The 57,671-nt window shown below is 65.4% G+C and carries 38 protein-coding genes and 2 pseudogenes; 24 read left to right on the top strand and 16 right to left on the bottom strand.

The features are described from left to right. Positions 1–53: 53 nt before the first annotated feature. The 3 genes and pseudogenes from ADT71_RS08260 to ADT71_RS08250 all read right to left on the bottom strand — a co-directional run bounded on the left by ADT71_RS08260 (position 54) and on the right by ADT71_RS08250 (position 6,319). A pseudogene (locus ADT71_RS08260) lies at positions 54–1,645 on the bottom strand (alpha-amylase family glycosyl hydrolase). A gap of 21 nt (positions 1,646–1,666) precedes the next feature. Continuing rightward, positions 1,667–3,382, bottom strand: coding sequence for an alpha-amylase family glycosyl hydrolase (locus ADT71_RS08255; protein WP_054436166.1), 1,716 nt, complete (start codon positions 3,380–3,382; stop codon positions 1,667–1,669). A 153-nt stretch (positions 3,383–3,535) separates the two neighbouring features. Beyond that, positions 3,536–6,319 (bottom strand): TonB-dependent receptor, encoded by a 2,784-nt coding sequence (locus ADT71_RS08250; protein ID WP_185999182.1) that lies wholly within the window; start codon positions 6,317–6,319, stop codon positions 3,536–3,538. 251 nt (positions 6,320–6,570) lie between these two features. Here ADT71_RS08250 and ADT71_RS08245 point away from each other — a divergent pair, with 251 nt between their 5' ends. Together ADT71_RS08245 and ADT71_RS08240 are read left to right on the top strand one after the other, a co-directional pair. Next, positions 6,571–7,611 carry a LacI family DNA-binding transcriptional regulator gene (locus tag ADT71_RS08245; protein ID WP_054436164.1) on the top strand — a complete coding sequence of 347 codons (1,041 nt, stop codon included), beginning with the start codon at positions 6,571–6,573 and terminating at the stop codon, positions 7,609–7,611. A gap of 177 nt (positions 7,612–7,788) precedes the next feature. After that, positions 7,789–9,277 (top strand): annotated as a pseudogene (locus ADT71_RS08240) (MFS transporter). A 311-nt stretch (positions 9,278–9,588) separates the two neighbouring features. Here ADT71_RS08240 and ADT71_RS33290 read toward each other — a convergent pair. From ADT71_RS33290 to ADT71_RS08220, 4 genes are all read right to left on the bottom strand, one after another. Continuing rightward, positions 9,589–10,392, bottom strand: a complete 804-nt coding sequence (locus tag ADT71_RS33290; protein ID WP_054436162.1) for a tetratricopeptide repeat protein — start codon at positions 10,390–10,392, stop codon at positions 9,589–9,591. Between the two features lie 20 nt (positions 10,393–10,412). Further along, entirely contained in the window at positions 10,413–10,943 is a 531-nt protein-coding gene (locus ADT71_RS33285; RefSeq protein WP_054436159.1) for a hypothetical protein, read from the bottom strand. 135 nt (positions 10,944–11,078) lie between these two features. Further along, positions 11,079–13,604: a DNA ligase D gene (gene ligD / locus ADT71_RS08225; RefSeq protein ID WP_197282952.1), complete on the bottom strand. Its 2,526-nt coding sequence runs from the start codon at positions 13,602–13,604 to the stop codon at positions 11,079–11,081. Between the two features lie 3 nt (positions 13,605–13,607). Beyond that, positions 13,608–14,498, bottom strand: coding sequence for a Ku protein (locus tag ADT71_RS08220; RefSeq protein WP_054436176.1), 891 nt, complete (start codon positions 14,496–14,498; stop codon positions 13,608–13,610). Between the two features lie 176 nt (positions 14,499–14,674). On the opposite strand from ADT71_RS08220, the gene ADT71_RS08215 reads away from it, so the two are divergent. From ADT71_RS08215 to nikR, 3 genes are all read left to right on the top strand, one after another. Continuing rightward, entirely contained in the window at positions 14,675–15,895 is a 1,221-nt protein-coding gene (locus tag ADT71_RS08215; RefSeq protein WP_197282951.1) for an FAD-binding oxidoreductase, read from the top strand. Between the two features lie 163 nt (positions 15,896–16,058). Then, positions 16,059–16,976, top strand: a complete 918-nt coding sequence (locus ADT71_RS08210) for a BON domain-containing protein (RefSeq protein ID WP_054436155.1) — start codon at positions 16,059–16,061, stop codon at positions 16,974–16,976. A gap of 205 nt (positions 16,977–17,181) precedes the next feature. Next, positions 17,182–17,655, top strand: coding sequence for a nickel-responsive transcriptional regulator NikR (gene nikR, locus ADT71_RS08205; protein WP_054436153.1), 474 nt, complete (start codon positions 17,182–17,184; stop codon positions 17,653–17,655). Here nikR and ADT71_RS08200 read toward each other — a convergent pair. The 5 genes from ADT71_RS08200 to ADT71_RS33280 all read right to left on the bottom strand — a co-directional run bounded on the left by ADT71_RS08200 (position 17,638) and on the right by ADT71_RS33280 (position 22,791). Then, the gene (locus tag ADT71_RS08200) at positions 17,638–18,474 is read right to left on the bottom strand and encodes a hypothetical protein (RefSeq protein WP_054436150.1); all 837 of its coding nucleotides are present in this window, start codon (positions 18,472–18,474) and stop codon (positions 17,638–17,640) included. The two genes, nikR and ADT71_RS08200, sit on opposite strands and share 18 nt — an antisense overlap. Beyond that, positions 18,471–20,435: a TonB-dependent receptor gene (locus ADT71_RS08195; RefSeq protein ID WP_231635725.1), complete on the bottom strand. Its 1,965-nt coding sequence runs from the start codon at positions 20,433–20,435 to the stop codon at positions 18,471–18,473. The genes ADT71_RS08200 and ADT71_RS08195 overlap by 4 nt, the downstream gene beginning before the upstream one ends. Positions 20,436–20,630: 195 nt before the next feature. Continuing rightward, positions 20,631–21,422: a sulfite exporter TauE/SafE family protein gene (locus ADT71_RS08190; RefSeq protein WP_054436148.1), complete on the bottom strand. Its 792-nt coding sequence runs from the start codon at positions 21,420–21,422 to the stop codon at positions 20,631–20,633. Next, entirely contained in the window at positions 21,419–22,321 is a 903-nt protein-coding gene (locus tag ADT71_RS08185) for a RimK family alpha-L-glutamate ligase (protein WP_231635727.1), read from the bottom strand. Before ADT71_RS08185 ends, ADT71_RS08190 begins: the two co-directional genes overlap by 4 nt. Continuing rightward, the gene (locus tag ADT71_RS33280) at positions 22,318–22,791 is read right to left on the bottom strand and encodes a RimK family alpha-L-glutamate ligase (RefSeq protein ID WP_231635724.1); all 474 of its coding nucleotides are present in this window, start codon (positions 22,789–22,791) and stop codon (positions 22,318–22,320) included. The genes ADT71_RS08185 and ADT71_RS33280 overlap by 4 nt, the downstream gene beginning before the upstream one ends. 433 nt (positions 22,792–23,224) lie before the next feature. Here ADT71_RS33280 and ADT71_RS08180 point away from each other — a divergent pair, with 433 nt between their 5' ends. From ADT71_RS08180 to ADT71_RS08160, 5 genes are all read left to right on the top strand, one after another. Further along, positions 23,225–26,008 carry a TonB-dependent receptor gene (locus ADT71_RS08180; protein ID WP_231635723.1) on the top strand — a complete coding sequence of 928 codons (2,784 nt, stop codon included), beginning with the start codon at positions 23,225–23,227 and terminating at the stop codon, positions 26,006–26,008. A gap of 93 nt (positions 26,009–26,101) precedes the next feature. Beyond that, positions 26,102–26,716, top strand: a complete 615-nt coding sequence (locus ADT71_RS08175; RefSeq protein ID WP_231635722.1) for a DUF6250 domain-containing protein — start codon at positions 26,102–26,104, stop codon at positions 26,714–26,716. Positions 26,717–26,730: 14 nt separating this feature from the next. Further along, positions 26,731–29,436: a hypothetical protein gene (locus ADT71_RS08170; RefSeq protein ID WP_054436144.1), complete on the top strand. Its 2,706-nt coding sequence runs from the start codon at positions 26,731–26,733 to the stop codon at positions 29,434–29,436. A gap of 84 nt (positions 29,437–29,520) precedes the next feature. Further along, a complete protein-coding gene (locus ADT71_RS08165) occupies positions 29,521–31,038 on the top strand; it encodes a glycerol-3-phosphate dehydrogenase (protein WP_197282950.1) in 1,518 nt (505 codons plus the stop codon). Positions 31,039–31,109: 71 nt separating this feature from the next. Then, positions 31,110–31,622, top strand: coding sequence for a DedA family protein (locus ADT71_RS08160; protein WP_231635721.1), 513 nt, complete (start codon positions 31,110–31,112; stop codon positions 31,620–31,622). A 74-nt stretch (positions 31,623–31,696) separates the two neighbouring features. On the opposite strand, the gene ADT71_RS08155 is transcribed toward ADT71_RS08160, so the two are convergent. Beyond that, complete coding sequence (locus tag ADT71_RS08155) at positions 31,697–34,870, bottom strand: TonB-dependent receptor (RefSeq protein WP_082370222.1); 3,174 nt, start codon at positions 34,868–34,870, stop codon at positions 31,697–31,699. Positions 34,871–35,025: 155 nt separating this feature from the next. Here ADT71_RS08155 and ADT71_RS08150 point away from each other — a divergent pair, with 155 nt between their 5' ends. Then, positions 35,026–36,948, top strand: coding sequence for a rhamnogalacturonan lyase (locus ADT71_RS08150; RefSeq protein ID WP_255351617.1), 1,923 nt, complete (start codon positions 35,026–35,028; stop codon positions 36,946–36,948). 27 nt (positions 36,949–36,975) lie between these two features. Here the strand turns inward: ADT71_RS08150 and ADT71_RS08145 are convergent, their stop codons facing one another. Next, a complete protein-coding gene (locus ADT71_RS08145) occupies positions 36,976–38,277 on the bottom strand; it encodes a CynX/NimT family MFS transporter (protein WP_054436140.1) in 1,302 nt (433 codons plus the stop codon). An 88-nt stretch (positions 38,278–38,365) separates the two neighbouring features. Between ADT71_RS08145 and ADT71_RS08140 the strand changes: the two genes are divergently transcribed. Together ADT71_RS08140 and ADT71_RS08135 are read left to right on the top strand one after the other, a co-directional pair. Beyond that, a complete protein-coding gene (locus tag ADT71_RS08140) occupies positions 38,366–41,143 on the top strand; it encodes a hypothetical protein (RefSeq protein WP_054436139.1) in 2,778 nt (925 codons plus the stop codon). After that, a complete protein-coding gene (locus ADT71_RS08135; protein ID WP_054436137.1) occupies positions 41,140–41,817 on the top strand; it encodes a DUF6250 domain-containing protein in 678 nt (225 codons plus the stop codon). Before ADT71_RS08140 ends, ADT71_RS08135 begins: the two co-directional genes overlap by 4 nt. A gap of 62 nt (positions 41,818–41,879) precedes the next feature. Here ADT71_RS08135 and ADT71_RS08130 read toward each other — a convergent pair whose 3' ends face one another. Beyond that, positions 41,880–42,875 (bottom strand): alpha/beta hydrolase, encoded by a 996-nt coding sequence (locus tag ADT71_RS08130; RefSeq protein WP_054436135.1) that lies wholly within the window; start codon positions 42,873–42,875, stop codon positions 41,880–41,882. Positions 42,876–42,949: 74 nt separating this feature from the next. Between ADT71_RS08130 and ADT71_RS08125 the strand changes: the two genes are divergently transcribed. Beyond that, a complete protein-coding gene (locus tag ADT71_RS08125) occupies positions 42,950–43,936 on the top strand; it encodes a family 43 glycosylhydrolase (protein ID WP_054436133.1) in 987 nt (328 codons plus the stop codon). Continuing rightward, on the top strand, positions 43,933–44,898 hold the full coding sequence (locus ADT71_RS08120) for a glycoside hydrolase family 43 protein (RefSeq protein WP_054436132.1): 966 nt from the start codon (positions 43,933–43,935) through the stop codon (positions 44,896–44,898). The genes ADT71_RS08125 and ADT71_RS08120 overlap by 4 nt, the downstream gene beginning before the upstream one ends. Before the next feature lie 104 nt (positions 44,899–45,002). On the opposite strand, the gene ADT71_RS08115 is transcribed toward ADT71_RS08120, so the two are convergent. After that, entirely contained in the window at positions 45,003–47,969 is a 2,967-nt protein-coding gene (locus ADT71_RS08115; protein ID WP_054436131.1) for a TonB-dependent receptor, read from the bottom strand. 286 nt (positions 47,970–48,255) lie between these two features. Between ADT71_RS08115 and ADT71_RS33275 the strand changes: the two genes are divergently transcribed. From ADT71_RS33275 to ADT71_RS33255, 9 genes are all read left to right on the top strand, one after another. Beyond that, a complete protein-coding gene (locus ADT71_RS33275; protein WP_231635720.1) occupies positions 48,256–48,555 on the top strand; it encodes a hypothetical protein in 300 nt (99 codons plus the stop codon). Between the two features lie 20 nt (positions 48,556–48,575). Then, complete coding sequence (locus ADT71_RS08110) at positions 48,576–49,469, top strand: rhamnogalacturonan acetylesterase (protein WP_231635719.1); 894 nt, start codon at positions 48,576–48,578, stop codon at positions 49,467–49,469. Positions 49,470–49,473: 4 nt separating this feature from the next. Continuing rightward, positions 49,474–50,316, top strand: coding sequence for a glycosyl hydrolase family 28-related protein (locus tag ADT71_RS33270; protein WP_231635718.1), 843 nt, complete (start codon positions 49,474–49,476; stop codon positions 50,314–50,316). Next, a complete protein-coding gene (locus ADT71_RS33265; RefSeq protein ID WP_231635717.1) occupies positions 50,313–51,020 on the top strand; it encodes a hypothetical protein in 708 nt (235 codons plus the stop codon). The genes ADT71_RS33270 and ADT71_RS33265 overlap by 4 nt, the downstream gene beginning before the upstream one ends. A gap of 109 nt (positions 51,021–51,129) precedes the next feature. Further along, the gene (locus ADT71_RS08100; protein ID WP_054436129.1) at positions 51,130–51,423 is read left to right on the top strand and encodes an L-rhamnose mutarotase; all 294 of its coding nucleotides are present in this window, start codon (positions 51,130–51,132) and stop codon (positions 51,421–51,423) included. A gap of 4 nt (positions 51,424–51,427) precedes the next feature. After that, positions 51,428–54,466: a beta-galactosidase gene (locus ADT71_RS08095; RefSeq protein WP_054436128.1), complete on the top strand. Its 3,039-nt coding sequence runs from the start codon at positions 51,428–51,430 to the stop codon at positions 54,464–54,466. 62 nt (positions 54,467–54,528) lie between these two features. Then, a complete protein-coding gene (locus ADT71_RS08090; RefSeq protein WP_054436126.1) occupies positions 54,529–55,644 on the top strand; it encodes a glycoside hydrolase family 105 protein in 1,116 nt (371 codons plus the stop codon). A gap of 107 nt (positions 55,645–55,751) precedes the next feature. Further along, positions 55,752–56,957, top strand: a complete 1,206-nt coding sequence (locus tag ADT71_RS33260; RefSeq protein WP_054436125.1) for a glycosyl hydrolase 115 family protein — start codon at positions 55,752–55,754, stop codon at positions 56,955–56,957. Next, the gene (locus tag ADT71_RS33255) at positions 56,885–57,625 is read left to right on the top strand and encodes a glycosyl hydrolase 115 family protein (RefSeq protein WP_231635726.1); all 741 of its coding nucleotides are present in this window, start codon (positions 56,885–56,887) and stop codon (positions 57,623–57,625) included. The genes ADT71_RS33260 and ADT71_RS33255 overlap by 73 nt, the downstream gene beginning before the upstream one ends. Positions 57,626–57,671: the final 46 nt, after the last annotated feature.

The following is a 57,671-nucleotide window of genomic DNA, read 5'->3' as shown; positions in this document are numbered from 1 at the left end:
TGTGGTGCAGGACGCTGGACCCCCGCCTTCGCGGGGGTGACGAAATTTTTTGGTCATTGCTCAATCCAGATCGCGGCCCATGCCGGGAGCGAGCCGGGCGCGGCGTCATTGACGGCGGCGAGGACTTTGCCCGTTGTCGGCACCTCCTGCGGCCAGGCCGCATCGCGCTCACCAATGTTGAATACTGCCAGCACGGAGCGCCCCTCCGCCTCGCGGCGCAGCACGAGCCGCGTCTCGTCCGCCAGCAGCACCTCGCAAGTGCCCCGGCGCAGCGCCGCATCGTCGCGCCGCACGTGGATGAGGCGGCGCGTCAGGTGCAGCAGCGAGGCGGGATCGGCCTCCTGCCGGTCCACGGCGCGGGCAAGGTTCGCTTCGGAAAGCGGCAGCCACGGATGGCCACCGGTGAAACCGCCGTGCTCGTCCTGCGCCTTCCACGGCAGCGGCGTGCGCACGCGTCGCGCGAGAGGGTGAGCGGCCAGTTGGCGATGGCCTCCGGGTCCTGAAGCAGTTCGAACGGCACCTCGTCCTGCTCCAGCCCGAGTTCCTCGCCCTGAAACACGATCGGATTGCCCCGCAGCGAAAGGAGCAGCATCGCCTTCATCCGCGCGAAGGCGTCCCGGTGCTCAGGAGCGCACCAGCGCGAGACGGCGCGCGGCGCGTCGTGGTTCTCGAAAGCCCAGCTCGGCCAGCCCATTCCGGGCTCGTCCGGCCAGAATTCCTGCGCCGCCGCGACGCGCGCGGGGGTCAGGCTCTCGGCATAGAGGAAGTCGAAGCCATAGGCGCTGTTCAGCCGCGCGGACCCTTGCGTGAAGGCCTTCATCTCCACCCCGGCATTGAGCCCGCCGACCTCGGCCAGCGAATAGGTATCGGGATAAGAGGCGATCAGCGCCTGCAACCGCTCGATGAAGGCCAGAATATCCGGGTGCGACTGGTTGTATCGCTGGATCTGGAAGTCGTAGGGCCGCGTGCGGACTTTGCCATCATTCGGCGCGGGCGGATTGTCGCGCAGCAGCGGGTCATGCATCGAATGGTTGAGCGCGTCGATGCGGAAGCCCGAGACGCCCCGATCCAGCCAGAACTTCGCCACGCCCAGCAGCGCGTCCTGCACTTGCGGGTTATGGCAATTGAGCTGCGGCTGCTCGGCCAGGAAGTTGTGCATGTAATACTGCCCGCGCCGCGCGTCCCAACGCCATGCGGGGCCGCCGAAGATCGACTGCCAGTTGTTGGGCGGGGTGCCGTCCTCCTTGGGATCGGCCCAGACGTACCAGTCCGCGTGGCGGTTATCGCGGCTCTGGCGGCTTTCCACGAACCACGCGTGCCGGTCCGAAGTATGGGCGTAGACCTGATCGACGATGATCTTGAGCCCCAGATCGCGGGCCCGCGCGATCACCGCGTCGAAATCTTCCAGAGTGCCGAAAATCGGATCGACGGCGCAGTAATCCGCAATGTCATAGCCGAAATCGGCCATGGGCGAGGCGTAGAAGGGCGAAATCCACACCGCCTCCACGCCGAGGCTCGCCACGTGATCGAGCCGCGCGGCGATGCCGGGCAAGTCGCCGATGCCGTCGCCATTGGCGTCCGCGAAGCTGCGGGGATAGATCTGGTAGATGGCGGCGCCGCGCCACCATTCGGCAGGTAAGGTCATGGTCTTTTCCGCAGGGGAGGATCAGGGTTTCGCCGCGCAGACAGCAAAGCCGAGCGGCGGCAGGTCTACGCGCACCGAACCGGGCGCGCTGGCCCTGGCGGCGCAGGCCGTGCCCGCCAGCGTTGCAAACGAGAGCGAGGCCGGATCGACGGCAACAGCTGCAGAGACCGGCGCGGTCGAGGTGTTGAAAGCCAGCAGCACCTCGCGGCCCGTGGCCGGATCGAAGCGGGAGACGGCGACGAGGCCGGGCTTCTCCGATGCCGCGCGGGTGACCGAACGGCCATCAGTCAGCGCCGGCGTCTTCACGCGCAAGACGGAAAGCTGCGCGATCAGGCGGTAGAGCGGATGGGCGGGATCGAAGCTTTCGGTAGCCGTGGTCTTGGCCGAACCGACCAGCGCCTCGCCGTTGTAGATCGCCACTTTGCTGGCGAACATGTCCTGCCGCGAAAGCTGGTCGCCGCCGGCCCCTGTAAAGCCCTGCTCGTCGCCGTAATAGATCGTCGGCACGCCGCGCAGGGTGAGCAGCATGGCATGGGCCAGTTCATCCCGCTTCAGCAGTTCGTCCGCGCTCATCGCCGGGTTCGCGGCCTTCAGGAACATCGCCGCGCGCCCTGCGTCGTGGTTGCCGAGGAACGTCGGCAATTGCAGCGCCGCGCTGGCGCCGCCCTCGTAAAGACCGTCATCATCGGGCAGACGCGCCAGTTCCTCGCTGCTGCCACCGCCCGCAGCCTTCAGCACCGCATGCATGAAGGCGAAGTCCAGCACGCCGGGCAGCCCGGCATTGCGCGTCCAGCTGGCCAGCAGCGCCGGGTCGTAATCACCCGTCATCACTTCGCCGAAGATGTGGAAGTTCGGGATGCCCTTCGCCGCCGCGCGCGCCTTCATGGCGGGAACGAACGCGCGCCAGAATTCGGGGTTCACATGCTTGGCCGTATCGATGCGGAAACCGTCGATGCCGTACTTGTCGATCCAGTCGCCGTAGATCGCGATCATGCCTTCCAGCACGCGCGGGTTCTCGGTCGCCAGGTCATCCAGCCCGACGAAATCGCCAAGCTGCGCGCTTTCGCCCTTCCAGTCGGTATTGCCGCGATTGTGGTAGTAAGCCGGATCGTTGAGCCATGCGGGCGCTTTCACGCGCTCCTCGCCCCTGGGAACGAAGGGGGTATAAGCAGAGGCCGGATAGTCCGCCTTCGAACGGTACGGATAGCCCTCGGCAGCCCCCTCCCGGTACTGGATCACGTCTGCCGTGTGGTTGACGATGATGTCCATGTAGACCTTCATCCCCCGCGCATGGGCGGCATCGACCAGCGCCTTGAAGTCCGCGTCCGTTCCGAAATGCGGATCGACATGGGTGAAGTCGGTGATCCAGTAGCCGTGATAGCCTGCGCTCTCGCCCCCCTTCGGCCCCTGCACCGGCTTGTTCCTGAAGATCGGCCCCACCCAGATTGCCGTCGCGCCGAGGTTCTGGATATAGCCCAGCCGCGCGGCCAGCCCCTTGAGGTCACCGCCGTGATAGAAGGCCTTGTCGGTGGGATCGAAACCGGTGGCCAGCTTGCCGCCCTTGAGCCCGCCCGCATCGTTGGAAGGATCGCCGTTCTCGAACCGGTCGGGCAGGACGAAGTAGATCACCTCCTGCTCGGGGCTGCGCGCGCGCAGGTCTTCCAGCGGACCCGCCAGCGCGACTGGCGCGGCAAGCGATCCGGCCAGCGCAATGAGGGAAGATAGCAGGCGGTGCATCTCGGGAACTCTCCGATGTTTTGCTTCAACGTCGCCCCGAAACCCGTTCGGGGGAAGCGGAACCGGGAAGGGAGGGAGAGGAACTTCCCGGTTCCGCCCATTGCGATGCCGCCGGAGAGGAGGAGGTTCCCCGCACGGCACCGATAACCGGCCTCAGAACTTATACGTGAAGCCCGCCAGATAGCGCGCGCCGTAGCGCTGGTAGTCGATGATCTGGCGGCTATCGCCCGGATTGGTCGTCACGAAGGGCGCATTGGTGAGGTTCTGGCCCTGGATATAGAGCGAGAGCCCTTCCAGCGCGCTCCCCGGCTGGAAGTCATAGCCGATCTGCGCATCGACGATCGTTTCCGGCTGCGCGCGGCGCCGCTGGCGGTTGGCCGCGAAGCCCGAGACTTCGCCGATGAAGGTCGAACGATAGCGGACCGAGCCGCGCAGGTTGAAGCCCCACTTCTCGAAGAAGGCGGTGCCGTTGGCCACCCACTTCGAATAGCCCGGCAGCGCGGAAGCCGCTTCTCCCGGCATCGGATGGATCTTCGACTGCGTATAGGCGACCGAGCCGGTGACGCCGAAGCCCGAAAGCGCCGAGGTGAAGGCATCGAAGGGAAGCGTTCCCGCCACTTCCACGCCGTAGAGCTTGCCGCCCTGCCCGTTGACCGGCACGTTGATGACCGCGATCGGCGAGATCGTGTAGCCATTGCCCGGATCGGGCAGGGCCAGCGTCGAACTGTCGATCACCACGTCCTGGTTGTAGATGTAGCTCTTCAGCTCCTTCCAGAAGAACTGCGCGGCGATATAGCCCTTGGCCGCGAAGTATTTCTCGAACGTGAGGTCAAGCGCATTGGCGCGCCACGGGCGCAGGTCCGGGTTGCCCGACGAACCCGTCACCACTGCCACGCCGTCAGTGAAGGTATAGCCGTATTCCAGCGAGGCGCGCATGTCGTCGAGGCGCGGGCGGATGATCTCGCGCGCTGCGGCGAAGCGGACCACGAAGTCGCTGGGGAAACGCAGCGAGAGATTGAGGCTGGGCAGCACGTCGAGATAGTCGGTGCTGGACCGGCGGGTGGCGTAGAAATAGCTCGGCGAGCCGTTGGGGTTGAGGATCTGTTCGCCCGTCACCGGATCGAGGTTGGGCGCGGCGCTGCCGCCGCTGGAGTTCTGGTCGGTCCAGATCGCCTGGACGCCCACGTTGCCGGTCAGTTCGGCGGCACCGATCTGCGACTTGATGTTGGCCTGGAGATAGCCGGTCATCAGCTTTTCGCGGATCGCATAGCCCTTGGAAACCACGTCTCCGGTGGGGTTGGGCACCAGATTGTAGATGCCGTCCCGGATCAGGTCGAGCGGGTTGTAGCTGATGACGTTGCCCAGCCCGAGGTACTTCAGATTGGTGGTGCCGAGGCGGTACTGCTCGGGCACTTCCACACTGACGGTGCCGTCGGTATTGGCGGCAAGGCCCAGGAAATATTCTTCGGGAACCAGCGTCTTGGAGTGGCTGGTATAGTTCATGCCCGCCTGGATCGAACTGAGGAAGGAGGAATCCAGCTCCTTCTTCACCTCGGTGCGGAACTGCCAGAGCTCGTCCTTGATCTTGCGGTTGTTGTAGTAGCCGTCCTGCCCGCCGTAGATCGCGGTGCCGTCAGTGCCGATCTGGGTGCCGCCCCAGCCCTGCGGGCTGGTCAGCAGGATCTGGCTCCAGTCTCCATAGTCGAGATCGTGGGTGAAAGTGGTGCCCCTGGCGGCGCTGGTGAAGCCGATCGTATCGGTGGCGCCCTCTCCGGCGCGGCCGGTGCCCGAATAGCTCTCGATGGTCAGTTCGTTGCGGTCGGTCTTCGAATAGCTGGCGTCGAACATCGCCGTCCAGCCGTCGTCACCCTTCCATTCGTTGTTCCAGCCGAAGGAATAGAGCTTGGCATGGCGCTGGAACACGTCGTTGCGCAGCACGCCCTTCACGTTCGAGAAGCTGCCCGAATTGATCAGGCCGTCTTCCACGGTGTAGCCCGGGTCCAGCGTGGCCGAGGACCAGTAGAGCGGCAGTTCGATGCCGCGCTTGATCTGGTCGTCCTTGAAGTTCGAATAGAAGGCATCGATCGTCGAGGTGAAGTTCGCGCTCGGCCGCCATTGCAGCGTGCCGTTGAGCCCCAGCCGCTTCAGCTTGCTGGACGTGTTGTACGACTTCGAACCGCCGATAACCTTGTTGCCGTCTGCCGCATCGGCATAGCCCCAGGAGTTGAACTCCTGCACCTGATAGGGTTCGTCGTTGTAGCTGGCGCCGAGCGCAATGCCGAGCGTGTCGTTCGCGAACTGGTCCACGTACATGCCGTTGACGCGGAAGCCCTTGTCGTCCGAGCCCTTGTTCAGTTTGCCGAGATCCGCATAGACACCGCGCGCGCCCACGGTGACGATGCGCTTGCCGGTATCGAGCGGCCGGATCGTGCGCATGTCCACGGTGCCCGACAGCCCCTGCCCGACAAGGCTGGCCATCGGCGTCTTGTAGACGTTGACCGCGTTGATGACTTCGGAAGGGTACTGGTCGTACTCGACGGCGCGGTTGTCGCCAGTGGAGGTCTGCTCGCGGCCGTTCAGCAGCGTGGTCGAGAAATCGGGCGCGAAACCGCGGATCGAGATCGCGTTGGAGCGGCCGTTGACGCGCTGCGAGGTCAGGCCCGGCAGGCGGGCGATGGACTCGGCGATGGAAGCGTCGGGCAGCTTGCCGATATCCTCGGCGGAAACCGATTCCACGATCTGCTCGGCGCGCTTCTTCTTGTTGACCGCCGATTCAAGGCTGGCGCGAAATCCGGTGACGATGATCGCCTGATCCTGCTTGGGATCGTCCACCGGGGCGGCGTCCTGCGCGAAGGCGAAAGACGGCACGGCGGCCAGGGCGGCCGCAAGCGCCAGCGAAGACGAATTCCGGCGCGAAAACTGCTTATGAAGCGACATCCTGTCCTCCTCCTCAAGTGACCGTCCGCCCCTTCGATGTCTCGGGGGCGGCCGTGGAAGGCCCGGCGATTTTTTGCACCACGACTCTTTCCGTTCCCTCTCGCTTAGGGCGGGACAGGCGAATGCATAATATGGCATACGTATACGCAAGTGCCGCGAGGCCACGTTGCGTTGCGCGAATGCAACGCGGCGGACATGGGCGAGACGGCGGAAAAACAGGACTTTAGCGGGCGAGACAGGGAAGCGGGACGATGGGACGCAAACCGAGCAACAGGCCGACCAGTTTCGACATCGCCTATCGGGCCGGGGTGTCCCAACCCACCGTCAGCCGCGCGCTGCGCGGCAGCAAGGCGGTGAGCGCGGCCACGCGGGCCCGGATCGAGGCCATCGCGCGGGAACTGAACTACTCGGTCGACAAGAACGCCTCCTCGCTGCGCTCCCAGCGGTCGAACACGATCGCGCTGCTGTTCTTCGAGGAACAGACGCCCGACGATTCCAAGATCAACCCCTTCTTCCTCGCCATGCTGGGCGCGATCACCCGGCAATGCGCCAATCGCGGGATGGACCTGCTCATCTCGTTCCAGAAGATGGAGGACGACTGGCACGTCCGCTATCAGGACAGCCACCGCGCCGACGGGCTGATCCTGCTCGGCTACGGTGACTACACCCTCTACGAAAGCCGGCTTGAGCAGCTTGTCGGGCAGGGCACCCAGTTCGTGCGCTGGGGCTCGGTGAGCGAGGACAATATCGGCGCAACGGTAGGCTCGGACAATTTCGGCGCGGGCAGGCTGGCGGGAGCGCACCTGATCGCCCTCGGCCGCAAGCGGATCGCCTTCCTCGGCCAGGCGGACGAGCACTACCCCGAATTCGCCGAACGCTACCGCGGCCTCTGCACCGCGATGGCGGAGGCCGGGATCGCCTGCGACCCCGCGCTCCAGCACGATGCGATCAGCCACGAGGACCTCGGCGAAAGCGCGATGCGGGCACTGATCGATGACGGCGTGGAATTCGACGCCGTGTTCGCCGCCAGCGACCTCATCGCCATCGGCGCGATGCGCGCGCTCGCCGCCGCCGGGCGGACGATCCCCGGCGACGTGGCGGTCATGGGCTTCGACGACCTGCCCGCCGCCAGCATGACCAATCCGCCGCTCACCACGGTCATGCAGGACCTGAAAGGCGCGGGCGAAAGCCTGGTCGAAACGCTGGTCGCCCTGATCGAGGACCGGCCCGTGCCGGAAGCGACGCTGGGCGCCAGACTGATCGCGCGGCGCAGCACGCTGGGCCCGCTCTAGGCGGGGTTCTGTGCCCCTTAGGTGTCGTTCTGTAGCGCCCGGAATTCGAAGGTATTCGTATGCATGTTGCCGTCGCCGAGCCGCCATGCAAGGTCTCCGGGCCATGACCGATGCGACCATGGATGCGCGCGGCAAAGGGAAGGAATGCCGATGACGGGGGCCGGGAAAGGCGCGGAAATGCTCGAAAAACCGCGGCAGGGATGGGCCGGGCTATGGAACATCAGCTTCGGCTTCTTCGGCATCCAGATCGGCTTCGCGCTTCAGAACGCCAATATGAGCCGGGTCTTCCAGTCGCTCGGTTCCTCGATCGACGACCTGCCCGCCCTGTGGATCGCCGCGCCCCTCACCGGGCTGCTGGTACAGCCGATCGTCGGGCATATGTCGGACCGCACCTGGCTTGGCCGCTTCGGCCGCAGGCGCCCCTATTTCCTCGGCGGCGCCGTGCTGGCCGCGGTCGCGCTGCTGGCGATGCCGGAAAGCGGCGGCCTGCTGATGGCAGCCATGCTGCTGTGGATGCTCGACGCCAGCCTCAACATCTCGATGGAGCCGTTCCGCGCCTTCGTCGGCGACATGCTGCGCAAGGACCAGCACACCGCAGGCTACGCGGTGCAGACCGCCTTCATCGGCGCGGCGCGGTGGTGGGGTCGCTGTTTCCCTACGTTCTCGACCACTTCGGCATCAGCAACAGCGCGGTGCGGGCGGGATACCCGATACCGTGCGCTACAGCTTCCTGGCGGGCGGCCTCGCCCTGCTGGCAGCTGTGCTGTGGACGGTCCTGACCACGCGCGAATATTCACCGCAGGAGCAGGCCGCCTTCGAGGAAGCGGAGCAATCGCCTTCCGCACCGGCGGCCGACAGCCTGGCAGACCGCAACCTGCTGGGCGGGGCGCCGTGGATCGCGGCAGGCGTGCTCATCGCGCTGGCCGTGCGGTTCTGGGGTCTGGAAAAGGAAGTCTATCTGCTCGCCGGCCTGCTCGCGGCATACGGGATGGCGGTGATCGCCGCGATCGCCTTGGCCCGATCGGGGCGCAGCGCCTCGATGCTGGCTGGGATCGTCGGCGATTTCTCCGGGATGCCGCCCATCATGAAGCGGCTCGCCTTCGTGCAGTTCTTCAGCTGGTCGGCGCTTTTCATCATGTGGATCAATACCACGCCGGTCGTCGCGCAGTATCATTTCGGATCGGCAGATCCCTCCAGCCCCGCCTATCAGGAGGCCGGAAACTGGGTCGGCGTGCTGTTCTCCGTCTACAACGGCGTGGCGGCCGTGGCGGCGCTGGCCTTGCTTCCGTGGCTATCAGGGCGGCTGGGCAAGGCCCGCACGCACGCGCTGTGCCTCATGTTCGGAGCCCTCGGTTTCGCGGGCTTCATGGCCATTCGCGACCCGGATGCGCTGGTGCTGTGCGAAATCGCAATCGGAATCGCCTGGGCCTCGATCCTGGCGATGCCCTACGCCATTCTCGCCAGCAGCCTGCCGCAGGCGAAGCTGGGCGTGTTCATGGGCCTTTTCAACGTCTTCGTGGTGCTGCCGCAATTGCTGGTGGCCACCGTCATGGGCTCGATCATGAAAGCCTTCTTCCCCGGTCAGCCGATATGGACCATGGCCTTTGCCGCCGCCACCCTGCTGATCGCCGCGCTCGCCGCTCTGCGAATTGGTGAAGCGCATTAGGTCGTAACCCTCGGCTCCGGCCCAAGGCGAACTGCTCTTTGGCGAATGCGCAAAAAATAGGCCCCGCGGAAACCATTCCCGCGCGGGGCCTAGGTTGGGTCGCTCCGAATATAGCGCCGGCCTGGTCCAGATCCCCCGATCCTGCGACCTGCTCCAGCAGATCAATGCCCCCGACGCCCACAAGAATTATTCTACGCCCACGCAGGTGATTCTACGGTGATGCAAATTGCTGCAAATTGCAGAAATTCGCCAAAAATCATTTTCTTATCAGCGCCGCGGCGATGGGAGAGGGGCTATTCGCTCATACCCGATCAGGGTAGCGCTACCCTCGGCGGCGGGAACACCAACTGCCCGAGCAGGCCGGTCACCTCCGGGTCGTTCTTCCACGCCGATTCGATTCGCCGAGTGACGGGCCGGGAGTTCCAGCGCTCCCCCAACACCACCGCCTCTTTCATGAGCGAGACCAATTCGTTCCGCCGCCCGGTGGCCGAGGCGTAGAATGCCGGTGTCTGGCGGATGCGCCGCCCACCCTCGGCAAGTTCGCCGCGAGCATCCGCAATCAGGATGTCGGGCGCGCGGGCAGGATCGCTGTTCAGCGCCCCCGTCATCTTTTCCGCCAGCGCGGCGGCGCCCGGATCCGAGCGCAACCGGGCGAAATCGCCGAGTTCACGAGTGAAGCCGCGAATATCGCCCATGCCGAGATAGACCCAGGAGAGACAACTGCTGATAGTCGCGTCCTGCGGATAGGTTCGCTTGAGGTCGAGCAGGAGCGCCAGCGCTTCCCGGTCATTCCCGGCCTGCCACCGCGACCAGGCATGTTCCACCGCGATCGGCTGGGAACCGGGCATCAGCAGCATGGCCTTGGTATAATACCGTTCGGCCATCGCGTCTTCGCCAAGATCCGAAAGGATGTTGGCCAGCCAGAAATATGTCTGCCCGTCTTCTCCATCGAGCCGCAGCGCCTCGCGGAAGGATTTGAGCGCGGCTTCGGGATCGTTGTCCCACCAGTATTCGATGAAGCCCTGCGCACGGTGAGCGCTGGCCAGATCGGGATCGAGATCGAGCGCTTTCTGAGCCGCGCTCCGCGCCTTGCCGAAGGCCTCCGCGTCGTTCACCTCGCCATATTCCCGGTAGATCAGCCAGCTTTCCGCCAGTCCCGCGCGGCCGGCGCGTAGTTCGGGTCACGCTCGATCACGGACGTGTAGAGCCGGATCGAAGCGCCGAGATCCTTGGGTGTCCGGTGCCCCCATGCATCGCGCGCGGCCACGAAATCGCGTGCCACGACGGGGTCTTCGGGCAGGGCCTCGCTCTGCGAACGGTCATGCCACAAGCCCCATGCGAACAGTCCTGCAAGCGCCAGCGCGGCAAGGCCTGCATAGAGGGCGGGGCTACGATATTTCCCCGTAACCGCTCCGTCCGGCTCCGCATCGAATGAACCCTGCGGCGATTGCGGCAGTGGTATGTCGAACAGTTCGGCAGTGGAATTCCGCTGCGCCCATTCGACCAGTTCCCGCTCGAAGGCGAATACCGTCTTCTGCTTGCCGCCGGGGAGCTGATGGATCGGCAGCCCCCTTTCGCGCGCCCAGCGGGCAACGGTTGTGCGGTCGCGGCCGAAGTGAGCCGCTATCGCTTTCCACCCATCAAGTCGACGGTCTTCTGATGTCATAAAAACCCGCCCGCCCCTAGGTCCCGAAGGTTACTCGCTCCTTAAGTAATTCTCAAGATTGGGAATGCCGATGTTCAGCAACGATACAGATTTTTTTGCCGTGTTCACAAATGAACATTATGAACATGCTGCAGATCACAAGTCGGGTAAGCTCTGTTCGGCGAAACCCCACCCCCGCAGTTGGGCGGCCCGTTCGATCAGGCGGTGGCCATCGCCGATCGCGAAGGGATGCGCATCGCTCATCTCGTCCAGCTCGTCCCAGGCGATCGGCACCGCTACCGGCGCTCCCACACGGGCACGGGCGGAATAAGGCAGGACCGCTGTGCTACCGCGCTGGTTGCGCAGCCAGTCGATGAATATCCTGCCCTTGCGTCTGGCCTTGCTCATCGTGGCGACGTAGCGATCGGGTTCCGCCTGGCTCAGTGCTTCGGCGAACCGGCGCGAGAAATCCTTGTGCGCTTCCCAGTCGTGACCGGGCGTAAGCGGCACGATGACATGCACCCCCTTGCCTCCCGAAAGCATGGCAAAGCTGACGAGGCCGATATCCGCAAGGTGGCGGCGCAAGTCCTGCGCGGCGCGGCGGCATTCCGGGAATGGCAGCCCTTCGTCGGGGTCGAGGTCGAAGACCATGCGATCAGGCTTCTCCACCGCATCGGCGCGGGCGCCCCAGCCGTGGAATTCGATCGTGCCCATCTGCACGCAGGCAACCAGACCGTCCGCGTCGCCAAGGTACAGATAGTCCTCGCTGCCGCCATCCTTCTCGCGGATCGGGACATGATGCACATGTTCGCCGAATGAGCCACTGTCATGCTTCTGGAAGAAACATTTCTTCGCCCGGCCCTGAGGACACCGCACGAGGCTGATCGGCCGGTTGGCGGCAAAGGGCAGCAGGAGCGGCGCGATCTCGGCGTAGTAATCGGCAAGCTCGCCCTTGGTCTGGCCGCTTTCGGGAAATATCACCCGGTCGCGGCTGGTCACTTTCACGTCGATCACGGCGCGTGGGGCAGGTTTTGGCATTTCCGGCGCAACTTCCCTTGCTTCCTTGTCCCCGCGCAGCCCCAGGAAGCTGGCATGGCGAACCCGGCCTTCGGCCGTGAATTCCGCGAAGGCCACTTCGGCGACCAGTTTCGGTGTGACCCAGCTCGCCCCCCGCGCCTCCGCGCCTGCCACTTCGGCGGGCGCGGTCTTGCGTGCCAGAGGGGCCAGTCTGGCGGCGATGTCGTTCAGCCCATCGGCGTCGAAACCGGTGCCGACCTTGCCGCGATAGACCAGCCTGCCGTCTTCGTGCTGGCCCAGCAGAAGCGAGGAAAACGGCCGTCCGCGCGCAGTGGAGCGGCTCCAGCCGATCACCACGAACTCCTGCCGCCGGGTGCACTTGATCTTGACCCAGCTTCGCGTGCGCCGCCCCGCGTAAGCTGCATCGATGCGCTTGGCGATCACGCCTTCCTGCCCGGCCCGGCACATGGCATCGTATAGCTTTTCGCCCGCGCCGATCACATGGTCGGCCACGAAAACGGGCGGCAGCGCTTCCGAAAGGAGCGCCTCCAGCCGCTCTTTCCGCTCGATATTGGGAAGCGGGGCCAGATCGCGACCGTCAAGTTCCAGCAGGTCGAATGCGTGGAACTCCAGAGCATCGCTGTCCTTCTGGCTGCCATGACCGCGCTTGAGCACGGCCTGCAGGCTGGAGAAGCTCGGATTCCCATCCGCGCCCCGCGCGATGATCTCTCCGTCGACCAGGCAGGGCGGCAGGTCCAGCCCGGCGATGATCCCGGCCAGCGGCGCGAACTTGTCGGTCCAGTCGTGGCCGTTGCGGGTAAAGACGCGGACCGCGCTCCCCGCCGCCGCAACCAGCGCACGATAACCGTCGAACTTGATCTCGTGCATCCACAGGTTGCCGTCCGGCACCGCGTCCACCAAAGTCGCGAGCTGCAAGGCGCGGAATTTCGGCGGCGTGCCGGTTCGCGCCTTGCGCGCCCTCGGTTTCGCAGCCTTTGCATTATGCTCGGCCGCAGCGCCCATGGCCTGCGCGAAAGCCTTGCCTTTCTTGCCCCTGAGCGACTGAGTGCCCTGCCGATCGGCCTCGATCTCGGCCATGGTCCGGCCGGTGAGAACGCTGGTAAGCCCCTCGTCGACCAACCTGTCGCCCGACAGCGCCTCACCGTCTGCGACCTTGCGCAGCAGCCAGTTCTCGCGCTTCTCGCCGGGGCGGCCCTTCATGCGCACCAGCAGCCATTCGCCCTTCATCCGTTCCCCGTGGAGGGCGAAATGCAGATGGCCCTGCTCGATATCCTTCGCGCTCTTGCCCGCGACCGGCGCCCATGTCCCCTCGTCCCACAGCATCACCGTGCCGCCGCCGTATTCGCCGTGCGGAATGCTTCCCTCGAATTCGGCGTAGGAGAGCGGATGGTCCTCGGTGCGCACCGCAAGGCGCTTGTCCTCGGGATCGGCGCTCGGCCCCCTGGTCACCGCCCAGGACTTGAGCACGCCGTCCACTTCGAGCCGGAAATCCCAGTGCAACCGCCGCGCGGCATGTTTCTGGACGATGAAGAGATCGCCGCCGGCGCTCACCCCCTGTTTGCCTGACGGTTCCGCCGTCTTCGCGAAGTCGCGCTTGCGGTTGTATTCGGCAAGGGGATCGGGTTTCCTCACGCCTCGCGCCATGGCTCAGGCCCGCTTGCTGCCGCGCGGCGCCGCGGTCTTGCCGGAAGGCGCCGCGCGTTTGGCAGGCGCCTTTTTCGCGGGCGCGGCTTTCTTCGCTGCTCCCCCTTCGCCTACCGATTTCCTGAGCGCCGCCATCAGGTCAATCACGTTGCCCTTGCGGTTCCCGGCGGGTTCCTCGACGTCCTCCAGCACCCGCTTGTTGCTCTTGGACTTGACCTTCTTGTCGATCAGGCGGTGAAGCGCGTCGATGTAGCGGTCATGAAACTCGGCCGGGCGGAAAGGCGCGGTCTTCTTGTCGATCAGCGTGGTCGCCAGGTCGAGCAGGTCGGCATCAGGGCTGTCGTCGCCGATCTCGCGGAAATAGCCCTGCGCCTTGTTCACCTCGTCTGCATAGCGCAGAACTTCCATGACGAGGCCCCGTCCGCAGGGCTTGATCGACACGAGTTGCTCGCGCCCCCGCACCGCCAACTGGCCTAGCCCGACCTTGCGGCTTTTCCGCAGCGCCTCGCGGAGCACGATATAGGCTTCCTCGGCGAGATCGTCGGCCGGCACCACGAAGTAGGGCTTCTCGTAATAGAGCACGTCGATCTCGTCGGCATCCACGAACTGGACAAGCTCCAGGGTCTTGCGGCTTTCGATCTTCACCGCCTCGATCTCCTCCTCATCGAGGAGGACGTAGTTACCCTTGGACACCTCGTAGCCCTTGATGATCTCGTCACGGTCCACCGGGCCCACGCCGGCGGCCACCTTTTCGTAGCGGATGCGCTTTCCGGTGGGTTCGTGGATCTGGTGAAAGGAGATCGCGGCGCCGGACTTCGTGGCCGGATAGACCTCGATCGGGATCGAGACGAGCGCCAGCCTGATCTGTCCCTGCCAGTATGCGCGTGCGGCCATGGCCTGTTCCTTCCTCGCAGGAAGAAGGAAGCCGCGAGGGCCTGTCGTGGTTCCCGTGGCCATTCGGGCGAGCGCCGAAAGAGATGAAGATCGCGCTGCCCCCGAACGCCCGCCTCGCACGTTCCAGTCTGGTTCGGCAAAGGCGAAGGACGGCAATGGCGATGAACGAGCAATCGATGGTTCTCACGGAATCCCGCGACTTGCGCACCGGCAGCGTGCCCTGGCGGGAAAGCGAATGGCACTGCCCCAAGACCTCGGAATTCCCTTCCGCCGAAGTGGACATTGCGATCCTGGGCGGCGGCATAATGGGTGCGATCCTGGCCGAACGCCTGAGCGCAAGCGGCCGGAAAGTCGCCGTCTGCGATCGCCGTCCGCCCGGTTGCGGCAGCACGGCCGCCTCCACCGCACAGATCATGTGGGCCATGGACGTGCCCCTGCTGACCCTGGCCCGGACGCTGGGCGAGCCGGAAGCGGCCCGGCGCTGGAAGCGCGTGTTCGCCGCGGTCCAGCGGTTCGGCGAACGGCTGGACCGGCTCGGGATCGACGGCAAGCGCACATGTCCCACGCTCTATCTCGCGGGCGACCTGCTGGATGCCGATGGGCTGCGGGAGGAAGCCGAAGCCCATCGCCGCCATGACCTGCCGTCCGACTACCTCGACGCGGCGGCCGTGGCCGAACGTTTCGGAGTGGCGCCCCGCGCCGGTATCGTCTCCTCCGGCTCCTTCTCCATCGACCCCGTGCATACCTGCCACGAACTGCTGGGCCGCGCCCGGCAGTCCGGCGCGGAAGTGGTCTATCCGATCGACATCGCCGCGCTGCACCCCGATTCCGCCGGGATCGTGCTGGAGGCGTCCGACGGGCGCTCGTTCCGCGCAAGGGACGTGATCCTGGCCACCGGCTACGAGCGCGCGCGCCTGTTCCTGCCCTCCAGCTTCTCCTTGCTTTCGACTTTTGCCATTGCGACGCGGCCCGGAATCGCTCCGCTCTGGCGGGAGGACGCCATGATCTGGGAGGCGAGCGATCCCTACCTCTACGTTCGCACTACACCCGATGGGCGGGTGATCGCGGGCGGCGAGGATGTCGAACTGGCCGATTCCGACTACCGCGATGCGCTGCTCCCCGGCAAGGCGGGAACGATCGCCGCGAAGCTGGCCGCCACGCTGGGGTCCGGGCCGATCGCATGGGATCGCGCCTGGAGCGCGACCTTCGGAAGTTCCCCCGACGGATTGCCCGCGATCGGCCGCAGCGCTTCGATGGAGCATGTCTGGCTGGCGGCCGGGTTCGGCGGCAACGGCATAGCCTTCGCCGCTCTCGCCGCGGAACTGCTGGAGCGCGAGCTTGCGGGTGAGCCCGACCCGGATGGCGACGGGTTCGACCCCTACCGGTTTTCGTCCTGATCGCCCCCCTGCGCCGCCCTCTGCGACAGACGCCCCGCAATTCGCGCCGGACAGTGGATCGCAATCCCCGGCGGCCCGTTTGAACTTCAGACGCCAAGAGAGCCGGCCAGTCCCGGACATCTCCTCCGTCCGAAAGTTTTGAAAAACGCCAAGGAGAGCAGCCATGAATCGACGCGATCCCAACATCACGCCCTCGGCCGGAAAGCAGCCTTCCGGCGGCTATCGCAGTGACGAATCGTCCTGGGATTCGCCGCGCCAGACCCATCAGTGGCAAGCCGACGCAAACCGTCAGGCCGGCGGTGACTGGGTGCAGGATGACGATCAAGGCACCAGCCACTTCGGTGAAGGCCGCGCCCGCGATAGGGCACGCCCGGATGGCGCCAGCCGCTACGATACCGGCTCGCGCGATTATCGCGGCGACGACAGGCGCCCCCTGCAAGGCGAACGCCGCTATCGCTTCTCCGGGGAGAGCCGCTCTGCAAGCACCTCCGAATACCCCACGCACACTTTCGATGCGAGCGGCGGCAACGACTTCGCCGAATTCACCGGCGACGACTATGGCGGCCGGGATTTCTACAATCGCGGCGGCGGCCTGACCGGCGGCATGAGGCCGAGCGGTTCCTATCGGCCCAGCCATGGCCCCGGAAGCTGGGCATCCAGCGATGACTATGGCGGCTGGCGCGAATATGGCGAACGCCGCGGCTTCCTCGAACGCGCGGGCGACGAGATCGCAAGCTGGTTCGGCAGCGAGGATGCCACGCGCCGGCGCGAGGAAGACCACCGCGAGGATCATCGCGGCCGCGGGCCGTCCGATTACACCCGCTCCGACGAACGTATTCGCGAGGACGTGAACGATACGCTGACGAATGACTGGCGGATCGACGCCAGCCATGTCCGGGTTGTGGTAAAGGACGGTGAAGTCACGCTTGAGGGCACGGTGAGCAGCCGCCAGTCGAAGCGCCGCGCCGAAGACCTTGCGGACGACATCACCGGCGTGCGCCATGTGCAGAACAACTTGCGCGTCGGCGATTCAGTGGGAAGCACGACCACGCCATCGGCCACCACGCCGCTGTCTCGCTGATCGCTCAGCGACACGCGGACAGGTTCGAGGGGAAGCCCGAAAGGGCTTCCCCTTTTCGCATCCATTTCTCTCGGCATCCGCTGTGGCTCGGTTTGTTCGCCTTGGCCCGTGGTTCATGCGTGTCGGGGCTGGAGGCCGGGTTTGACGGGGCCCGATCGCCGCGCCAGACAGGGCCTGTCTTTTCCATCCCGAAAGTGCCAGATCCATGCAGCGCGTGACCATCTCCATCGACGATCAACTCGTGGAGACGCTGGACCAGCTGATTGCCGAGCGCGGCTATCAGAGCCGTTCGGAAGCCATGCGCGACCTTGTGCGCGGCGCCATCGAAAGCTGGCGGCAGGAGAACAGCCGCAGCGAGCATTGCGTGGCCAACCTGTCCTACGTCTTCGACCGCCGCACCCGCTCGCTGCCGCAGCGCCTTGCCGATCTCCAGCACGAACACCACGATCTGGTGGCGGCCAGCACGCTGGTCCGGCTGGACCATGACCACGGACTGGAAAGCGTGATGCTCAAGGGGCCGACCCGCCAGGTCAAGGCTTTCGCCGACCGGGTCCGGGCCGAGCGGGGCGTGCGCTTCGGCACGATCAACATGCTCGACGTGGAAGCCGGAGACGGTCACGACCACGCTGGCGCGCATGACCACCACGGCCATGCGCATATGTCACCGCGCAGCAAGTGAAGGCCCGGCGCGCCCTCCTTTGGCACGCAGGGCGTGCAGCAGCGCAGCGAAGGCGAAAGTCCCGGCGCTGAGCGCGACGACCGCAGCGCTGGCGGCAAGCCCGTGCGCCTCGCGCCATTGATCCAGCCTCGGCAGCAGCAGGGCCGCCATTCCCAGCAGGCCCAGCCCGAGATTGGCAAGTCCGATCCCGCCGGTGACGGCGCGCGAGACCATCGCCGCGCGCGCGTCGGCCGAGCGCAGGAGATGGACGGTCAAGGCCCCGTTCGCGGTTCCCACCAGCACCATTCCCGCCGCGAAGCCCGCACAGCCCATCAGCGCCCAGGACCAGCCGCCCAGCAGCTTTCCCGCAACCCCCAGCCCGAGCGCAATCGCCACCGTATCGAACGAGATCGCGAACAGGGCGCCGGTCAGCACGATCATCGGGCTCCTGTCGGCAGGAGGAACCAGCCGGCTGCGCCAGCCGCGGACCGGGACCGGCCCGGTTCCGGCATGGCGACGTACCGCGCGCAGATTCATCATGCCCAGCAGGATCAGTGTCGTGGCCGAAATGGCCACTCCTGTCAGAGCCAGCCAGTCGGGCGGGGCCACTTGGCGGGAAAGGAACAGGCACCCGGCAAAGGCGATCCCGGTCACGACCAGAACGTGACCGGCCGCGAAGGAGACCCCCGCCATGCGGGCATGCCACGGCCGGGAAACCGCAGATCGCCGCGCGGCAGCGTCCACCACGGCAAGATGATCGGCATCCAGCGCATGGCGCGCGCCAAGCGCGAAACCGGTCAGCAGAAGCGCCTGAAACGAGAGCGTGGCCGGATCGATCACAGGCGATACCTCAGGGAAAGGCGAACCTGGCGCGGCTCTACCGGGTGAATGTGGCGGTCCTCCACGCCTTCCGCCGGCTCTCCGGCAAGACGCGAGGCGTAGTAATAGGAGATGTCGGCATCCCTGGCATCGAAGAGATTGAGCACGTCGAGACCGATCTTCACGGCACCGCGCGTGTAATAGGCGCCCAGGTTGACGAGGCTGGTGGGATGCGAACGCACGCTGTTGTCCTCGATCAGCGGTGCCGCGCCGAAGTGGCGCAGCCGCAGGGCGCCGCTGAAGCCATGGCCCAGTTCGACCGCCGCTCCGGCCGAAAGGACTTCGCTGACGGCGTTGGGAATGCGGTCCTCCCCCGCATCGACGCCGCGAAACCGCGCGTGGGTGAGCGCACCGGCGGCATCCAGCGCCAGCCAGTCCACCGGGCGCCAGAACAGCGTCGCCTCCACGCCGCGGCGGTGCGTGGCATCGTTGGGCTCGGTGGAGCCACCGTCACCCACGAAGACCAGTTCCGAACCGAGGCTGAGGTGGAAGGCCACGAGCGAGGCGGTAAAGCGCGGCAGTTCCAGCCGCACGCCCAGTTCCTCGCCCCGCGCCTTCACCAGCACCGGCACGCGGTCCACCGCTTCCCCCGTGACGGGATCGTTGCGGATCGCCGCCCCGCGCACATCGTTGGAATGGAAGCTCTCTCCGTAATTGGCGTAGAACTCCAGCCGGTCGGTCGCTCGCCAGGCCAGCGCGGCTTTCGGGCTCAGCATCGCGTCGGAACCCTTGCCGGAATTGGCGGCCATCGTCAGGGCATTCACGTCATAACCATAGACATCGCCGCGCAGGCCCAGCGTCAGGCGCAGCCGGCCAGAAAGCGCGGCCGCCGCCTCGCCATAGGCACCGCCGCTGTACTCGTCGACCTTGTCCTCCCGGATTGCCGCGCGCGTTACGCCGGCGACCGAGGAATAGAGCCCGATCTTGCCGATATGATCCCACCGCCCGTCCCCACCCAGCGTGAAGGTGACGGGCAGCCCGGCGAACTGCGATTCGATACGGTGACGGACCGAGCCGCCGAAAACGCCGCGCCGGTCGCGCTGCTGGAACTCGTCGCCGTTGACCGGGTCATTCAGGAAGTATGTGAAGTTGGACGTCAGCAGGAACCGGTAATAGGTCGCATAGGCGGAGATTTCCGTATTCCCGAGCGCGGCGTTCCCGAACAGGCCAAGCCGGGTCGTGCGTCCGCCAAGAGCCGGATCGATGTTTCCCCAACGATCGATCAGCCCTTCGTCGATGGCGCGCCGGGGAACCTGGTCCGTCGCATTCCAGGTCGCGCGGTAGCCGGTGAAACCGATGCTCCATCCGTGTTTCTGTGTGCCCTGGGTATACTTCAGCAGGCCGTTGACCTTCTTCAGGTCCTCATCGAGATCCCAGGGGCCGTTGGAATGCGTGCCGTCCACCGCCATGAGCAGGTCTCCGCCCATCGCCTTCACACTGCCGGCCGCCAGCGCCCGGTAGTAGCCGTAACTGCCTGCCGTCGCCTCCATCAGCGGGCGGGACAGGCTGTCGGCGGTCCTGAACTGCACGGTTCCGGCGGCTGAGAAATCCCCGACATCCGCAAAGTACGGGCCCTTGCGATAGTCGATCCGCTCAACCAGTTCAGGGATCAGGAAGTTGAGATCGAGATAGCCCTGCCCATGCCCATGCGTGCGCATGTTGATGGGCACGCCGTCGACGAATCCCGCAAAATCGGTGCCGTGATCGAGATTGAAGCCGCGCAGGAAATACTGGTTCGCCTTGCCCGTGCCCGAATGCTGCGTGGCAATCACACCCGGCACATTCTCGACCAGTTCGCCCACGCGGCTGAGCGGCTTGTCCGCGAAATCCTCATAGCCCACGACGCCTTGCGAGCCGGATTGCGCAATCCCGATCTGCGCAAGACCGCGCCCGTAGACAACGATCTCCCTGTCCGCCGCCACAGGCACTTCCTCCTCGGCCAAGGCCGGGTGGGCAGACAGCAGTGCGGCCGCAACAGCCGCGCTGCGACAAGCACTGCGCCTAAACGAGCGAGTCGCCCAAGCCGCCGATTGAGTATGAATAATCATCGCGATATTCATACGAATCTTCGCCGCACCCAGGATGGGGCATTTGACGTATCCGCCGGGTGGATCCGCTTAGAAGCGGGCGAATACCGGGATCGCCCCGAACATCAGCGAGAGCAGCCCGACGAGGCTGATCGCTATCAGGACGCTGCCGACACCTCTCAGCAGGCTCGTCGAGGAAAGGCGCCGCGTCACGAGCGCGCCAACCGGCGCCGCCACGATCCCGCCGATCAGCAACCCCGAGGCGGCGATCGTGAAGGATTGCAAGCCCAGCTTGCCGATGAATGCCGACAGGACGGTAACGGTGACGAAGAACTCTGCGGCATTCACCGTGCCGATCGCCATGCGCGGCGTCATGCCCTGCGCCAGCAGGTTGCCGGTCACCACCGGCCCCCAGCCACCGCCGCCTACCGCGTCGAGGAAGCCACCGGCCAGCCCCAGCGGACCGACCAGCTTCATCCGGCGATAGGCCTGCGGGCGCCTTGCTCCGCGCCAGATAAGATAGACCCCGATGGCCGCGAGGTAGACGAACACCGCAGGCCGAACGATGGTCAGGCTCACCACGGAGAGGAGCCAGACACCGCAGAGCCCGCCCGCGATACCGGGGATCACCAGCCGCGCGAACAGCGACCAGTCGACGTTGCGCTGGAGAACATGCGCAACGCCGGAAGCGCCGCTGGTGAAACCTTCGACGGTATGTGTCACCGAGGAAGCCAGCGCGGGCGGCATGCCCAGCAGCATCAGCAAGGAATTGCCGATCACACCGAAGGCCATGCCCAGCGCACTGTCCACGGTCTGTGCGGCGAAGCCTATCAGGATGAACGGGATCAGGTCGGACCAGGGTATCGTAGCCGGGTCGATCATCGGCGCATCTTCCGTCGCAATTGGGAGGCGGGCTTGCCGAAGCGTCCGGCCGGCGCGGTGAACAGGAACAGCATGGGGAAGCTCAGCGCGATCACCGAAAGGAGCCCGCTCAGGGCAGCTTCCGCCCCGGCAAGCCAGGGAAGCACCGCCGCCCAGATCGCCACGCCCAGCACGACCAGCAAGGTCCGCTCCTGTTCGAGATCGTCCAGCGCCGACAGATCGGTGCGGACCCGGCCCTCGAACAAGGTGCGAAGACCAAGGCTGGTGCGGCTCTTCCGGTCAACCAGAGGTGCCGGGATCGCGGCATGGGCAAGACAGTTGACCCCGGCGGCGATCATCCTGAGACCGATTGCGCGGGCGAAGCGCCTGGGATCGGCGTTGCGATCGCTGATCGACCGAAGGCCCGTGCGGCCGCCGAACATAAGTTCGGCCAAGGCATTGCTTTCGGCCGGTACCGGCGTTTCGGCAGGCGCGTCCTGCGTCGACCTGATCCATTCGAGAATGGCGGAAGGCACGTCCATTCCGCTGGCGCGTTCGAGGCCCTGGAACCCCGGCGCCGAATTCGCCTCGCAGATACGATAGCCGTCCTCGTCGAACAGGATGTCGATCCCGGTCACGTCGAGGCCCAGCACGTCGGCCGCCTGCACCGCAAGCTCGGCCATCTCGGGTGGCGGGTTGTACGCCACCCCGACGCCTCCCAGCGAAACGTTGGACTTGAAACCGCCCGTCATCGACCGCCGTTCCATGGCCGCCACCACGCGGCCTCCCACCACTAGCACGCGCACGTCGCGGCCATGGCTGGCACGGACATAGTGCTGGAGAATGAAATCGGCCTTGGCCTCGGCACTTTCCAGCAAGCCCGCAAGATCCTCGAACTGCTCGCGGTCCTCGCATTTCAGGACGCCGGCGCCGCGCTTCCCTTGAGCGTCTTCACGATCAGCGGGAAGCCCAGTTCACGCTCCACAAGTCCGACGTCGATCGGAAAAGTGCCCAGGATCGTACGCGGAATAGGAAGGCTCGCCCGGCTCAGGCTCTGGAGCGTATGCAGCTTGTCCGCCACCCGTTCGATAGTTGCAGGGCCGTTCACCAGCCGCACTCCGCGGCGCTCGAAATGGCGCAGCAGTGCCAGTGTGAAGTAGTCCGTCTCGGCGCCGGTACGGCACAGGATGAAGTCGGGCCGCTCCATCGGATGGCCCTGGTACTTCGTGCCCCAATCGTCCCCCGCGCCCACGATGAGATCGAAGCGATGCGGATTGAGAATGTGCAGCTCGATGCCCATGGCGCTTGCGGCTTCCTGAAACCGCAGGATTTCCGGAACCTCCGGGATGGCCGGATCAAGCTCTCGATGAAACAGGACCCAGCCCCGCAATCGCTTCTCCTTTGTCGGCCGAAATTCGGCATTTCCTGCGGCCACGCCCCGCCTGTCGGCTGAAGCCGACTGGACGAGGGCATAACACCTCTAGCGCCGCATCGGTTGCAGAACGGCGTCAATCGCGGGCCTGGCCTGACTAGCGCCCAAACTCCCGGCTTGCGTAATGCAGCCTTTTAATTGCGTTTCGCGCATCTTTTTATGAGTTGTGCTGAAGCATGCACCTGTTCAGCGCCGAACGACGATTTGAGCCGATCGGCGGGTTTGCCGCAACGGGCAGGCCATTGGCATGGCGCAATATATTCGTCCTGCTCATCTATCATTGCCGACGCCTACGGCCTTCCGGTGCCCGTAGAAAATCTTTTTTGTCAACCAAATCGGTAGAGATTAGCCCGACGTCGCTTTTTAGTCCGACAAAAAGGGGCACATTGTCGTGTATCGTTTCACCGGAGCCATTGCGCTTCTCCTCACCAGCACCTCGGTCTTCGCACAGGATGCGCAGCAGCAGAACACGCGAGAAACCGCCGCTGACGACACTTCGCGCGCCGACATCATCGTCACCGGCATCCGCAAGAGCCTGGCTGACTCGCTGGCCGTGAAGCGCGATTCCGCACAAGTCGTCGACGCCATCTCGGCCGAGGACGTGGGCAAGTTCCCGGACAAGAACATCGGCGAGGCCCTCCAGCGCATTACCGGCGTCCAGATCACCCGCAGCGGCGGCGAAGGGCAGGCGATCACCATTCGCGGCGCCGATGCCTCGCTCAACCGCGTCGAGATCAACGGCCAGTCAGCGCTTTCCACCTCGATCGCGGCGGCAGCCGGCAACGGCAGCAACCGCGCGGTCGATTTCCGCGATCTTCCCGCGGAATTCGTCTCGCGCCTCGAAGTGCTCAAGTCCGCCACGCCGGACATGACCGAGGGCGGCCTCGGCGGCACCGTGCGCATCATCACCCGCCGCCCGTTCGACAGCAAGGAAGGCTACCTCGCCGGCTCGGCCCAGGGCATCTACAACGAACTGGCCGACAAGGTAGACCCCAAGTTCGCGGTGATCGGCTCGAAGCTCTTTGCCCACGACACCATCGGCGTGCTGCTCTCAGGCACTTACGAAGAACCCACGATCCGCTACGACCAGGCGCGCACGACCGGGTGGCGACAGGTCGAAACCACCCAGCCCGCCACCCCCGCCGCGCAGAACTGCCTCTCCGGCCGCAACCAGGCGCGCTGTGTCGATCTCGACGGCAGCGGCTTCGGTGATTTCTACCCCGACATCCCGCGTTACATCACCGCAACCGAGCCGACCAAGCGCTATGCCCTCAACGGCATCCTTGAATGGCGGCCCAGCGACGATTTCCGCGCCTATGTCGAAGGCACCTATACCCGCAGCGACACCACGTCGGACGACCAGTACCTCCAGCTCAGCACCACGCAATCCGTGGCGAACGGCGGCATCGATCCCACCGGTGTCGTCATTCGCGACGAGACCGCGCAGACCGTGACCTTCGTCAACAGCTCGAACCCCGGCTCCGGGCCGAGCGTGAATTACCGCAGCGTGATCGGCAGCCTCAACCGCCGCACTTTCAACGGCATTCTCGGTGCCGAGTGGACCACCGGCAAGTTCAAGCTCTCGGCACGCGGCACTTATGCCGCCTCGCGCGTGCTTAACGACGAAGTGGACGTGACCGCCTCGGTTTCCGGCAAGGACGCTCTGCCGTGGATCACGATCGACTACAACAACCCGCAGAACGCGCCGAACATCATCCTGCCGATCGACACCACCACGACCGAAGGCATCAATACCCTCTCGGTCGAGGCACGCCCGCGCCTCAACAAGCAGCGCGAGACCGGCGCCAAGTTCGATGCCGAGTACAAGCCCGATGAAAGCGGTTTCCTGACCTCGCTCAAGAGCGGCGTCGAGCTTAACCAGCTGGTGTCCAGCAGCCGCTTCCAGAACGCGGTCTATACGCTGAACGGCATCACCGGGCAGACCACGCTGACCCGCTCGGGCGTAACCGGCACGCAGGTTCTCGCCACCACCACCCCGGCCGCGCAGCTCGCCAAAATTCAGGACCTGCTGAACACTTACGGCGGCATGGGTGACGGCAGCTTCTTCAAGACCGGCGACCTCGGCTTCTCCGGCATCGATCGCTGGTGGAACCTTGGCGACAATCTCGCCAATGAGGTGGGCATTCCCGATCCCTACACCAGCATTTCACCGCTCGACACCTACAAGGTCCGCGAGAGCACGATCGCCGGATACTTCCAGGGGTCGTTCAACCTTGATCTGGGCTTTGACCTTTCGGGCGTGGTCGGTGCGCGCCTCGTCCATACGCGCACGGTTTCCAGCGGTAGCCAGAGCACGGACGGTGTCATCACGCCCGCCCGCTACACCGGCGAATATACCGTCCTGCTGCCCTCGCTGAACCTGCGCTCCGAAGTGATCCCGCGCAAGCTGGTGGTTCGCGCCACCGCTTCGGATGTGCTCGCCCGCCCTGCCCCTTCGCAGATGGCGCCCAACGTCAGGCTGGATTCCGTGGCGCTCACGGGCTCGCGCGGTAACCCGGGCCTCAAGCCCTACCGCGCCTGGCAGTACGACCTCGGCTTCGAATACTACCTGTCGCGCACCAACTACGTCTCGGTCACGGCTTTCCGCAAGGACATCAAGTCGTTCATCGACACGCAGAGCCAGGAAGAGGAGATCGACGGGCAGGTCTACACCATAAGGCTTCCGGTCAACGGCACCCAGCATGTCACCATTCAGGGTTTCGAGGCAGGCGCGCAGCTTGGGCTGGACTTCCTGCCCGGCCTGCTGAGCAACCTGGGCGTGACCGCGAACTACACCTTCAACAGCGACAGCGGCTATGAAGGAAAGGACTACTTCACCGGCGGCTCCCTGCCGTTCCCGGGCGTTTCGCGCAACAGCTACAACGCCTCGGTGTTCTACGACGACGGCCGCTTCGCCATCCGCGGGTCCTACAACTGGCGCAGCCGCTACCTGATCAACGCCGTCGATCGCGGCAATAACCCCTCGTTCGGCGAATCCTTCGGCCAGTTCGACGCCTCGGCAAGCTATGTCATCAACCCGCATGTCTCGGTGTTCCTGGAGGGCGTGAACCTCACCGATTCCACCCGGATCGAGAACGCCAACAGCATCTACCGCCGCAACGTGATCGAGACTTACGGCCGCCGCGTCTACTTCGGCGTACGGGCCAAGCTGTGAGCGCACGGGCACTTTCCCGGCGCGCGATGATGACGGGGCTGGCGGGAGCATGTCTCCTGCCGGTCGGCCTTCACGCGGGGCGGGCAGCGGACGATGTTCTCGGACCGCTTCCGCCACGGCCTCGGCCAATGGCGGATCGAAGCGGAGGCTCCGGCGCGCGTGTCCGCTACCGGCGGTGTGCTCGATATCGAGGCACCGGCAGGACTGACGCTCTGGTTCCTGCCGCGCCTCGCAGGCCGTATCGCCATCGACTACGAAGCGCAGGCGGTCTCCGAAGGCGGCGCCCATGACCGGGTGAGCGACCTCAACTGCTTCTGGATGGCGCAGGACCGGGCAGCGCCGAAAGGCAACGCACTGGCCCGCCCGCGCACGGGCAGGTTCGAGGACTACGACGACCTCGAAACCTATTATGTCGGCCTCGGCGGAAACGGCAATTCAACCACGCGCTTTCGCCGCTATGTCGGAACGCCCGGCATTCGCCCGCTGCTGCCGCAGAACGACCGGCGCGGCGCGGAGGACATGCTTGTCGGCAACCGCTGGCAGCGCATCCGTCTCACGGCCGACGGCGCGCGGATCGGTTTCTTCCGGGGCGACCGGCAGCTTTTCGCTTTCGACGATCCGGCACCGCTGGCCAGCGGCCACTTCGCGCTGCGCACCACCGCAAGCCATCTCAGAATTCGCGACTTCACCGTTTCCCGCCTCGCTTGAATCCAGGATCCGTCATGCCCTGCTCACGTCGCGCGCTGCTGCGCGCCGGTCTCCTCGGAGGCGCCGCCCTGTCCCTTCCGGGCCGCCTTCTCGCCGCCTCGCCCTTGGCTCCAGATGCGGACTTGCACTGGCTCGATGGCGAGGCACCGGGTTGGGACAGCGGCCAGAGCTTCGGCGTTCCCTGGCCGCGCGGGGTCTTGCGCCAGGTCGGAAACCTCGCCGCGCAAGCGAATGAAGGCGCCGCGCTGCCGGTGCAAAGCTGGCCGCTCGCCTATTGGCCGGACGGTTCGATCAAGTGGAGCGGCCATGCGCTTGGCGGCGGTGCAGCGCCCCGGACCGTGAAGATCTCCCCCGGACGCCCCGCTGCACCGGTCGAGAAAGTCACCGTCAGGGAACAGGGCGAAACCATCGCCGTGCAGGTCGGCCCGACATGCTGGCGCGTGCCGCGTCAGGGCAGCGCGGTCATCGCCTCGGCCGAGCGCGACGGCCGCGTGCTCCTGCGCGATGTCGCGTTGGTCGCCCGCGCGCAGGATGCGGCCTCGGGCGAGGAGGCAGACACCCTTACCCAGCGCCATTTCACCAGCCGCATAGGCAGCGTGACCATCGAGCAATCCGGCCCGGTCCGCGCCGTGCTCAAGGTCGAGGGCAGCCATGCCGGCGAGGAAGGCGCCTGGCTGCCGTTCAGCCTGAGGCTCTACTTCACCAGCGGCAGCGACGCCGTGCGGATCGTGCACAGCTTCATCTGGGACGGCGACGCCGATCGCGACTTCCTCTCGGGGCTTGGCGTGCAGGCCCGCGTTCCGATGCGCGGCGCGCTGCATGACCGGCACGTCCGCCTCGCCACCGAAAAGAACCTGTTCGCCGAAGCCGTGCGCCCGCTGACCGGACTGCGCCGCGATCCGGGCGAGGATTTCCGACAAGCGCAGATCGACGGCCGCGCCGCACCGGGTATCTCGGCGCTGCCGGAAAAGTTCGCGCCGCTCCTCGACAGCATTCCCGCCTGGGGCGATTTCCGGCTGTTTCAGGGTACGTCCGAGGGGTTCGTCGTGACCAAGCGCACCCGCAAGGGGCGCGCGCCGATCCAGTCTCTCGAAGGGCGCCGGGCGCGGGGGCTCGCCTATGTCGGTTCGCCGCAGGGCGGCGCGGCGATCGGCATGGCGGACTTCTGGAAGCGTCATCCGGTCCAGCTCGACATTGCCGGGGCTGCCGGAGACGAAGCCGAACTCACCGCATGGCTCTGGGCGCCCGATGCTCCGGCGCTGGACATGCGCTCCTATCGCGACGTGCTGGGCATGACCGATTACCCCGCGCAGAACCGCGGCCTCGACGTGACCTACGAGGACTACGAGCCGGGCTGGGATTGCGCCAAGGGCATCGCGCGGACCAACGAACTCTGGCTCTGGGCGCTGCCCGCCACACCCGATACCGCAACGCTGGAAAGCTACGCCGCCCACGTCGCCCGCCCGCCGCGCCTCCTGGCGAGCCCCGCGCAGATCCGGGCTGCCGGGGTCTTCGGAGACTGGGCTCTACCCGCGATCACCGGCCCGGCAGCGGCGGACGTGGAACGTCAGAACGACCTGCTGCTCGGCCATTACCAGGGCGAGATCGAGCGGCGCCATTGGTACGGCTTCTGGAACCACGGCGACGTCATGCATACTTACGATGCCGACCGGCATCAGTGGCGCTACGACATCGGCGGCTATGCCTGGGACAACAGCGAACTCTCGACCGACCTGTGGCTCTGGTACAGCTACTTGCGCACCGGCCGCGCCGGTCTTTTCCGCATGGCCGAGGCGATGACCCGCCACACCGGAGAGGTCGACGTCTACCACATGGGCCCCTGGGCAGGGCTCGGCACCCGCCACGGCGTCCAGCACTGGAGCGACAGTTCCAAGCAGCCGCGCGTTTCCAATGCCGCCTATCGCCGGATCTATTATTACCTCACGGGCGACGAACGCGTGGGTGACCTCATGCGCGCGCTGGTCCATTCCGACCGGGCGCTTCAGAAAGTCGATATCGGCCGCAAGGTCGCCGACCGTGCGCCGGAATCTCTGCCGCCCGGCGGCATCGCCGCGGTCACGAAGCCGAAGGACCTGCCCGACGGCGTGATCCAGCTACAGTTCGGCACGAGCTGGGGCAGTCTTGTCGCGGCATGGTTCACCGAATGGGAGCGCACCGGCGAGCGCCGCTGGCGCGACCGCATCGTCGCCGGGATGGACAGCATCGCCGCCCTGCCACGTCAATGGTGGGCGGGCGGCGCCAACTTCGACCTCGCCAGCGGCCGCTTCGTCTCGGGCGGCGACCAGATCAGCGTCAGCCACCTCAATGCGGTGTTCGGCGTGGTGGAGATCATGGCCGAAGTGCTCCCGCTGGTAGATACCCCCCGCTACCGCGCCGCCTGGATCGACTACTGCGCCTGGTACAATGCCCCCGCCGCTGACTGGGAGCGCCGCTTCGGCGAACCTCCGCGCGGGCACAACTTGCGCCAGGCCCACTCGCGCCTCACCGCCTATGCGGCCCATGCATTGGGCGACAGGGCACTGGCAAGACGCGCCTGGGCAGAGTTCCACGACCGGGATCTGCCCGCCGATCTGGCAGCGCACAATGTCGCGGAAGGGCAAGTGGAAATCCCCGGCCTCTCGACCAACAGCGCGGCCCAGTGGGGCCTTGCCGCAATCCAGAATCTCGCACTCCTGCCCGGCGACGTGCTGGTGGAATGAGAACCTGCCGCCTATCCCGAAGCTCTTGCAACGGAGCGGATTAGCGGACACGGTCGGCCCCAAGTCAGGAGACGCCGTATCACCTTGCCGAATTCGACCGCGCCGCAGACGTTTGACCTGCTGATCGTCGGTGGCGGCGTGAACGGCGCGGGCATCGCTCGCGATGCGGCGGGCCGCGGGCTCTCGGTGATGCTGGTCGAGCAGGACGATCTGGCCGGTCACACGTCCTCCGCATCGACCAAGCTGATACATGGCGGCCTGCGCTACCTGGAATATGGCGAATTCCGTCTGGTTCGCGAAGCTTTGATAGAGCGCGAGCGGCTGCTGGGAATGGCGCCGCATATCATTCGCCCGCTGCGCTTCGTATTGCCGCAGTCGCAGTCGCCTCGCCCGGCGTGGTTGGTGCGCCTTGGCCTGTTCCTCTACGATCATCTCGGTGCCCGGGGAAAGCTTCCCGGCACCGAAAGCGTTGACCTCTCCCGCTCTCCGTTAGGCAGCGGCCTGAAGCCCGATCCCGGCAGGGCATTCGTCTATTCGGACTGCTGGGTGGACGACAGCCGCCTCGTCGTCCTGAATGCCATGGACGCCGCCGCGCGCGGTGCCCGAATTCTTACCCGCACCCGTCTCGCCTCGGCAAGGGCCGAGGGCAATCACTGGCTGGCGACGCTCGAACAGGACGGGCAAGAGCGGCAAGTTCGGGCCAGAACGCTGATCAACGCGGCCGGGCCATGGGTGAAGGACGTTCTGCACCGGATCGGTAAAGACAACAGCGATCGCGGCCTGCGCCTCGTGAAGGGTAGCCATGTAGTCCTGCCGCGCCTCTACCCGGGCGAACACGCCTTCATGCTCCAGAACCCGGATCGCCGGATCGTTTTCGCCATTCCCTACGAGGACGAATTCACCCTTGTCGGCACGACCGACGAAGCATGGGAAGGGCCGCCGGCCAAGGCCGAAATCAGCGCCGGGGAGATCCGGTACTTGTGCGACACGGTCAACCGCTACTTCGATCGCCGCGTCACGAGCGCCGACATCGCGTGGAGTTACGCCGGCATCCGGCCGCTCTACGAAGACCATGCCCGCAACGCCTCTGCGGTTACCCGCGACTATGTCCTCGATCTGGAGGCGAACGGTAACCACCCGCCCGTGCTCAGCATCTTCGGCGGGAAGATCACGACCTATCGCAAGCTCGCCGAGCACGCGATGGCGCAGCTATCCGGCCTTTTCCCCGAAATGGGAGGTGCATGGACCGCCGGGACGGTGCTGCCCGGCGGTGATTTCCCAGATGCCGATTTCGAGCGGTTCCTGTCCGATCTGACGGCCCGTTATCCCCTGATGCCGGCGCTCCTGCTTCATCGCATCGCCCGCGCCTACGGCACGAAAGCTACCGCCTGGCTCGGGCCAGCCCGCGTCCCCGGCGACCTTGGCCGGGATTTCGGCGGCGGGCTCCATGAATGCGAAGCCGAGTATCTCGTGCGCGAGGAATGGGCGCGGACGGCCGAAGACATTCTCTTGCGCCGCAGCAAGCTTGGCCTTCACGTGCCACGGGAAACCTCCGACCTGCTGGATGCCTGGCTGGCCAAGCAGTGCAGCCAATGTCCATAGAAACCTTCATCGCCCATTTCGGACTGCTGGCGGTAGGGCTGGGCGCTGCCGCGGAAGGTGAAACCGCATTGATGACGGGCGGGCTGCTCGCGCATCAAGGGCTTCTGCCGATCGGCGGAGTGATGGCGGCCGGAGCAATCGGCTCCTTCCTTGCCGATGAGATTTTCTTCTTCCTCGGCCGGCATTTCCGCGCCCGGCCAGCCGTACGCGCGCTGTCGGAGAAGCCAGCATTTGCGCGTGCGCTCGCGCTGCTCGAGCGGCACCCGGTGGGCTTCATCCTGGCCTTTCGCTTCCTCTACGGGCTGAGAACCGTGAGCCCCATCGCTATCGGCACCTCGTCCATTCCCGCACGCCGCTTCATCGTCCTGAATGCGCTGGCCGCAACGGTATGGGGCATCGTCATTGCAGCTATCGGCTATACCTTCGGGCAGGCGATAGAAATGGCGTTTTGGAAAGCTGGGTCGCATCGAACATGTCGCCATAGCCGCAGCGGGGCTGGCGGTCCTTGCTGCCGGCACGATCGTTCTCGTGCGGCGCCGCCTTGCCCGAGTTGCGAAGGCGGCGGACTGAACCGCCATGCCTGAATGCGGATCGCCCGCCCTGCCTGATCGGGAGAGAGCGGGCGATCCGCAACAGATACCGAAAATTCCGGCTCAGGTCAGAGCTTGGCCTGCACACCGATGAACATGCGGCGACCGGGATAGTAGAGATCCACCGGCATATCCTTGTTGATGTAGACCTTCGAGTATTCCTTGTTGATGTTCTGCATCTCGAAGAAAACGTTGAAGTGATACTTCGGGAACCGTAGCGTTACCTTGCCATCGAGATAGCCTTCCGCCTTGCGGTACAAGGGGTTATTGCCATTCGCCGCATCCAGCACGGTGCTCAGCCACTTGGAGCGATAGTTGTAGCTGAGGCGTGCGTTCAGGAAGCCCTTGTCGTAGAACACGCTGGCATTGTAGGTGTACTTCGAAAGCCCCGGATATTCCTTCAGTTCCTGACCCGTCGCGCTGTTCGTCAGGTTCGTGCGGATTGCGCGGGCATACGTCATGTTGCCGGTCAGGCCGAGCCCGTCGAAGGGCTGTGGCAGGAAGGTAAACACGGTCTGGCCGCTTACCTCGATCCCGTCGAGCAGCGCGCCGTAGCCGTTTACCGCCTGACGCACCGTATAGGTGATGCCGTCGTGGAACAGGTCCACGCCGCTGCGCACCACGTTCGGGATGACGAAGCTGGATTCGTACTTCTTGTAGTAGCCGAGGCTGATCATGGTATCGGCGTTGGGATACCACGCCAGGTTCACTTCCCATTGATCGGCGCGATAGGGCTTGAGGTCTGGATTGCCTGCGGTGCAGACATCCTCGGCGCCGGTCAGTGTCTGGTCGTCGAGGCAGTTGATGTTCGGCACCAGATCCGTCGGCCGCGGACGCGCCAGGTTCTTGGCGTAGTTGGCGCGGAGCGACAGGTCCGGCGTAATCGCCAAGTTGGCGTTGAAGGCAGGCAGGAAGTCCGTGTAAGTATTGGAAATACGCGCTTCCTGGGCTGCGATAACCACGGTTTCGGTGCCGCCGGTCGCCGTCGTGCGCGTCACGCGCGAGATGTTGGTGCCTAGCCCCTGATCCTTGGTCTGCGTCCACCGCAAGCCGGCATTGCCCGTCAGGCGCATGCCGAAGATCTCGGTGTCGATATCCGCCATGATGTAACCGGCGTAGACCGTCTCCTTGATGAGATAGGCCGGAATCTGCGAGAGGCCGTCCGCATTGCGCACCAGATCCTGGTCGAAGCCGGAGAGGTCGTAATACTGCGACAGCACATCGGCATCGAAATTCGGGAACGCGATGTTGGAGGGAATGCCGGAAGGCGCATTCTTGAGGCCGCTGAACAGCGGAGCCCCGCCCAGCGTGCCGCCGACTGCGGAAATCAGCGACTGATACTGCGCCGGGGTCAGATACCAGGTGTTGCCGTTGCGGATCTGGGCGGGATTGTCCTGGATCTGGGTCGTATAGGACACGTTGGCGCTCTGCTGGTAGGTCAGGGTCGCCGGGTCGATAAGACGGGTGCCGCCGCCGTTATAGCTGACGTACTTCTGCTTGCGGAACTGTCCGCCGAACTCGAACTTGCTGACGATCGGGTGATCGATTTCCCAGTCCGCATCGAACTTGAGCTGGTCCTCGGTATTGCTTGCCTGCGAAGGCCGATACTGCAGCGCCGGGCCGTAGACCGGCAGGACCTGCCCGTTGGCGCCCGTCCGCGTGAAGTCCGAATAGACGGCCGGATCGGCGGGATCGAACTCCGACGGGAAAGTGAAGACCGGGATTCCCTGCTCGTTGTTGCGATCGACGGTGATGCCGGCAACGCTGGTGCCAAGCGAGATCAGGTTGCTTTCCGACACGGTGGTCGCCTTGGCGTGCGAGCCCATGAAATCGATATGCAGGCGGTTCAGGTCCCAGCGGAAACCACCAGTGAAGTACTTTGAATCCTGATCGTAGCTGAAATCGCGGCGCTGCACGCCGACGATATTCGCAGCGCCGTTCCAGTTGGGCACGGCCACCGTGCCGATGTTCACGGCATTCAGCGCGGTCTGCACACTGGTAACGACATGGTTCTCATTGACCGTCGAAGTACCGAGCTGGACCTGGCGGCGCGAAGTTCCGCCGTTTGCGCCCGCCGGCAATGCCGGATCGAGGTTGAATCGCTCGACACGGGTCAGGTCGACGGAATAATTGGTATCCTGCAGGTTCTGGTTGCGCTTGTTGATCTGCACCTGGCCATAGGCCCGGAAGTTCGGAGCGATCTGGTATTGCAGCGCGAGATCGCCGGAAATGCGCTTGTCATTGCGAACCCAGCTACGATAGCGCGGAACCGTTGGTGCCCAGTCGAAGAACTGGGTTTCGCAAGCCAGCCGGTTGGCGGTCGCCGCCGAAGTGGTCACCCCGCCTACGCCGGCGCAGCTCTCGTAAGTGTTGTAGTTGGCGTAAAGCGGGTTCGCGACGGTCTTTTCGGTCGAATGATCGAAGTCGGCAAGGCGCGACCAGTTGGTATTGCTGATATAATCCTGCCGGGTATCCACGTCACTGTAAGTGACGTTCACCAGCACGCCGAGGCCGTCGATCAGGAATTTCGGTGTGCCGGCCACGAAGGTCATGCGCGGCTTCCAGGTCTCCGCCGTATCGAGGTTCTGGTATGAAACCACCCCCGTCATCAGCGGGGCCTTCAGGTCGAGCGGCTTGCGCGTCTCCACGCGCACGGTGCCGCCGATGCCGCCCTCGGTAAGGTCGGCCGCATAGCCCTTGTAGACGTCGATCGACTTGACCAGTTCGGTCGCCAGTTCGCGGAAGTCACCCGCGCGGCTGCCGGTGGCGCTGACCTGGCTGACGCCGTTGATTTCCACGCGGTTGAGGTCCGGCTCGACACCTCGGATCGAGACTGCCGTTCCCTCGCCGAAATCGCGGGTAAGCTGGACGCCGGTGATGCGGGCCAGCGAATCTCCGATGTTCTTGTCAGGGAAGCTGGCGATATCGTCCGCCACAATGGAATCGACGATGGTACTCGCTTCGCGCTTGCGGTTGGTTGCCGATTGCAGCGAGGCCCGCGTACCGACGACGACGATGTCGTTGGCGGTAGTGATGATCTTTTCCGCCGTCTTGTCGTCTATCGGCTTCTTGGCCGGTTCTTCGGCAACAGCGCCCTGATCTTCGGAACTAGTCTGAGCATATGCGGGGAGGGAAACGCCGAGGGTTCCTGCCAGAGCCAGTCCGGAAACGCCTCTCAAGGCATGGCCGGTGAACTTCGATGTGCGCGAAATCCTCGTATTTCCAACGGCATGCTTACGCATATCCAATCCCCTCTTTTACCCCTGTCGATCTTGTCTGTTCCGGTTTTCCGGTCGCTGATCGAATCAGTTTCTAGACGGACACTTATTGAACCGATATGTGGGATGCAATGCTATAATTTGGACCACGATGGTTCCAAACCCGGAGGATGTTGCAAATGGCGGCCAAAATCCGCGCACTGAACCTGATGATCGGGCTTGTTTGCCTCGCAGCGGAAACCGGCCCCGCGCTCGGCGCGAATCCGCCCGGCCGCCTTGCCGCCGAACGGTTGGACCGGGGGGCCGTCGCTCTCCCCGCAAAGGACGGTGGAATCCTTGTAAACTGGCGATTTCTTGCCGACGATCCGCAGGATTCCCGCTTCCGCGTGCTGCGTGACGGCAAGCAGATTCACCTCACGAAAGCCGGCGCGGCAACAACATTCGTCGATGCCCACGGCACGCCGCAAAGCAGCTATTCAGTGGAGCGCATCGGTGATCGCGCGGGCCCGCAGCGTGCCATGATGTGGGACAAGGGCTATCTGTCGATCCCGCTCGTTCCCCCTGCCGACGGTGTAACTCCGGCCGGAGAAGCCTTTTCCTATACCGCCAACGATGCGAGCGTGGGCGATCTCGATGGAGACGGCCAGTATGAGGTCGTGCTCAAGTGGGACCCCACTAACAGCCACGACAATGCCCACACCGGCTATACCGGCAGCGTTTTCCTTGACGCCTATCGCCTCGACGGCACCCGGCTCTGGCGCATCGACCTCGGCCGGAACATTCGCGCCGGAGCGCACTATACCCAGTTCCTCGTCTTCGATTTCGATGGGGACGGCCGCGCCGAAGTGGCGATGAAAACCGCCGACGGCACCGTGGACGGCACGGGCAAGGTCATGGGCGACGCCAGGGCGGACTGGCGCAGCAGCGGCGGCGAAGTGCCGCAGCAGGACCGCACCGGGGCCAAAGTGCTGGCCGATGGCACCAAGGTCGCGCCGATGCAGGGGCGGATCGTCAAAGGCCCGGAATTCCTGACCGTTTTCGAAGGCGCAACCGGCAAGGCGCTGGCTACTGCACCTTACGATCCCCCGCGCTATCCGGGCGGCAATCCGACGCCGGAACAGCTCGCTGCCGCATGGGGAGATGGCTACGCCAACCGTTCCGACCGCTTTCTTGCCGGCGTCGCCTATCTCGACGGGCACTTGCCGAGCATGGTGTTCGGACGCGGCTACTACGCCCGCACCGCGATTGCCGCCTGGGACTGGCGCGGCGGCAAACTGACCCAGCGCTGGCTGTTCGACAGTTCCGCTCCGGGCAACGGTGACTACGCCGGGCGCGGCAATCATCAGCTTTCCATCGCCGACGTCGACGAAGATGGGCGCGAAGAGGTGATCTACGGCTCGATGGCGATCGATGATGACGGCAAGGGCCTCTGGACCCGGCCGCTGTACCACGGCGACACGATGCATGTCGGCGACCTCGACCCGGCGCGTCCCGGGCTCGAGAAGTTCGGCGTCTTCGAGGATATCCGCAGCAATGGCGGGCTTGGCTCCGCCCTGCTCGACGCGCGGACCGGCGAAGTGCTCTGGACCACGCCGGCCGAACAGGACACCGGGCGCGGTGTCGCCGCCGACATCGATCCCCGGCATTACGGCGCGGAGTTCTGGGGCTCAAACTCGGACCGTCTTTTCGACACCAAGGGCCAGCCGATCGGCCCACGCCCGCGCCAGATGAATTTCGCGATCTGGTGGGATGGCGACCTGCTGCGCGAACTGCTGGACGGCACCACCATTTCCAAATGGGACTGGGAGCGCGGCGTGGCGACACCGATTCTCGCCCCTGAAGGGCTTGCATCGAACAACGGCACCAAGGCGAACCCGGCACTCCAGGCCGATCTCATCGGCGACTGGCGCGAGGAAGTGATCTGGCGCCGCGCCGACAACCGCGAACTGCGCATCTACACGACGCCTTATCCGACGATGCACCGCTTCGTCGCACTGATGCAGGACCCCGTCTATCGTGCGGGCGTGGCATGGCAGAACACGGCCTATAACCAGCCGCCACACACCGGTTTCTACCTCGGTGCGCCGCCGCCGGGTAAATGACCCCGAAATTCCAGCGGCGAGGCGAGGCTAGCCTCGCCGCTGTTCGTACCGATCGATCGCCAGCCCCGCCGGGATCAGGCCAAGGGTCAGTACGGCCAGCAGCCCGAACGCCAGCCACCAGCCCTCGGGCCATCCCTGAAGCCACCCGATGAGGACCGGCCCCAGCGCCGCAAAGCAATAGCCCGCGCTTTGAACTTTCGTGGAAATCCTGCGGTTCTCGTCCAGGGTGCGGGAGAACTTCATGATCATCATGAAAATGAGCACAAACGTGCCTCCATGCGCGATACTGCCGATCGGCGACCACAACATCCACTGGCTGGGCGCTGCCACGATCCACAGCGGCGTCACCGTCCAGACCGCCCCCATCAGCACAAGCAACCGCCCCAATGAAACGCGCCGCGCCAGCACCGGAATGCCCAGCGAGCCGGTAAGCGAGAGAATCTGGAACGAGGATGCCACCACTCCCGCCTGCGTGCCGCTCATTCCGCCGGCCGTTTTCAGGAAGGTCGGCAGCCAGGCGGTAAGGCCGTAATAAGCGAAGATATGGATCGCGAATGCCGCGATCATGAGCCAGACGACCATGGCGGGCATCGCGCTTTCAGGAGCGGCTTGCGATTTCGATGCGTCACTTGCATCGGGCTCGACATGCTCCGCCAGGCGCCCCTGCCGGTCGATCAGCCACCGCGATGCCAAAGCCAGCAGCGTCAGCCAGACCCACCCGGCAAGCGCGATCTGCCAGCCTCCCCATGCAGCAATCGGTGCGGTAAAGCCCAGTGTCAGCATCGCGCCCAGATTGAGCGATACGGTGTAGAACCCGGTAACCCCGTTCACATTGCGCCGGAAATCGCGCGCGATCAGCATCAGCGAAACGATGTTGCCCATTGCGATGCAGACACCGATCACCAGCGTTCCGCCAAACATGCCGATGATACCGGTATAGGGCCGGATCACTGTCGCCGCAGCCACGCCGATCAGTACGAGTCGAATCGACCGGTCGATGCCCATACGCCCGATCAAGGGCGACATCAGCGGCGGCAGCAAGCCGAAGCACAGCACCGGAATGCTGGTCAGCAGTCCCGCGCCTACGCTGCCCAGTCCGAGACTGGCGCGAAGCTCGCCAAGAACCGGCTGGATCGCTGTCAACGGGCTGCGCAAGTTGCAACCCAGAACGATCAGGGCAAGCAGAGGAAACCAGACCGGCAAAGAGCGCTTCGGCACCGCTGTGCCGGGCTCGTGCATTCGCGAAAGAGGCATGAAGCGGGCATGGCGGCGCGCGGCGTGGTTGGCAATCCTCGAAAACAGATCGGCTGCGACCAAGTCGTGCGACACTTATTTTTCTTCAGTCCGGCGTTGACGGTTAAACCCACATGATGAAATACCATCCCACATAAGATACCCGATCGGGAAGGGAGAGAACATGAGCAAGCTGGTCTGGAGCCGCCGCGAGATGTTGGCGCAAAGCCTGGCATCATCCGCCGTTGTCGGTTCGATGGCGCTCACGGCCGGGCGCGTCGAAGCTGCACCGCTCGCCACGAAAGAGCCGTTGGGCTCCCGCATTTCCCCGGGTGACGACGTGGTCTGGCTCGACGGCGGCGCTCCCTCCGCGCACGAGGGCCAGTCCTGGGGCCAACCCTGGCCGCGCGGCACCCGGCTCGACAAGCGCGGCTATATTCTCGAAGCCGCAGGCGGCAAGCGCGAGGCGGTGCAGACCTGGCCAATGGCCTGGTGGCCGGACGGCTCTATCAAGTGGACCGGACATGCGACCGCCGCCAATGGGGCCCGCACCGGCTCGCTGCGCGTCGTTCCCGGCACTGCCAAACCGGAGCAGACGCTCTCCGTGCATGAGGCGGGCGATGCGATCACTGTCACCGTGGGCCAGACCGTCTGGACCGTCGGCAAATCCGGCGAGGCCCTGATCCGCTCGGCGCGGGTGGGGGCGAGCGAAGTGCTGCAATCGGTACGCCTGCTCGCCAGCGCGCAGGACCGCCCCGATGACGAGGACGGCGCTCCCACACTCGCCCGCTGGACCAGCGCCATCGAAAGCGCCACGGTAGAACAGAGCGGCCCGATCCGCGCGGTCATCAAGCTCGACGGACGCCATCGCGGCCAAATGGGCGACGGGCCTGGAGACTGGATGCCCTTCTCTGTCCGCCTCTATTTCCACACCGGCTCGGACAGTGTGCGGCTGGTCCATTCGATGATATTCGATGGCGATCCCGCCAGGCGCTTCATTCGCGGGCTGGGCCTCGAAGGCGCGGTGCCGATGCGCGACATGTTGCACGATCGCCACGTTCGTTTTGCGGGCGAGAATGGCGGCCTCTGGGGCGAGGCCGTGCGCCCGCTGACCGGCCTGCGCCGCGATCCGGGCAAGGCCTTCCGCGATGCGCAAGTGGCTGGACAGGCCACGCCCCCGCTCGACCAGATGGGCGCGGCGGTGCGCCAGAACATCGAATACATTCCCGCATGGGGCGATTTCCGCCTGCGTCAGCCCAATTCGGACGGCTTTTCCATCGTCAAGCGCACCAAGCCGGGCTGCGGCTGGATCGACGTCGATACTGCAGGCCGCGCGCCGGGATTCGGCTATATCGGCGGTCCATCGGGCGGCGTCGGCTTCGGGATGCACGACTTCTGGCAGCGCTGCCCGGTCGGCCTCGACATCTCGGATGCGGCGGGCGACACCGCCCGCTTCACCGTCTGGTATCACGCCCCCGATGCCCCGGCGATGGACCTGCGCTTCTATCACGACGTCATGGGTATGGAGAGCTTCGAGGCGCAGAACCGCGGGCTCGACGTGACTTACGAGGATTACGAACCGGGCTGGGGAGATGCCTCGGGCATCGCCCGCACCACCGAATTCCGCATCTGGGCCCTGCCCGCCACGCCGCCGCGCGAACGTCTGGCCGAGATGGGCAAGGGCCTTGCCACACCGCCGCGTCTGGTCGCCAATGTCGCGCGAGTCCATTCCGCCGGGCTATTCGGCCCGTGGAGTCCGATGGCTGCCGGCGGCCCGCTGCGCGGAAAGATCGAGGCGCGGGCGAAACAGGAACTCGATTTCTACATCGGGCAAGTGGATCAGCGCCGCTGGTACGGCTTCTGGAACTACGGCGACGTCATGCACAGCTATGACAACGACCGGCACGTCTGGCGCTACGACATCGGCGGTTTCGCGTGGGACAACAGCGAACTCTCGACCGACATGTGGCTGTGGTACGGCTTCCTGCGCACGGGTCGCGCCGACGTGTTCCGCCTCGCCGAAGCGATGACGCGCCACACCGGCGAGGTGGACGTCTATCACTCCGGCCGCTTCAAGGGCCTGGGCACGCGCCACGGGGTGCAGCACTGGGCGGACAGTTCGAAGCAGCCGCGCATCTCCAACGCCGCCTATCGCCGTTTCTATTATTATCTCACCACCGATGAGCGTTGCGGCGACCTGATGCGCGGTCTGGTGGACAGCGATCATGCGCTGAAAACGGTCGATATCGGCCGCAAGGTCCTCCACCGGGCAGGACCGCTCGCCGGAACCGGCGCGGTAGTGGCCGACCAGCCGCTGCCCGATGGCCAGATCTTCATGCAGTTCGGCACGGTGTGGGGCTCGCTGCTGGGCGCTTGGCTCACCGAATGGGAACGCACGCGAGACACCAGATGGCGCGACCGCATCGTTGCCGGAATGCGCTCCATCGCCGCCCTGCGCAAGGGCTGGCTGGCAGGCGGCGGTGCCTTCGACCTTGCCTCGGGCCGCTTCGTTGGCGGCGGAAGCGAAGTGAACATGAGCCACCTCAACGGCGTGTTCGGCGTGTTCGAGATCACTGCCGAACTGCTGGAACTGCTGGACGAACCGGCGTTCCGCAAGACCTGGCTCGAATATTGCGAACTCTACAACGCGCCGGAGGCGGAATTCCGCGCGCGCACCGGTGCATCGGGCAAGGGCCGCGCGCTGACGCAGGCGCATTCGCGCTACACCGCCTATGCCGGTGTGCAACTCGGCAAGCCGGACCTCGTCAAGCGCGCCTGGGGCGAGTTCTTCGGCGCAGGCGACCGCGAAGGGCGCGACCAGTCGCGCGGCGCGAACAAGGTGGCGGGCGCTGCCGTGCTCAAGCCGGTGGACGAAATCGCCGAAGTCTCCACCAACGATGCCGCGCAGTGGGGCATCGCCGCGACCGTGAACCTGACGCTGATCGGGGATGCGCTGGAGTGAAGTGTCTCGCTGCCGCCCTCATACTTGTGTCGCTGTCGGCAGCGACGAACCCGCTAACGGACGACTTCCGCCATGGCCTCTCGCACTGGCGCGTCGAGGCGGAAGCGCCCCCGCGCATCACCGTGCAGGGCGGCGTGATGGAGATCGATACGCCGGAAGGGCTCTCGGTCTGGTGGGACGAGGAACTGCGCGGCCCCGTCGCCATCGAATACGAGGTCATGGCCGTTTCGGCCGGCGGGCCGAACGATGCGGTGAGCGACGTCAACGCCTTCTGGATGGCCACCGACCCCGCCGCGCGGGACGGATCGCCCCTGGCCCGCCCCCGCAGCGGGGCCTTTGCCGACTACGACACGCTCAAGACTTACTACGTGGGCATCGGCGGCAATCGCAACACGACCACGCGGATGCGCCGCTATGTGGGCGAACCGGGCAATCGTCCGCTGCGGCCCGAGCATGACCGGACCGATCCGGCGGCGCGGCTCGTTGCCAATCGCTGGGTGCCGATGCGCCTTGCCGCCGATGGCGTGACTGTGACGGTGGACTTCGGCGGCAAGCGGCTTTTCACGATGGCCGATACCGCGCCTTATAGCCGAGGCTGGTTCGCCTTGCGCACGACCAGGAGCCACTTGCGCATCCGCAATTTCCGGATCGTTCCGCTCGGGACGGGACGCTGAGGGGCCGCAAGATGCCGCTCCTCAAAGTCCCATCGCTTCAATTCAATCGTCGCTCCCGCATATCACGCCCCATCCGAGGGAATCCGCAGCCCATGCCGGGCCGCGAAACGGGCAAACCGCGTCAACCACAGTCCGGCACGGCCATCCGGCTCGAACAGCGGCGCGCCGTGACCGCCCTTCTCTATAATGTGCAGTTCCGAAGGAACTTTCGCCGCCCTGCAGCCCTCGAACATGGCGAGGCTATTGCCGCAATCGACCACCGCATCGTCGGCGGCATGACCCAGCAGGATCGGCGGCGTGACAGCCGGAACATCGAGGTTCACCGAATAGCGGCGCGACAGGTCGTCGCCCGGGCTCGCTCCCAGCAGTTCCCGGCGCGACTGCCCGTGGGCGAGCGGCGGCACCATGCTGACGACTGGAAAGAACATGCCCGCCACGATCGGCCGCGCGTCCTGCCCATCGGCGGCGTCGGCCGGATCGTAGACTTTGGCCGCAAAGCGCGTCGCGAGGCTGCCGCACAAGTGTCCGCCCGCCGAAAAACCGATGGCGGCGACGTTGGCAGGATCCACCCCCCATTTCGCCGCATGGGCGCGGATCACGCGCATGGCGCGCTGGGCGTCCTGCAGGGGCGTGTCCGGCCCGCCGGCCCAGCCGTCGTGCGGCAGGCGGTAGAGCAGTTCGAACGCGGTCACTCCCTGCCCGGCGAACCAGCGCGCAATCGCGGAGGGCCTGGTTCCCATGGCGACGCGGGCATAACCACCGCCCGGAATGACAAGCACCGCCGCGCCGGTGGGTTTCGCCGCAGGACAGACCGTGAGCATCGGTGTCTCGACATGCGGCCAGGCAAGGTCGTCCGGGTTTGCGGGACCGGAGCGCAGGACGCTTTCCTGTTTCACGCCCGCTTTGGGCAGTCCGGGCGGGAAGCCCGGCCAGATCGGAAAGCGCTCGCCCACGGCGATGCCGCCTTGAGCCGCCGCCATCGCGCGGCCGGACAGCAGCGGCGCAGCGGCCAGCGCAGCCAGATATTGGCCAAGAAACCGGCGGCGATCACTCGACATATTGCACTCTCCTCGGAAGGTCTTTCTATGCATTGGAACATGTTGAAATTCATTCGACTTTTGGACCGCGCGGCATGATCGGCGCTTCGCTGCTCCTGATGGCCGCCGCTCCGGCCGCCGACGTCGCGCCGAAGCCACTGTTCCGCGATCCGGTGCATGACGGCGCTGCAGATCCCAGCACGGTCTACGATCCCGCCACACGCGAATGGGTGATGTTCTACACGAACCGCCGCGCCGACCTGCCGATGGAGGACGAAAAGGACGTGCGCTGGGTCCACGGCACCGCGATCGGCACCGCGCGGTCGAAAGACGGCGTGCACTGGCGCTACGGCGGCACCGCCTCGATCCCCACTAGTTGCACCGGCGAAACGCTGTGGGCGCCGGATATCGAGCGTTTCAACGGTGAGTGGCACATGTGGCTGACGGTCGTACCCGGCGTGTTCCGCGACTGGAACGCCCCGCGCTTCATCGTCCATCTCACCAGCCCGGACCTGAAATCGTGGACATGCGGCCACCGTCTCGATCTCGGTTCGGACAGGGTGATCGACGCCAGTGTCGTCGCGCTGCCGGACGGCGGCTACCGCCTGTTCTTCAATGACGAGCGCATGGGCAAGGCGATCCGCACGGCGGACAGCAAGGATCTCGTCCACTGGAGCGTGAAGGACCGCCTCACCGCGACCCCCGGCGAAGGCCCCAAGGCGTTTCGGTGGAAAGGCCGCTGGTGGCTGGTTTCCGACGCCTGGAAGGGGCTGCTCGTCATGCGCAGCGATGACGGTAAGCAATGGACCACCCAGCCCGGCCACATCCTTGCCACGCCCGGACAGGCACCGACCGACCGCGCCAAGGGCCAGCATCCCGATGTGATCGTCTCGGAGGGCCGTGCCTATATCGTCTACTTCGTGCATCAGGGCGGCGAGGACGAGGTAAAGGCAAACCCCGACTGGAACCGCCGCAGCGTGCTCCAGATCGCGGAACTGAAGGAGAAGGACGGAGTGATCGCCGTGGACCGTGACAGCGCTACCCACGTAAAACTCGTGCCGCCGAAGGAAGCGCGCCGATGAACCCGCTGCTTGACCGCCGCGCGCTCTGCCTGGGCGCGGCGGCACTGGCCGGCTGCGCGACCACGCGCACCGGCACGGTGGAACCGGCAGGTCCGCTGCTCTTCGCCTATTTCAGCACCGGCAAGGGCGAGGCGGACGGGCTGAAACTGGCGGTGAGCGAGGACGGCTTCACCTTCCGCACGCTCGGCGGCGGCAAGCCCTTCCTCGTGCCGCAGGTCGGCGAGAAGAAGCTCCTGCGCGATCCCTTCCTCTGGCGCGGCGAGGGACCGGAAGCGCCCTGGCATTGCATCTGGACCACGGCGTGGGAGGGCGTGACGATAGGCCATGCAACCACGCGCGATTTCGTGAACTGGACACCCCAGCGCGCGATCCCGGTCATGGCCGCCGTTCCCGGCACCCGCAACTGCTGGGCGCCCGAGGCGATCTACGATCCCGCCACGCGCCGCACGGTGATCTTCTGGTCCAGCACCGTGGAAGGCCGCTTTCGCGAAACCGCCGGCACATCCGAAGGCGGCTACAACCACCGGCTCTGGTACACCACCACCGCCGACTTCGAGAGCTTTGCCCCGGCGCAAGTGCTCTATGACCCCGGCTTCAGCGTGATCGACGGTACGTTCTCTCATGCGCCGGACGGCGGACTCTGGCTGGTGGTCAAGGACGAGACCCTGAACCCGCCCCGCAAATGGCTGCGCGCCGCATCCGCGCGCGGGCCTCTCGGACCGTTCGCACCGCTCGGCGAGCCGTTCACGCCGCCTTGGGTGGAAGGCCCGATGACGGCGCAGGCCGGCGCGGAACTGGTCTGCTACTACGATGTCTATCGCGATGGCCGCTGGGGCGCGAAGACCACGCGCGACATGGTGACCTGGCATGACGCCAGCGACCAGCTCGTCATGCCGCAAGGCGCACGTCACGGTTCCCTTGTGCGGATCGACCGCAGGCTGCTCTCCGCGCTCGAAACCTGAACAGACGAATCCTGAACAGAGAGGGCCTGAAAAAGCGGCTCCCGGGTGGAGGACCCGGGAGCCTTCAGTTCCGGCGTGGGAGGGCCCCGCCGAGGTCGTCAAATTCAGAATTTCACATTCACGCCTGCCGAAATCGTCCGGCCGACGCGGGTCTGGAACAGCGTGTCCTGCCGCTGGCTGTCGGTGTAGAGGCTGTTCTGCTCGTCCGTGAGGTTGGTGCCCTCGACGATCAGCTTGATGCTGTCCGAGATGTTGTAGGAAGCCGAGGCATCGACGAAAACAGTCGAGCGGTTGCCCACCAGATCGCTGCCCGGCGAGGCAGGAATGCCGCGAATGAACGGCCCGCGATAGTTCACGGTGCCGCGGATCGAGAACTTGCTGTCTTCCCAGTAAAGCGTGCCCGACGCCGTATCCTTGGACAGGCCGACCAGATCGTCCTTGGTCGTCTCGGTGCAGACGCCCTCGGAACTGACGAGGCAGTAATTGATCTTCGACATCACGTGCGTGTAGTTCGCCAGAACGCCGAAGTGGCTGATGAAGCCGGACGCGAAGTTGAACGGAAGCTGCGCGTTCAGTTCGATGCCCTTCAACTTGCCCCCCGGCGTGTTGGTGGGCGTGGCGATGTTGAATTCTTCGTCCGGCGTGGTGTTGCTGCCCGTGAGCAGTTCGACAGGCAGGCCAAGTTCGTTGAATGGAATCAGCGAGTTCACGTTCTGGACGTAGGTCTTGATGTCCTTGTAGAAGAAGGCCGCCGAAATCAGCGATCCGGGGCGGAAGTACCATTCCACGGCCGCGTCGAAGGTGTTGGCGCGGATGGGCTTGAGATAGGGATTGCCCAGCGAACCCGACCGGGTCACGGCATTGATCGTCACCGTAGGCGCCAGCACGGTCAACGCCGGGCGGGACATGACCTTCGCGGCAGAGAAACGCAGCAGCAGATTCTGGACCGGCTCCACCACGATATTCGCGGATGGCAGCCAATCATCATAGCTGCGCGTCGCGGAACGATACTGACCGGACAGGCCCGTGGGCGAAGTCGCGTCCGAAAGGTTGAGATAGCCCGAGGAGCGCTGCGAGGTGTGGATGTATCGCACGCCCACGTCGCCGCGCAGGCCGATGCCCACGGCGTCCGTCAGGTCGAACGTTCCCATCGCGAAGGCGCTGGTCTCCTCCTCCCTGACGGCGGGATTGATCTCGCCGCAGCCGGTGCAGGTGCGCGCGTCGAAAAGATTGTAGGTATCGGCCAGCTTCCGCCAGTCCAGCGTCGCCCAGCTCGCCGGCGCGCCGTGACCCCAAAGACTGTCCACCCCGGTGATCTGGGTCGTCAGGTCGGCAAGCGAAACCCCGGCCGGCAGCGCCTGAACCAGCGTATCGGCCGTGTAGTAAGTCGTCAGGCGCTGCTTGAAGTCACTGGACCTGTACTGGCCACCGAAATGAAGCTTGAAGGCGTCGGAAAATTCGTAATGAGCGTTCCATTCGGCCATCAGACCGTTGGTGGTATTGGTGCCAGGCTTGCCCTGAAGACTGAACCCGCCGGTGACGACGCCCGCGCCCGGTGTGGGACCATAGAGGAAGTTGTTCGGGTCGGACACGTCGAAGCCGAAGCCCAGCACCGGCGTGCGCCCGCCTCCGGTATAGTCGATCGAGAAATTGTCGGTGTCCAGCGCATCCATGAAGTACTGCATGCGGACCTTGTCCTTCCAGACCGAGCGGTTGAGGCCAAATCTGGCATCGACCGTCAGCCTGTCGGTGAAGCGGTGCATGAAGTTGAGATTCATCTGCTTGAAGGTCGTCGAATATTTCGAATGAAGACCTTCCGAGCGAACGTCCACGCCATCGAGCAGGGCATATTCGACCGAGCCCAGGTCCGAGAGTTGCACGTCCTTGAGCGACATCATCGGATAGCCCTGGTTCGACGCGGAACGGCCGAACGAGATCGCCTCGATGTAATTGTCGTCCCGCGTGACGTTGAAGCGCGAATAGAGCATGTCGAGCGAGATGTCGGTGTCGTCGTCGGGCTTGTACTGCAGGGTCAGCGTGCCGCCGATGCGCTCCTGCGTCTGCTGCGAGTTCAGGTAACGCGGAATACGCGGGAAGAACGCGCCGCTGCCGGGGGTGTTCGGCATATCGTCGCGCCGGGCATCATAGACGGTCTGATAGGCAGCGGGATCGCTTGTGCGCGGATTGCCTGTGGAGCAGTTGGCGGCATCGGCCCCGGTCGTCGCGCTGTTTGCCGGGCTTTGCGGCGTGAAGCCGATGGGTGAGCAGAACATGCCGTTCTGGTTGGCCGAAAGGATGTCCACCGCCGAATAGCCCACTTCGCGGGTGTGGCGCTTCTGGTAGGCGAGCGAGCCGAGAATGCCGAAGCCGCTGTCCCCGAATTGCTTGGAAACGAGCGCCGATGCGCGTGGATCGACCTTCTTCGACAGTTCGTTCCACACGCCGCGAGCCGTGGCGGAAAACACGAAATCCCTGGCCTGGTCCATCGGCCTCGGAGCGCTGAGATCCACCGTGGCGCCGAGCGACCCCTCCTCGATATCGGCCGAAGGGGTTTTGCGCACGGTCAGCGCCGAGAAGATTTCTGTCGGGAACACGTTGAAGTCGAAGCTGCGCCCGTTGTTGCCTGCGCCGTAGATATCCGAACCGCCGGTCTGCGCGGCAGCTTCCATGCCATTGATCCGCACGCGGGTGAAATCGGCGCCGAGGCCGCGCACGGAGATGTTCTTTCCTTCGCCGCCGTCACCGCGCTGAAGTGCCACGCCGGGAATTCGCTGCATTGATTCCGCAAGGTTGGAATCGGGGAACTTGCCGAGGTCTTCGGCCTTGATAGTGTCGATCGCAGCCGTTTCCACGCGCTTGTCGGCCAATGCCGCATTCAGCGAGGCGCGAAAACCGGTGACGATGATTTCCGAAGTGCTGGGGGAATCGCTGGCCCGGGAGGTGTCCTGCCCGGCAGCGGCCGCACCGTCCTGCGCAAAGGCCGAAAGCGGCAGCGTGACAAGAAATGCCGCAACCAGCGCCGGCGCGGAGACGCGGCTGCGCATGACGGATTTCGAGAAAGCCCTTCCCATTTCCTCACTCCCAATTTTTGTTCTTGTTTCGAACATTGCCCACTATGTGGGATTGAGTTTTACATTATACGACATTTTCGCTCAGTTCCAGTCAAAATCGCTATCGAGCCGATGGGCGGCCAGCAGTTCCACGCAGGAGCGGTGCATTTCATCGCAAGACGCGGCCAAATAGCAGCGCTCGCCGCGATTGACTCTCCTTCATCCCGATATATGCCGTAATAAATCGCCATGTGGGATATTCTGCTGAGAATCGATGCAGCCGGAAACCCAGGAGAGGATCATCCCAATGCCCTTGAGCCCGGCTCTCGCCCTAGTCCTGACCGCGAGCGTGGCGGCCAGTCCCACGATAGACATCGACCTCGGCGGCAGGTCGCCCGAGCAGATGCCGGTATACCGCGCCGGCGGATCCGGGGTGGAGCGGCGCGATGAATCGGGCGAATTTCTCTACTCGGTGGCGCTGCCCGAGGGCCTGTACCGGGTCACCCTGACCCTGGGCGACAGGCGCAGCGCCGGACGCACCACCGTGAAGACCGAAAGCCGCCGCCTGGTCCTGCGCGACGTCGCAACCCGGCGCGGCAGACGATAACGCGTAGCTTTCTTGTCGATGTGCGCAACGCCCGGCTCCCGGCCCAGCCTGCCGGCGCGCCCCGGTTCGGCCAGACCGTGCTGCTGGACGAGCGCGACCTCGCCAGTTTCAGCTGGGATGACAAGCTGACATTCGAGTTCCTCGGCCAGCCCCGCGTCTCGGCGATCCACATCGAGCCCGCCAAGGCCCCGCGCCTGTTCCTCGCCGGCGATTCGACCGTGGCCGACCAGTACACCGAGCCCTTCACGAGTTGGGGCCAGATGCTGCCCGCGATGCTGGACGATCGCGTTGCCGTTGCCAATCACGCCAAGTCGGGCGCGACTCTGAAGTCGTTCATCGCCCAACTCCGTTTCTCCAAGCTCCTGACCCAGATGCAGGAAGGCGACTGGCTGTTCATCCAGTTCGGCCACAACGACCAGAAGGCCGAGTGGCCGATGACCTATCTCGATCCCGAACTGACTTACCCTTCCTATTTGCGCAGCTATATCGCCGAAGCCCGCCGCAGAGGCGTTCATCCGGTGCTGGTGACTTCGCCCGAGCGGCGCAATTTCGACGATGCCGGCAGGATCAAGGACACGCTCGGCGCCTATGCCGCGGCAGTGCGCAAGGTTGCGGCGGAAGAGAACGTGCCGCTTATCGATCTCAACCGGGACAGCATCGCGATCATGCAGGCGCTCGGCCCGGACATCTCGCCCCGCGCTTTCGCCGAGAATGGCAAGGACAGGACGCACAACAACAACTACGGCGCCTGGCTCTTCGCCGCCGCCATCGCCCGGCAGGTACGCGAGAAGATCCCCGAACTGGCGCCCTATGTCGTGCCGGGGAACTTCGGCCCCGCGCATCCGCCTCTGCCCGAAGCCTTGCCGATCGCACCGAGTATCTCGCTCGAGGAAAGCAAGCCGGAAGGGAGTTGAGCCGATGGACCTTCCCCGTCGCATGTTCTCCGGCCTCTGCATGGCAGGAGCACTGACGCCGCTGATGCCCCGGGCCGCACTCGGGGCTGAAGGCCGCTTCGACGTGCGCCATTTCGGCGCAAAGGGCGACGGGACGGCCATCGACAGTCCGGCCTTCAATGCCGCAATCGCCGAGGCCGCACGCCGAGGCGGCACGGTGCTGGTTCCGGCGGGCCGCTATCTCTGTTTCTCGATCCGCCTGCAAAGCCGCATCAGGATCGTGTTCGAACAGGGCGCCACGATCGTGGCCGCCAACCCCGCGCTTCATGGCGGCAGCTACGATCTGCCCGAACCCGCCCCCGGCCTCTACCAGGACTTTGGCCATAGCCACTGGCGCAACAGCCTGATCTGGGGCGAAGACATTGAGGACGTGGCCATTGAAGGCCCCGGCCTGATCCATGGGCTTGGCCTCACCCGCGATGGGCCCGGCGCACGCTGGAAAGCGCAGACCGGCGAGCGGCCGCTTTCGATGCAGGGCATGAGCGAAAGGGATATCGCCGACCTCGAACCCGCCGTGGCGGCGATGCAGGGGCTCGGCAACAAGGCCATTGCGCTGAAACGGGGGCGCAATATCCGGTTGTCCGGCTTCACCGTGCTGAAAGGCGGGCACTTCGCCATTCTCGCCACCGGGACCAGCGCCTTGCTGATCGAAAACCTCACCATCGACACGGACCGGGACGGCATCGACCTGGACTGCGTGAAAGACACCCTTGTACGCGGCTGCAAGGTCAATTCCCCCAATGACGACGGCATCGTCGTGAAGTCCAGCCTGGCGCTGGCGAACCGCTCCCCGCCGAAAACGTGTTGATCCGCGACTGCGCCGTCTCCGGCTATGACATGGGTACGATGCTGGACGGCACCCATGGAACCGCGCAGCACATCGCGCCCGACCGCGATCGCGTTACCGGTAGGATCAAGCTCGGCACGGAAAGCAACGGCGGTTATCGCAATGTCGTGGTTCAGGACTGCACTTTCACCCGCTGCCGGGGCCTCGCGCTGGAGACCGTGGACGGCGGGGTGATGGAGAACGTCGTCGCAAGCCGTCTCACCATGCGGGACGTGACCACCGCCCCCCTTTTCGTGAGACTGGGAGACCGGCGGCGCGGGCCGGACGGCACCGGCGTGGGCGCGGTGCGCCGCGTGGTCATATCGGAGATCGACGCAAGGGGAATCGACCCGCGCTTTCCTGCAACTTTCGCGGGCCTTGCCGGACACCCTATCGAATCGATCGAGATGCGCGACATCCACCTCGTTTACGGCGAGGCCGGAAAAAGACGCGATCCTGCGCCCGCACCCGTCCGGCAAGTGCCTGAACTTGCAGGGGCCTACCCCGAACCCAGCATGTTCGGGGTGCTCCCGGCATGGGCGCTCTGGGTCCGCCATGTGGAACGCCTGACTGTCGACAAGTTCCACGCCGAAACGATCCTGAAGGACGTCCGCGCGCCGATCCGGCTCGAAAACGTGGCATTTCCGCGCTTTTCGAACACACCCCTCCGGCAGAATGGCGATTGACGGACGCGTGCGGAGCAGTTACCAAATAACGGCATTGATATCCACATAATGGAACAAATGGGAGAGTGGAGTGCCGGATACTGGGACGGGGTCGATCCACGCCTTCAGGATGCAGTTGAAGCCCGGCACGGTTGAGGAATACCGCCGCCGTCACGACGCGATCTGGCCGGAACTCTCCGCGCTGCTGACCGAGGCAGGCATCCGTGACTATTCGATCTTCCTGGACGAGGACAGCCTTGCCCTCTTCGCCGTGCTGCGCGTCCTGCCGGACAATAGCCGCGAAGCCCTGCCCGACCACCCGGTGATGCGCCGCTGGTGGGACTATATGGCGCCGCTGATGGAAGTGGAGCCTGGCAACCGCCCGGTCGAGCGCTCGCTCCCGCTCATGTTCCATATGGATTGAGCCGATGAAGCGCGCTTTCCTCACCGCCCTGCTGCTTTCCGCCGTTCCGATTGCCTCGCCCTCGGCCGCATCGGCACAGGACGCGAAGCAGACCGCCGACCTTTCCGCCCCGGCCCGGACCTTCGGCCGCGTCTCGTTCGATGCGCGATCGCTGATGATCGACGGCAAGCGGCAAGTGATCTGGTCGGGCGAGTTTCACCCCTTCCGACTGCCCAGCCCCGACCTCTGGCGGGACGTGCTGCAGAAGATGAAGGCCAGCGGGTTCAACACCGTCGCGCTCTATTTCGACTGGGGCTACCACTCGCCCAAGCAGGGCGTCTACGATTTCAGCGGAATTCGCGACCTCGACCGCCTGCTGACGATGGCTGAGGAAGAGGGCCTGTGGGTGATGACCCGCGCCGGGCCTTATGTGAACGCGGAACTGTCGCGCGGCGGTTTTCCGGGCTGGCTGGTCAACCAGAAGGCCCGCGCCCGCACCGACGATCCGGAGTATCTCGCCGCAGCCGACGAGTGGCTGACGCAGATCAACGCGATCATTGCCCGCCACCAGATCAACGGCGATGGCAAAGGTCATAAGGGATCGGTGATCCTCCACCAGATCGAGAACGAACTGGCGCTGACCACCCCCGCGCAGCGCCGCTACATGGACCACCTCTATGCCAAGGCGCGTGCCGACGGCATTACCGTACCGATCTTCCACAACGATCAGGGCCGCAACGGCTACTGGGTGCCGGAAGGCTCGCCCGTCGACAAAGTCGTCCACGGCCCCAACGACATGTATGCGTTCGACGGTTACCCCGGCGGCACCTGCACCGTGGAAGGCAAGCCGACGCGCAGCGTGGCTGCGCCGGACTGGGGCTTCTACGGCCCCGGCGGCGCCAAGGGTGGCGCCTCCGCTTCGCCGAAAACGCCCGGATTCCTGGCCGAATTCGGCGGCGGCTGGTTCGATTACTGGGGTTCCAACGGCGGCTACGAATGCAACGCGGTGCAGCGGGGCAAGCGATTCCAGCGGGTGTTCTACGGCACCAATCTGGCCAACGGCATCGGCATCCAGAGCTTCTACATGACCTATGGCGGCACCAGCTGGGGCTGGCTTCCGGCCCCGGTGGTGTTCACCAGCTACGACTATGGCGCCGCCATTTCCGAGGCGCGGAACCTGCGCGAAAAGGCGCTGGAGATGAAGCAGCTGGGCGGGCTCATCGCCTCCGTCCCGGACCTTGCGGGCATGATCCCGGCGGGCGCGCCTGAGGCCTCTTCGCCCGACATCCAGATCTACCACAACAAGAGCCCGGAGACCGACGCGCGCTTCCTGCTGGTGGCGCACAAGCCGTCGAACGGGCAGACCGACGACAGCTTCACCGTCACCGCCGCCCTGCCCGACGGGCGATATACTTTTCCGATACGTCTCAATGGCTTCGATGCCAAGTGGCTGGTCGCGGGTGTGAACCTTGGCGGGCAGCGGCTGGTCTATTCGACCTCCGAACTGCAATCGGCATCGAAGGCGGGAACCGCCGATCTCCTGCTGCTCTACGGCCGTGCCGGGGAGCCGGGCGAGACCGTGCTGCGCTATGCCTCGGCCCCCAAAATCACGGTTCTGGAAGGCGCGGCAGAAACCGCCTTCAACGACACCAAGGGCGACCTGAAAGTCACCTACACGCACGCCAGTGGTCAGGCAGGCCGCACCGTGCTGCGCCTGACCGGCGGCGGGCGCGGCGACCTGATCCTGATCCTTGCCGGCGAGGCCGAAGCCACCCGCTACACCCGCGCCGACACCGCTGCCGGACCCGTTCTCGTTCGCGGTCCGCAGCTGGTCCGTCACGCGTCGCTCAAATCCGGCGCGCTGGCGCTGACCGGCGACACCGGCGAAGAGGGCAATCTCGAAGTCTGGGCGCCCGGTGCCGTTCGCGCGCTGTCATGGAATGGCGCCCGTGTCCCTGCCAAGGCATCTGCCGTTGGCAGCATCTCCTCCACCGCGCCCTTGCCCGGCCCTGTCCCCGTCGTGCTTCCCGCCCTCACCGGCTGGCGCATGGCCAAGGGTTCGCCGGAGGCCGATCCGAAATTCGACGACAGCGGTTGGCAGGCCGTGGGCGGTAATCGTCCCAATGCGACCATCACCCAGCGCCCTGACGGCCAGCCGAACATGGCGATGGATGCCTATGGCTTCCACGAGGGCGACGTCTGGTATCGCGGCAAGTTCGAGGGCAATGCCGGGGCGAAAACCGTCTCGCTGTTCTACGGCGCCGGCGGCTCTGGGCTGGTGCAGGCCTGGCTGGACGGCAAGTTCATCGGCGAGGCCGAGACGCCAAGCGGCCTCCCCCGCCCGATCACCACCGGCACCGTCACGCTGGACCTGCCGCCCGAAGCGCAGGCGGGCGGAAGCCATGTGCTTTCGGTGATGGTGCGCAACAACGGCCATAACTGGGACCTCGATTCCGACGACTTCCACAAGGAAGCGCGCGGGCTGATCTCCGCGTCGATCTCGCAGCCCGGCGGGCGCAGCTTCGCGGTGCCGATCGCGTGGAAGATCCAGGGCCAGCGCGGCGGCGAGGACTTGGCCGACCCCGTGCGCGGCCCCGCCAACAACGGCGGTCTCCATGGCGAGCGCATGGGCTGGCACCTGCCGCTGTTCGACGACAGCCGGTGGTCTGCCGCGCAAGTTCCGGCAAGCAGCGCCAATCCCGGCACGACATGGTATCGCACCACCTTCGACCTGGCCGTGCCCAAGGGGCAGGACGCCACCATCGCGCTGGCCTTCGGCGATACCGAAACCCCGCGCTCGGCCGCGAAATACCGCGTTCTGATCTTCGTCAACGGCTGGAACATGGGCCAGTTCATCGCCCATGTCGGCCCGCAGCGCGTGTTCCCCATCCCCGAGGGTATCCTCAGCCACCACGGCACCAACCACGTGGCGCTGGCCGTGACGAGCGACGGCGCCCCCGGCGATGCGCTGGAGGCGGTAAAACTTGTCACCCTGCACAACGCGCGCGGCGGCATTGCCGTGAAGACGGTGCCCGCCCCCCAGACACCGGCAGAGCTCAAATGAGCCGCCAGCCCCTTATCCGGCGCTCCGCGAGCGCCACCAGAACCATGACCAGGAGACCTTAATTGGCCGCGCTAACGCACGATATTCCGCGCGCGAATATCACCGACGCCATCGGCAAGCTGATGCACAACCTCGTCCATATCAAGGACGAGACCGGCGAATTCCTGCTCCGCCTCGAAGATGGCCGCGTGATCGACACCAAGGGCTGGGCCGGTTGGGAATGGACCCACGGCGTCGGCCTGTTCGGCATGTGGCGCTATTTCGAGCAGACCGGCGATGAGACCGCGCTGAACATCATCCGCCAGTGGTTCGAGGACCGCTTCGCCGAAGGCACGCCCACCAAGAACATCAACACGGTGGCGCCCTTCATCACCCTCGCCTACCTTTACGAACTGGACGGCGATCCCAGCTACATCCCCTATCTCGATACCTGGGCCGAATGGCTGATGGCGCCGGACGGACTGCCCAAGACCGAGGAAGGCGGCTTCCAGCACATCGTCTACAACGATGAGAACCCCGGCGAACTGTGGGACGACACGCTGATGATGAGCGTGCTGCCGCTGGCCAAGATCGGCCTGCTGCTGGACCGCCCGCACTATATCGAGGAAGCCAAGCGCCAGTTCCTCGTCCACATCAAGTATCTGGCAGATCGCAAGACCGGCCTGTGGTTCCACGGATGGGACTTCAACGGACGCCACAACTTTGCCGAGGCGCTCTGGGCGCGCGGCAACTGCTGGGTGACGATCGCCATTCCCGAGATCATCGAACTGCTCGATCTCGAACCGGGCGATGCTTTCCGCTCGTTCCTGATCGACACGCTGGCCGCGCAGGTCCGCACCCTGGCCGCCACGCAGGATGGCGACACCGGCCTGTGGCACACGCTGATCGACGATCCCACCAGTTACCTCGAAGCCTCCGCCACGGCGGGCTTCGCCTATGGCATCCTGAAGGCCGTCCGCAAGGGTTACCTCCCGCGCGAATACGAGGCGGTGGGCATCAAGGCGGTGCGCGGCGTGCTGGCCAATATCGACGATGCCGGCGAGCTTCAGCAGGTCAGCTTCGGCACGGCGATGGGCGACAGCCTGCAGTTCTACAAGGACATCGCCCTCACCTCCATGCCGTACGGTCAGAGCCTGGCGATCTGCGCTCTGGCCGAGTTCCTGCGGACCTACATCTGACGATGCGCGGCGTTTCCGCCCTTGCCCTGGCTGCGACCTGCTGGTCGGCGCGCCGGTAAGGGCGGAAACGCCGGAACTGGTGCGCTTTGCCTATTCCCGAGGCGATTTTGCGCTCGCGCAAAAACGGCCGGACGGCGCGGATCGTCACCGCGCCGCAGGATCACGAACTCGTCCGCATCGCCGCCGAAGGGCTGCGCGCGGACCTTGCGGCAGTGACCGGCCAGCCCGCGAGCAAGGCGGATATGGCCGCGTCCGGCGCGCAAGTCTGGATCGGCACGCTGGGCCGCAATCCTGCCATCGACCGGCTGGTTTCCAGCGGCAGGATCGACGCGGCGAAGCTGAAGGGCGCCTGGGAAAGCTTCCTGATCGTGCCCCTGTCCGATCCCGCGCCCGGCATCCGGCAGGCGCTGGTGATCGTGGGCAGCGACCGGCGCGGCACCGCCTATGGCGCTTACGAACTGTCCCGCGCCATCGGCGTATCGCCGTGGCACTGGTGGGCGGACGTGCCGCCCGAACATCACGATGGCCTTTTCGTTGCCGCCGGAACCCGCCGTTTCGGCCCGCCTTCGGTGCAGTATCGCGGCATCTTCATCAATGACGAGGACTGGGGCCTCGTGCCCTGGGCTCAGGGTGCCTTCCCCGGCGAGCCCGCGCCGGGCCCCGGGACTTACGAGAAAGTCTTCGACCTGCTGCTGCGGCTCAGGGCCAACACGCTCTGGCCCGCGATGCACAAGGCCAGCCGCGCCTTCAACGCCGATCCCGCCAATGCCGCGCTGGCCGAACGCTACGGCGTGGTCATGGGCACCAGCCACGCCGAGCCCATGCTTCGCAACAACGTGAGCGAATGGACCGGCAGGGCGGAGGATTTCAACTACCTGACCCATCGCGCCGCCATCGGCGAATACTGGCGCGAGCGGGTGCGCGGCCATGCCGCCTACGAAACGATCTGGACGCTGGGCCTGCGCGGCATTCACGACAGCGGCATGATCGGCCCGAACACCGACGAGGAGCGCCGCCGCACCCTCGAACAGGTCTTCGCCGACCAGCGGGACATGCTGGGCCGGGCCGGCCTCGCCGGCGCGCCGCAGGTCTTCACGCCCTACAAGGAAGTTCTGGGCATCTACCGCGCCGGGCTGAAAGTGCCGGACGACGTGACCCTGATGTGGACGGACGACAACTTCGGCTACATCCGCCATTTCCCCGATCGCCCCCGAACCGGGCGCGCGCGGGCGGCAACGGCATCTACTACCACCTCTCCTACCTTGGCGCGCCGCTCTCCTACCTCTGGCTGTCGACGACGCCGCCCGCGCTGATCCGCGAGGAGATGGGACGTGCCTGGGACATGGGCGCGCGCCGGATGTGGATCGCCAACGCGGGAGACATCAAGCCCGCCGAACTCCAGATCGACTATTTCCTGAGCCTTGCCTGGGACATCGAAGGGACACGCGCCCAGCCGATCGAGACATGGGTGGGACAATGGGCCCAAGATGCGCTTGGCAATGGCACCGGCAAGCAGGCGGCGGCGCTGCTGGGCGATTATTACCGGCTCAACTTCGCGCGCCGCCCCGAACATCTGCAATGGTACCTGCCGGGAGAAAAGCCCCATGCCAGCCCGCTGACCATTGCCGAGGCGGACGAGCGCCTTGCCGGGTTCGCGGCGATGGAGCGGCGAGTGGCCGCGCTTCGCCCGCTGATTCCCCCGGCCCGCGCGGACGCTTTCTTCGAACTGCTGGACTATCCGCTCTCCGCCTCGGCCGCCGCCAATCGCCGCTTCTTCGCTGCCGAGGCCCACGATGCCCTGCGCGATGCCGACCCGGCCGAAAGCTGGCGCCGCGCGCGGATCGCGGCAGAGGCGCAGGAGACCCTCACCGCGCTGACCCGCCGCTACAACCGCGAGGTGCCGGCGGGAAATGGCGCGGGATCATGGCGGTCGAGCCCGCCGACGGCCAATGGCGCAGCTTCCGCCAGAGCCTGCCGGTAGTGCCCGCCGCGGCCTCGATACCCGATGGGGATGATGCCGGCGCCCG

The organism is Novosphingobium sp. ST904, assembly GCF_001298105.1.
Taxonomy (GTDB): domain Bacteria; phylum Pseudomonadota; class Alphaproteobacteria; order Sphingomonadales; family Sphingomonadaceae; genus Novosphingobium.
This window is presented reverse-complemented; position numbering and strand designations above follow the sequence as displayed.

Excerpts from the sequence above, each read along its gene's own strand:
- ADT71_RS08245 (WP_054436164.1), top strand. The coding sequence starts at position 6,571 with ATGGGACGCAAACCGAGCAACAGGCCGACCAGTTTCGACATCGCCTAT.
- ADT71_RS33285 (WP_054436159.1), bottom strand. The coding sequence starts at position 10,943 with ATGACATCAGAAGACCGTCGACTTGATGGGTGGAAAGCGATAGCGGCT.
- ligD (WP_197282952.1), bottom strand. The coding sequence starts at position 13,604 with ATGGCGCGAGGCGTGAGGAAACCCGATCCCCTTGCCGAATACAACCGC.
- ADT71_RS08130 (WP_054436135.1), bottom strand. The coding sequence starts at position 42,875 with ATGTCGAGTGATCGCCGCCGGTTTCTTGGCCAATATCTGGCTGCGCTG.
- ADT71_RS08140 (WP_054436139.1), top strand. The coding sequence starts at position 38,366 with ATGAGCAAGCTGGTCTGGAGCCGCCGCGAGATGTTGGCGCAAAGCCTG.
- ADT71_RS08100 (WP_054436129.1), top strand. The coding sequence starts at position 51,130 with ATGCAGTTGAAGCCCGGCACGGTTGAGGAATACCGCCGCCGTCACGAC.
- ADT71_RS08155 (WP_082370222.1), bottom strand. The coding sequence starts at position 34,870 with ATGCGTAAGCATGCCGTTGGAAATACGAGGATTTCGCGCACATCGAAG.
- ADT71_RS08175 (WP_231635722.1), top strand. The coding sequence starts at position 26,102 with ATGTTCTCGGACCGCTTCCGCCACGGCCTCGGCCAATGGCGGATCGAA.
- ADT71_RS08095 (WP_054436128.1), top strand. The coding sequence starts at position 51,428 with ATGAAGCGCGCTTTCCTCACCGCCCTGCTGCTTTCCGCCGTTCCGATT.
- ADT71_RS08115 (WP_054436131.1), bottom strand. The coding sequence starts at position 47,969 with ATGGGAAGGGCTTTCTCGAAATCCGTCATGCGCAGCCGCGTCTCCGCG.
- nikR (WP_054436153.1), top strand. The coding sequence starts at position 17,182 with ATGCAGCGCGTGACCATCTCCATCGACGATCAACTCGTGGAGACGCTG.
- ADT71_RS08170 (WP_054436144.1), top strand. The coding sequence starts at position 26,731 with ATGCCCTGCTCACGTCGCGCGCTGCTGCGCGCCGGTCTCCTCGGAGGC.
- ADT71_RS08150 (WP_255351617.1), top strand. The coding sequence starts at position 35,026 with ATGGCGGCCAAAATCCGCGCACTGAACCTGATGATCGGGCTTGTTTGC.
- ADT71_RS08250 (WP_185999182.1), bottom strand. The coding sequence starts at position 6,319 with ATGTCGCTTCATAAGCAGTTTTCGCGCCGGAATTCGTCTTCGCTGGCG.
- ADT71_RS08220 (WP_054436176.1), bottom strand. The coding sequence starts at position 14,498 with ATGGCCGCACGCGCATACTGGCAGGGACAGATCAGGCTGGCGCTCGTC.
- ADT71_RS08160 (WP_231635721.1), top strand. The coding sequence starts at position 31,110 with ATGACGGGCGGGCTGCTCGCGCATCAAGGGCTTCTGCCGATCGGCGGA.
- ADT71_RS08190 (WP_054436148.1), bottom strand. The coding sequence starts at position 21,422 with ATGATCGACCCGGCTACGATACCCTGGTCCGACCTGATCCCGTTCATC.
- ADT71_RS33275 (WP_231635720.1), top strand. The coding sequence starts at position 48,256 with ATGCCCTTGAGCCCGGCTCTCGCCCTAGTCCTGACCGCGAGCGTGGCG.
- ADT71_RS08120 (WP_054436132.1), top strand. The coding sequence starts at position 43,933 with ATGAACCCGCTGCTTGACCGCCGCGCGCTCTGCCTGGGCGCGGCGGCA.
- ADT71_RS08125 (WP_054436133.1), top strand. The coding sequence starts at position 42,950 with ATGATCGGCGCTTCGCTGCTCCTGATGGCCGCCGCTCCGGCCGCCGAC.
- ADT71_RS08215 (WP_197282951.1), top strand. The coding sequence starts at position 14,675 with ATGGTTCTCACGGAATCCCGCGACTTGCGCACCGGCAGCGTGCCCTGG.
- ADT71_RS08210 (WP_054436155.1), top strand. The coding sequence starts at position 16,059 with ATGAATCGACGCGATCCCAACATCACGCCCTCGGCCGGAAAGCAGCCT.
- ADT71_RS33270 (WP_231635718.1), top strand. The coding sequence starts at position 49,474 with ATGGACCTTCCCCGTCGCATGTTCTCCGGCCTCTGCATGGCAGGAGCA.
- ADT71_RS08255 (WP_054436166.1), bottom strand. The coding sequence starts at position 3,382 with ATGCACCGCCTGCTATCTTCCCTCATTGCGCTGGCCGGATCGCTTGCC.